Origin of the sequence: Raineyella fluvialis, assembly GCF_009646095.1 — a bacterium.
Taxonomy (GTDB): Bacteria; Actinomycetota; Actinomycetes; order Propionibacteriales; family Propionibacteriaceae; genus Raineyella; species Raineyella fluvialis.
In genome coordinates, this window is the sequence record NZ_CP045725.1 from 854,792 (window position 1) to 911,246 (window position 56,455).

Below are 56,455 nucleotides of genomic sequence, written 5' to 3' on the forward strand. Positions count from 1 at the left end.
CACCTCGCCGCCCTCCCCCCGCGCTGGCGGGAGCGGGCCGCCGGCTTCCGTGACTGGGCCCGGAAGCACCCCTTCGAGTTCCAGCTCATCTACGGCACCCCGATCCCCGACTACCGCGCGCCCGAGGAGACCATCCCGGCGGCCGCCACGGCGATCGCCCCGTTTCTCGCGCTGGCCGACGTCGCCGACGCCGTCCCGGAGCTGGCCCAACTCGTGGGCTTCATCGGCCTGGAGCTCGCCGGCCACTTCGTCGGCAGCGAACCCCCGGCCGAAGAACTCTTCGACCGTACGCTCGAGCGCCAGATGGCCACCCTCGGTTCGAGGTAGCCGGTCAGAGGTAGCCGAAAAGGGGCCCGAACCCCACGGCGACCACGGCGGCCCACACCCCCAGGACCGGGAGGTACCGGCACTGCCAGCCGACCAGGGACGTGAACGACCGCTTCCCCCGCAGGAATCCCAGTTGGAGCCAGGCGGCTCCGGACAGATTGATCGCCAGCACGACGTTCTCCCCCGCGGCCGCCAGCCGGTTCGGGCTGGCACCCCATTCGGCGATCCGTGCGCCGATCGCCAGGAGGACCAGGACGTCGACGGCGAGGGCGCTGACCAGCAGCACCAGCCGCCAGCGATCGGTCCAGTCCGGGGCCGCCGCGGATGGGCGCGACGAGAGGGAGAACACCACGAGACCCAGCACGACCGCGAGGAGCACGTCCATCAGGATGAGGAGGTCGCGGTCGGCCCGCAACGACTGCCCGGTCCAGAGGACCGCCACCAGGAAGGCGAGCAGGAACACCGTGAACAGGGGCGTGAAGATCCGGGTGAGCACCGCCGCCAGGCTACCGGTGACGCTCTTGCCCGCCTCGACCAGCCATGCCGCGATGACGACAGCGCCCCCGACACCGAGCGGCAACACCCAGGAGTCGAGGACCGTCATCGCCTCGATCCCCGCCACCCGGAACATGCCGTTCGCCAGGCCCAGCAGGACGCCACCACCGAGCGCGATGAGGACGAAGTGGATGATCGATTCCCCGGTGAACCGGACGACCTCGATCCACCGCTCCGGTGCCCGCCAGCCGGGCCCCAGGTAGACCGCCCCCAGGACGAGCCACAGCACGATCGGCAGGTGCAGCAGGAAGAGCGTCTGGGTCTGGCCCCGGGGTGCGAACGGGTAGAGAGCCTGCACCAGGCCGAGGAGGACGACGATGCCCAGGCCTGTGGCGACCACGCCCGGCACGAACCTCCGCCGGACCACGGCGAGGTAGGCCCCGAGCACCACGGCCACGCCGAGGACGGCCGCCGTGGCGGCCCCCGGCGCGGATCCCGGCGGCGCCGAGGCGACCAGGAAGGGCACCCGCACCGCCAATCCCGCGAGAACGGCGAAACCGACGGCGACCGCGGCCCCCGAGCGGCGCGACCCCGGCCCGGTCCCCTCCCACAGCAGGCCGGGGAGTTCCCTCCCGAAGCCCCGGATCCTGGCATCGCGCCCACCCAGTCGCTTCACCGCCACCAGGAAGGCCTCGTCAGCAGACAGGCCGGCCTGGCCCAGCTGCCCGACGACGTCGACCAGTTGGCCGGTCAGGGCATCGGCGTCGGCATCGCTGACGCCGGCTCTGGCGTGCAGATAGCTGCGCCACGCCTCGAGGTGCGGTGTGGGAGGTTCAACGGGCATATCCGGAGGCTATCGGTGCCTCGATCATCGTGATCGGGGCACCTCGAACCTAAACTGGGAGCATGACTGCGAAGGTGAGGCGCTGGACCGCTGCGGCGGTCGGCGTGGCCCTGCTGGGAGGCGGCGTGGTCGCTGCCACCAGTGCCCAGGCTTCTCCCGACCTGCCCGCCCGATCGGCCGAGCAGCTCCTCGTCGACATCCAGTCGCCGACCACCCGTACGTTCAGCGGCACGGTGCAGACCACGACCGATCTGGGCCTCCCGACGCTGCCCACCACCCAGACGGGCGACACCTCAGGCCTGACCGGGCTCCTCACCGGCACCCACACCCTGCGGGTCTGGAACGACGGGGACACCCGCAGCCGGGTCTCGGTGATCGGGAACAACGCGGAGACGTCGGTGATCCGCAGTGGCGCCGATGTCTGGACGTACGCCAGCGCCGACCGCAGTGCCACGCACACCAGACTCACCACACCGACGACGCCCCAGCACCCGCAACCCAGCGGTGCCGCGACCACCCCGGAGCAGGCCGCCCAGCAGGTGCTCGCGGCGGTCGGACCCTCGACCAGCGTGACCACCCGCGGAGCCTCCCGGGTCGCCGGGCGCCCGGCGTACGACCTGGTGTTCACGCCGGCGGCCGGCGAGAAGACGCTGGTCCGCTCGGCCCAGGTGGCGATCGACGCGGAGACGCACCTGGTGCTCCAGGTGACGGTCGACGCAGTCGACGCGAAGGACCATGCCGTCCAGATCGGCTTCACCTCGCTCACCTACGCGACCCCGGACGCCAAGCTCTTCACGTTCAGCGCACCCAGCGGCACCACCGTCAAGGAACAGCCGGCCCCGGAGGCGTCGAAGCAGGGCCAGGGTGGGACGTCGGCGGAGAAGCCGAAGGTCGTCGGTGACGGCTGGGACACGGTGCTGGTCGAAAAGGTCGGGACGCTGCCGGCCGACACCTCGGCACAGGGCCAGCAGGCGAAGCAGCTGCTCGAGTCGCTGCCCAGGGTGAGTGGTTCCTGGGGCAGCGGCCGCCTGCTGCAGGGCACCCTGTTCTCGGCGGTGCTGACCGATGACGGCCGGTTGGCCGTCGGCGCCGTCCCCGCGGACCAGCTCTTCAGCGCCCTCGGCTGAGCGGTGCCGTCCGACTCCGGGGCCGCGATCCACACCCGCGGCCTGACCAAGGAATTCGGCCACCGCCGGGTGGTCGACGGTATCGACCTGACCGTGCCGACCGGTGCCGTATATGGCTTCCTCGGCCCCAACGGATCGGGCAAGACGACGACCATCCGGATGCTGCTCGCCCTGGCCCGGCCCACCCGCGGTGACATCACCGTCCTCGGCACGCCGGTGCCCCGGAAGGCCGCCCAGGTCCTCGGCCGCGTCGGGGCCCTGGTGGAGGGGCCCGCCTTCCACCCCCAGCTCAGCGGCCGGGCGAACCTGGCCCGGCTGGATGCCGCCGACGCGCGGAGCGACCCACGGACCTCCAGGGCCCGCATCGACGCCGCCCTGCACCGGGTGGGTCTCTCGCAGGCCCGGGACAAGCGCTACCGGGTGTATTCGCTGGGGATGAAGCAGCGGCTCGGGATCGCCGCCGGGCTCCTCGTCCCCCGCGACCTGCTCGTCCTCGACGAGCCGACGAACGGGCTCGACCCGCAGGGCACCCGGGAGGTACGCCATCTGATCGCTTCCCTGGCCGCGGAGGGGATCACCGTGCTCGTCTCCAGCCACCTGCTCTCCGAGATCGAGCAGGTCTGCACCCACCTCGGGGTGATGCGCGAGGGTCGGCTCGTCGCCCAGGGACCGCTCGACGAGCTGCGGGCTCGCGGCCGGACCACCCATCGGGTCGTCACCGCCGATCCGGAGCGGGCCGTCGAGGTGCTGGTCGGATTGGGTGCCACCGACGTCCATCGTGATGGGGAGACGGTGACCGCTCGCGCCGATGGGCTGGTGCCCGAGACCGTCGTCGCCGCCCTGGTCGGCGGTGGCGTGGGCGTACGGGAGTTCGGCGTCCGCACAGCCTCACTGGAGGACGTCTTCATCGGTCTCACCGGGGAGGGCTTCGATGTCAGTGGCTGAGGTGGGCGCCTGGGGACGGTTGCTGCGGTCGGAGCTGGGGCTCACACTGGGGCGCCGGCGCAATCAGTTCGGGCTGCTCGTGCTGGCGGCGCTGCCGGTGATGATCGCCGTCACCATCAAGGTCTCCGGCTCCCACGGCGGCCACGGCCCCGACTTCTTCAGCGCCATCACTTCGAACGGCATCTTCGTGGCCCTGGCGGCGTTGTCGGTGGAGCTCACCCTGTTCCTCCCCCTCGCCATCGCCGTGCTGGCCGGTGACGCCATCGCCGGGGAGGCGGGACTGGGCACGCTGCGCTACCTTCTGGCCGTGCCGGTGCCGCGGACCCGGCTGCTGCTCACCAAGTACGTGGCGCTGGTGATCGGGGCGCTCGAGGCCGCCGGCATCGTGGCGCTGGCCGGGGTGGTGGCCGGCGGGCTGGCGTTCGGGCTCCCGGCCATGACCACCCTGTCCGGCAGCACGATCGGGATGCCGGCGGCGACCGGACGGCTCATCCTCGCCGTCCTCTACATCGCCGCCGGCCTCGCGGCCCTGGCCGCCATCGGGTTGTTCATCTCCACCCTCACCGAACAGCCGATCGTCGCGATGGTGGCGACGACCGCGGTGGCGGCGTTGCTGTGGATCCTCGACGCAATCCCCCAGCTCGGCTGGTTGCATCCGTGGCTGCTCGTACATCACTGGCTGGCCTTCGGCGACCTGTTCCGCGACCCGATCTTCGGGCAGGGGATGGTCCGGGGGCTGTGGCTCGCCCTCGGCTACACGGTGGTCTTCCTGGTCGCCGCCAGGACGGTGTTCGTCCGCCGGGACGTCACCTCCTGACGTCCCGGCGGACGGCCCTCACTCCGCGAGGATGGCCGCGACCGCGTCCCGACCCTGGACCGAACCCTTGGCCGACACCGCCGCCTCGGCGGCGCGACGGCACTGGTCCATCGTCACCGCGGCCAGCTGCGCCCCCACGCCCGGCAGAGCCGGCGCGGCGGCCGACAGCGACGTGATCCCCAAGCCGATCAGCACACAGGCGAGCTGCGGATCGGCGGCTGCCTCGCCGCATACGCCAACCGCCTTGCCGTGACGCTTGCCCGCCTCGGCGGTGAGCTGGACGAGCTTCAGCACGCCCGGCTGCCAGGGGTCGGTCAGGTTGGCCAGGTACGGCGACATCCGGTCCGCGGCCATCGTGTACTGGGACAGGTCGTTGGTGCCGATCGAGAAGAACTCGACGTACTCGAGCACCTGGTCGGCGACCAGCGCGATGGCCGGGACCTCGACCATGATGCCCGGATACAGGCCACGCTCGCGGCAGAGCCCGGCGAACCACTCGGCCTCCGAGACCGTGGACACCATCGGCGCCATCACCCATGCCTCCACGTCGGCCTCGCCCGCGGCGGCCGCGATGGCGTCGAGCTGACGGGTGAGGATCTCCGGCTTGTCCAGCGCGATCCGCATGCCGCGGACACCGAGGGAGGGGTTCTCCTCGTGCGGCATGTTCGCGAAGGCCAGCGGCTTGTCCGACCCGGCGTCGAGGGTGCGCACGACGACCTTCTTGCCGCGGAACGCCTCGAAGACCTCCGAGTAGACCTGGACCTGCTCCTCCAGGCTCGGCTCGACCTGAGCGGTGAGGAAGGCGAGCTCGGTGCGGAAGAGGCCGACCCCCTCGGCGATCCCCGGGGCGGCGGCCTTGCGGGCGGCTGCGCCGTCCTGGACATTGGCGAGCAACTGCACCCGGTGCCCGTCAGCGGTCTGCGCCGGCCCGCGCCAGGCGCGGATGCGCTCGGCCTTGACGGCGGCCTCGTCGACGCGGCGGTGGGCCTCACGCTCGTCCGGGTTGGGTTCGATGTCACCGGTGTCGCCGTCGACCAGCAGCGGCGTGCCGTCGGCGATCTCGACGAGCCGGGCGCCGACCGCCACGATGCAGGGGATGCCGAGCTGGCGGGCGATGATGGCGGTGTGGCTGGTCTTGCCACCCAGCTGGGTGACCAGGCCGGCGATCACCTCGGGCCGCAGCCCGGCGGTGTCGGCCGGCGCCAGGTCGTCGGCCAGCAGGACCACCGGGGAATCGGGATCCGGAACACCGGGCTCAGGCTCTCCGCGCAGCTCGGCGATGACGCGGTCACGTACGTCCTTCAGGTCGGTCGTCCGCTCGGCCATCAGGCCGCCGATCTTCTCGAACTTGGCGACGAAGGTGTCGGTGGCCTGCACGGCGGCCCAGTCCGCCGGAGCGCCCTGGTCGATCAACTTGTTCACCGTACGCTGCCAGCCCTTGTCCGTGGCGAGCGCCGCGGTGGCGGCGAGCACTTCGGAGGCATGGCCGGTCACCATGCCGGCGCGGCTGGACAGGCGGCTGCCGACCACGGCGGCAGCGGCGGCGAAGCGGTCCTTCTCGGTCTGGCGGCCCTCCTCGGGCACCACGGCACCCTGCGTGGGCAGGGCGGGGCGAGGCCGGACCCACTGCGCCGGGGCGTAACCGACGCCCCCGACGACACCTAGTCCGGCCAGCAGGTCGGGCTCACCGGGGATCTTGGCCGGAAACTGCGCAGCGGTCATCTCTCCTACTTCCTCGAAACCGCGGGCACTGCGGGCCCGGGGTTGCTGTGGCATAACGATAGCCGACGACGGTTGACATTCCAACACGTTCGGGCATACTTGTGGACAGTCGGGCACCCAAACGGGCATGAACACAGGTTCGTGTTCCGTACCACGACACCCTACGCCGAGGCCCGTTCGGGCATCCGGTGGGGGCACCCGAGGCTCCGAAGGAGGACTGATGTACGCCGAAGAGCGTCGCGCCGCGATCGCGGACGAAGCACGCAACGAGGGACGCGTACGCGTCGTCGACCTCGCCTCGCAGTTCGAGGTCGCTCCGGAGACGATCCGTCGGGACCTCGACGTCCTGGAGACCGACGGAGTACTCAAGCGGGTACACGGCGGGGCGATCCCGGTGATCGGGTTCGACGGGCGCGAGACCACGCTGCCGGAACGCGAGATCGCCAACGCCGGCTCCAAACGGGCGATGGCCGAGGCCGCCCTGGCGTACGTCCCGCACCAGGACGGCACGATCATCCTCGACGCCGGCTCCTCCACCGGGGCGCTGGCCGGCCTGCTGGTCGCCCCGGGGATCACCTTCACCAACCTGTCCGTGGTCACCGACTCCGTGCCCGCCGCCATGACCCTCTCCGCCGTGCCGCACCACACCGTGCACATCCTCGGTGGAACCGTCCGCGGCGTCACCCAGTCGACGGTCGGCGCCACCGCCCTGGAGACCCTCCGCCGCCTGCGGGTGGACGTCGCGTTCGTCGGCACCAACGGGATCTCCGGCACCTTCGGCCTCACCACCCCCGACGCCGCCGAAGCCGCCGTCAAGCGCGCCATGATCGCCGCCTCCCGGCGCACCGTCGCCCTGGCCGATCGCTCGAAGTTCGGACACGACTTCTTCATCAGCTTCGCCACGCTCGGCGAGATCGATGTCCTGATCACCGACGGGAGGCCGCCCGCGGCCCTCGCCTCCGCCCTGTCCGCCCACGAGACCGAGGTCGTCATCGTATGATCGTCACCTTCACCGCCAACCCGAGCATCGACCGTACGGCCGAGCTCGACGAACCCCTGCTGCGCGGCGGGGTGAACCGGATCCGCGCCCTCCATGACGGACCCGGCGGCAAGGGTGTGAACGTCGCACGGGCGTTGCACCTGGCCCACGTACCGTCCGTCGCCGTGCTGCCCTCCCCGAGTGTGCACCCTCTCACCGAGGCGCTCCGTGAGGCCGGGGTGGAGCACCGCCCGATCCCGGTCACCAGCCGGGTCCGGACCAACATCACCCTCTCCGAGGACGACGGCACCACCACCAAGATCAACGAGCCGGGCAGCCCCATCGGTCCCGACGGGCTGGCCGTTCTCACCGACACCCTGGTGTCGATGGCCCGCGACGCGGACTGGATCGCCCTGTGCGGCTCGCTGCCGCCCGGCCCCACCGCCGACTGGTACGCCGACCTCGTCGACGCGCTCCGGCCCACCGGGGTCAAGATCGCCGTCGACACGTCCGACGCACCGCTGGAGGCCCTCGCCGCCCGCCTGCCCGCCTCCGCCCCGGACCTGCTCAAGCCCAACGCGTTCGAACTGGCCCAGTTGACCGGCGCCGACGGCGACCTGCTGGAGAAGGCGGCGGAGCAGGGCGACTTCGGTCCCACGGTGCAGGCCGCGCGGGCCCTCGTGGACAAGGGCGTCACGTACGTCCTGGCCACCCTCGGCGCCGCGGGCGCCGTCCTCGCCTCGGCCGAGGGGGCCTGGACGGCCACCTCGCCCTCGATCGTCCCGATCAGCACGGTGGGCGCCGGTGACTCATCACTCGCCGGCTTCCTCCGCTCCCATGTCCGGGGAGACTCCCCGGCCGACTGCCTGCGCCATGCGGTGGCGTACGGATCGGGAGCCACCGCGCTCCCTGGCACCACTGTTCCCCGACCCGACCAGACCGACCCCAACGGCGCCACCGTCGCCGCCTACACCCTGTAAGGACCCCCTGTCATGTCTGAGCTCATCACCCCGGAGTTGGTGACCCTCGACGCCGATCTCGGCGCCACCAAGGAAGACGTCATCCGCTCTCTCGCCGCCAAGGTGGAGGCAGCCGGTCGCGCCACGTCCGCGGCCGGTCTGGCCACCGACGCTCTGGACCGCGAGGCCAAGGCCGCCACCGGTCTGCCCGGCGGCATCGCCATCCCACACTGCCGCTCCGCCCACGTCACCACCGGTTCGCTCGCCTTCGCCCGGCTGCGACCCGCCGTGAGTTTCGGCGACAAGGACAGTGACGCCGACCTCGTCTTCCTGATCGCCGCCGCCGAGGGCGAGGGCCAGGAGCACCTCAAGCTGCTCTCCAAGCTCGCCCGGGCCCTGGTCCGCAAGGACTTCGTGGCCTCCCTGCGGGCCGCGTCCTCGCCGCAGGAAGTCGTCGACCTGGTCAACGGCGTGGTCAACCCGCAGGGTGCCACCGCAGCCGCTGCTCCGGCCGCCGCCGCCGCTGCTCCGGCCGCCGCTCCCCGTCGCCTGGTCGCCGTGACCGCCTGCCCGACGGGCATCGCCCACACCTACATGGCCGCCGACTCGCTCGCCCAGGCGGCGAAGGAACTCGGCTACGAGATGGAGGTCGAGACCCAGGGCTCCTCGAGCTTCACCGCGCTCCCCCGCGAGGTGATCGAGCAGGCCGATGCGGTCATCTTCGCCACCGACGTCGGCGTACGTGACCGCGACCGGTTCGCCGGCAAGCCCGGCGTCGAGTCCGGCGTGAAGGCCGGCATCTCCGACCCGAAGGGGCTGATCTCCAAGGCGATCGCGGCGGCCGACAGCCCGAGCGGCCACCGGATCGCCGGTGGCGGTGCCGCCGAGACGGCCGGGTCGGACACCGGCAACCTCAACTGGGGCAAGCGCATCCAGCAGGCGCTGATGACCGGCGTGTCGTACATGATCCCGTTCGTCGCCGCCGGCGGTCTGCTGATCGCCCTCGGCTTCCTGTTCGGCGGGTACCAGATCGCCCTCGGCACGACCGCCAAGGACATCATGGCCAACAACACCCTGGCGAACCTGCCGCCAGGCGGCGCGATGCAGTACATCGGCGTGGTGCTGTTCACGATCGGCGGGGCAGCCTTCGGCTTCCTCGTCCCGGCCCTGTCCGGCTACATCGCGTACGCCCTGGCCGGCCGGCCCGGCATCGCCCCCGGCTTCGTCGGCGGCACGGTCGCGGTGGCCGTCGGCGCCGGCTTCATCGGCGGCCTGATCACCGGCCTGATCGCCGGTCTGATCGCGATGTGGATCGGCTCGTTCAAGGCGCCCCGCTGGCTCGCCGGCCTCATGCCGGTGGTCATCATCCCGCTGCTGACAACCCTCATCACTGGCGCGCTGATGTACCTGCTGCTCGGCAAGCCGCTGGCCATGCTGACCAAGGCCCTCGAGGCCTGGCTGACCGGGATGTCCGCGGGCGGCACCATCGTCCTCGGCATCGTCCTCGGCCTGATGATGTGCTTCGACCTCGGCGGCCCGGTCAACAAGGCGGCCTACCTCTTCGCCACCGCGGGTCTGTCCGCCAACACCGACGCGGCGTTCATGATCATGGCGGCCGTGATGGCCTCCGGCATGGTGCCCCCGCTGGCGATGGCGCTGGCGACCACCGTGCGCAAGAAGCTGTTCACCGAGGCCGAGTTGGAGAACGGCCGGGCGGCCTGGCTGCTGGGCGCGTCCTTCATCTCCGAGGGCGCCATCCCGTTCGCCGCGGCCGACCCGTTCCGGGTCATCCCCTCGATGATGGCCGGCGGTGCCCTCACCGGTGCCCTGTCGATGGCCTTCCACGTCACCCTGCGGGCGCCCCACGGCGGCATCTTCGTCTTCTTCGCGATCAACCCGATCCTGGGCTTCCTGGTGGCCCTGGCCGCGGGTACGGCGCTCGGCGCCTTCCTGGTGATCGTGCTGAAGACGGCCACCCGGGCGAAGATCGCCGACGAGGCGACCACCCCCGCCCCCGTCGCCGCCTGAGCGCCCAGTAGGCTGAAGCGCACCGATCACGAAGGAGGATCCCATGCCGTCCACCAAGGTCATCGTCGGCTCCGCTGTGGGCCTGCACGCCCGCCCCGCCTCGATCATCGCCGAGGCCGCCTCGGCCTACGACGACGAGATCCTGATCTCGCTCGCCGATGATCCGGACGAGGAGCCCGCTGACGCCAGCTCGTCCCTGCTGATCATGGCCCTCGGGGCCTCCAAGGGTCGCGAGGTCGTCGTGGAGTCGGAGAACGAGGAGGCGATGAAGAAGATCGCCGCCCTCGTCGAGCAGGACCTCGACGCCTGACGACAGGTCACGCACCGTACGCAGTGAGCCCCGGCCGCCCTGATGGGTGGCCGGGGCTCACTGCATGCCGGTGGGTCGGTGGGTCAGCAACCGGTGAGCGGCAGCACTGCCGGATCGGGCATCGGACGCATGCCGGCGCCCTCGGCGGGGCCGGGCGCGGTCCAGCGGCCGGCGAGCAGCACCGTGCCGTCGGCGTCGCGGAACAGGGCCGTCGGCCCCCCGAACGGCTGGTCCTCCAGCTGGTCGTCGGACGGCGCCAGTGAGGTCACCGGGACAGTGTCCGCGGTGCCGGTCCCTGTCCCCGCGTCGGCCAGGGCCGGCACGAGCCCGGAACCGGTGACCAGCAGACCACGGATCGCGGTGCCGAGCGGAACCGAGGGGCGCGCCACCCGGGCCATGTCGGGGGCATCCGTGGGCAGGGACAGCGTCACCTTCGTGCCGCGCTGGCCCGCCCCGTCGGGACGCACCCATCCGGCGGTGCGGGCGGGATCGATCCGTTGACCGGCGTGGGTCCAGGTGGCGACGGGGGTGCAGCCGGCGTCCCCGACGGTGAGGTCATCGGTGGTCAGCGCGGTCAGCGGGTCGGTCTGCACGCCCAGATGCGGGCTGGTCGCCCCCGCCTGCCCGGTCGAACGGACCAGCGTGACGACACCGGCGCGCCAGGCGTTCGGCGCCCAGCCGGCCACCGCCGACGGGGCGTCCGAGGTCTGCTGATCGCCGTAGAGGCGCACCGGGGTGGCGCCGACGACGGCGACCCGGTAGTCGACGACACCCGTGTCGGACAGCCCGTGGTCGCTGGTGCGCCGGTACTCGTGCCGGACGACGAGCTGGCCGTCGCTCACCCGGACATCGACCGGCCCGTAGGCCGCCGCGACGATGCCGAGATCGACCGCCTGCGTCCCGTCGAAGCCGAGCAGGTGCCAGCCGGTGGCCGTCCGGTCGCCGATGGAGCACTGCACCCGCACCGCCAGGTAGTCCTTGGCCGGGGCGCCCAGCCGGACCCGCAGATAGTCGACCACTTCGGCGCGAGAGGGCAGCGCACCCACTCGGGTGGCGAGGCCGGTCTGACGGCCCCAGGCCATCGGCGTGTCGAGGGCGGGCTTGTCCCAGCCGCACCCACCCCGGTAGACGAAGTTGCGGGTGGCGATGTCGGCGAGACGCCCGGTCCCGGTCGCCGCCGCACCCTGGGCGGTGCCGCATCCGGCCACCAGTCCGCAGACCGCCAAGCCGGCAGCCGCGGCCCTCCATCCTCGCCAACGCATGGGGTCAGCGTACCGAGGTCGCCGGACACGGCAGGATGGGCACATGGCCGATTACCTCCCTTCCACGAGCCGCTTGCTCGCCCGGATGAACCCGGTGCTCGTCCGCTGGGGCGTGCTCGCCCTGCATGCCGAGCTGCTGGCCGACGGATCCCCGCGGACCTCCCCCTGGACGCTGCTCGGCAACGGACTGTCCGCGGCGTCCGAGGAGGGCGGCTGGGCGACGCTCGTCGACGTCACCGCTGACGGCGTGCGGCGCCACGTGTTGTCCGCGTACGCTCCCGGGGTCACCGAGCCCGGATCGCAGAGCGCTGCGTGGCATCTCGACGGCGCTCCCGCCTGGGTCGAGGCGGACCCGTCGCAGCGCTACTCGCTGATCGCCTGGGCCGAGGACGGCCGCTGGGAGGCCACGCCGCGCAGAGAGGTGGGCGTCGACGCCCGCCGGCCGTGGTCCCACCCGGCCGTGGCCGCGACCCTGGAACCACTCACCTCCGACGAGGCGACGATCGAGGCACTGGCCATGTTGCTGTGGTGGTCGGCCGACCCGTGGTCGTACGATCCCGGCCGCACCTGGGCGGGCGAGCTGCTGCCGCTGGCCCGGATCGCCTGGAACGCCATGGTCGACCCCGACGTCGCCCTCGATCCGGGCGCGCTGGCCGACCACCTGGTCGTGCTGTCGGGCCACCTGCGCCGCGCCGCGGTGCCTCGGGTCACCGCTGAACGGACGGCCCGGCTGGCCTACCAGCTGTGGGGGCACCTCGCCGGGGAGGCGCCGCTCGGCGTGGTGTCCCTCACCAGGCCACCCGCCGCGTACGACGCCGCCCGCCGGACGATGGAGCGGGCCGACGTCCTGCCGGTGGAGGGCGCCGAGCACGTCGCCCCTCCGGCCCGGCCGGACCCGGCCGACCAGGAGTTCGCCCAGGCGGTCCACCGGACGCTCGGCTGGGGCGTCGCCGCGGTCCGCGAGGCCGCGGCCGGCAGCCCGAAGGGTAGCCGCCGCCTCGACCTCGACTCCCACGGCCTGGTGGCGCACGCCCCCGACGGCCGCGTCGTCCGGCTCATCGCGCTCGACCCAGCCCATCTGGTCCTCTCGGTCCATCGCCGCCCGCCGGTGGAGACCGAGCCCGGACTGTTCGGGCGGCTCTTCGGACGCCGGCCGGCGAACGAGCCGGCAGCCCCGTCGGTCGAGGCGCAGCCGCTGCCACCGCTGCCGGGGTGGGTCCCGGCCGACGAGATCCGGCAGGCTGACGGTGAGGTGCTGGACCTCGACTGGTGCATCCGCGGACGCTGGGACTACCGGCGATGGAGCGGGGAGGCGGCTGGTGGCTTCGCGATGCCCGGAGCGCTGGAGGCCCTCGCGGGGGTGGCCCCGCTGGGCGCCGATGATCTCGACGCGGCGCTGGCGGACGTCCACCCGGTGAGCTCGACCGCACTGGAAGAGGTGACGGCGATGCGGGACGCGCTGGCGGCCTTCGTTGCCGGCCGCGCACCCCTCGGGGTGTGAACGCTCGCCCGCATGCGGTAGCGTCACCCCCGTGTTCGCCCCCCTCGCCCTGCCGAGCCCCTGATGGAGGGGCCGGTCAGTCTGGTGGCCACCGCACTGAACGGTGACCTGCCGGGGGCCGCCACCGTGCGCGACATCGACCTCGAGCTCACCTCGGGTCTGGTCACCGTCGTCACCGCGGCCGAGGAACGGACGCGGCGCAACCTGCTGCGCCTGATCGCCAGTAGCTGCAGCCTGACGTCGGGGCACCTGGTGTACCGGGGCCCCGAGGGCGAGACCGACCTCGCGGTGGCCTGCGCCCGTGACGTGGTCGCGGTCCGGCGTCGCCGGATCGTCTGCAGCATTCTGCTGCGGGCCGCCCACCCCGCGCTCTCCTGTGCCCACGCCGTGGCCGAGATCGCGCACTGCACGGTCGACGCCGCGGCCGCCGAACTGGCCGCCCTCGGGCATGGCCACGCGGTCGATCTCAAGGCCGGCGACACGCGCGGGTCGGACCGCAGCGTGCTGGCGATCGCGGCGACGCTGCTCCACCCGGCCCCGATCGTCCTGGTGGACCTGACCAACCACACCACCGTCGAGGTCCGCGAACGGGTCACCGCCCGGGCCCGCCGGGGCGGGGCCGTGCTGGCCGTGACCGACGCGCTGCTCGACGGCCTGCCTGCCGGTGCGCGGACCCGACTCCTGACGGCCGAGGGCCGTCTGCTCTGAGCCCCGGATGCGACGCCTCTCCCCCGCCATGCTGCTGGTGGCCCTCACCCTGCCGCTGGCCGGTTGCGCCACCGGGTCACAGAGCATGATGGCCACCCCCAAGCCGCAGACGCCACCCCCGGCGACGATGGTGCACCTGGCCGATCTGCGCACCGGCATGTGTGTCGACGGCGACCGGCTCCCCCGCGACGGCAAGGTGGCCTACCTCGAGGTGCTCGCCTGCGACCTCGACCACACGGGCGAGGTGTTCGCGGTCCTCGACAACGCCGGCTGCCCCGCCGCCTACCAGGCGTACGTGGGGGCCGGTTCGGACCACAGCACCAACCAGATCCGGGTGCTCACCGCCTCCGCGGACGCCTGGGACCGGGCTGGCAGCCCACCGACGGTGTGTGTGGCGGTCGCGCCGACGCCGATCACCGGCTCCTTGCGGGGCACCGGCCGCTAGGGATTGATCCGCAGCAGCGCGGTGGCCGTCACCCCGATGATCATCTCCTGCACCGGGCCGAACTGGCAGGCCTCCACGACACCGATCGGATCCTCGTCACCCATCGGCGCGGGGTAGTCGCTGCCCATCAGCACCCGGGCCGGTCCGGCGAACTCGACCAACTGCTGGAGTGCGAGGGTGTCGAAGGTCGCGGTGTCGTAGTAGAGCCGGCGCAGCTGGTCGAGGGCGAGTGGCGCAGGGCCGGCCCCTCGCCGAGCCGCTCCCACCCCCGCTGCATCATGCCGCGCACCGCGGGCAGGGCGCCGCCCCCGTACGTCAGGCAGAGGGGGAAGTCGTACGTCTCCAGGGTGCCGGCGCGCAGCAGCCCGGCGACGGCGAGCGCGATGTCCACCGCCGCCGTCACCGACCCGGCCCACGGCTCGCCGCTGTCCCCCAGGTCGCCCGGCCCGCCCACCGGATGCAGCAGGGCGAAGACCCTGCGCTCGGCCAGCACCTGCCACAGCGGGGTGTGCACGGGATCGGTGAGGTCGCGCCCGGCACCGTGCGTGCCGAGGGAGACGCCCGCCATCCCGAGTTCGTCGAGGCAGTAGCGCACCTCCTCGGCGGCCTCCGGCAGGCCGACCGGCACCGTCGCGAGCGCGACGAGGTGGTCGGGAGCCTCGGCCACGAAGGCGGCCAGCGCCTCGTTGCTGCGACGTGTCAGTTCCAGGACCAAGGCGGTGTCGCCGGACGCCGCGGCGCGCAGATGGGGCGAGACCGCGACGGCCTGCACCTCCACGCCCGCCTCGTCCATCGCCGCCAAGCGCGGCCCGACGTCGTACGCCGGCGCCGGACAGCTCAGCGTGGTGCGCGTCGACCCACCGGTCAGGACCGGGTCGAGGTCGACGACGCCGTCGGCCAGACCGGCGAGGTCAGCCAGCCCCCGCTCCGCCAACCAGCCCAGGAGTGGCCTCGGCATGGCGTGGGTATGGACGTCGACCTGGCGAAGTGCTGGGTAGCCCGGGCTCATGTACCCACGGTAGGACTCCGGCCCGGTTCCGGCAGGCGTTCGCGCTCAGCCGCGGATGCGCCCTGCGGCCCGGACGACCAAGTCGGCGGCCCCGTCGGTCCCCAGCGTGGTGGTGTTGACGATGAGGTCCCAGTAGTCGGTGCCCCGCGGGTCCCAGCGGTTGAACCGATCGGCCATCTCCACGCGGACCCGGTCCTCGCGCTCCTGACGACGGCGGGCCCGCTCCGTACCGATCCCACGGTCGGCCGCCGCACGGGCGACCCGTTCCTCCACCGGTCCGACGAACTTGACGTGCAGGGTGTTCGGCCGGCCGGCGAGGATCTTCGTCGCGTCGTGGCCGAGGATGATGCCCCCCTGAGCCGCCATGGACAGCACCAGCGCCCGGTTGTCCGCAACCAGTTGCTCGAAGCCCTCCCGCTCGTTGACGTCGGCCGCCTTGGCGGCGCTCAGGCCGGAGGGGACGGCACCGAGGACCGCGGCGAGACGGTCCAGGAAACCGCCGTTGCGCTCCTCGGCCTCCTCCTGGGCCTCGAGGTCCTCCGAGGAGAACGCCTGCCCGGTCACGGGCAGCGACAGTTGCCGGCCGACCCGGTCGGCCACGTCGGTCATTCCGGAGCCGTACTGCTCCCACATGGTGATCACCAGGGCGGCGGGAACCTGATCGGGGGACATGGCCGGCCTTCCTCTCGCGCGGATGGTCCCACAGTAGGCCCGGAGGACGACGGCCGCACCCACCCCAGCCATCAACAATCTTGAATGCTGATGAAAGTTCCTCTAATGTCGTCCCTGCAAGCATCCTCTTGAGGAGTCCCATGCAGCACATCGCCCCAGCCCCGCACCCCGTCGCCGCCATCGCGGCGATGTCGTGTCGCGCGTGCCGGTGTGGGCGAATGCTGTCGCGCTGAGCCTGTCGGCCCCAGCGCCCGACGCCTCGGCGCGTCCCCGGACGATCCCCTTTCCGCTCTGCTTGTCCCCAGGAGTTCCTGTCATGTCTCTGTCCACCCTCACGCCCTCCGGCACCCGGCAGCTGCCGCTCCTCGACCTCGGCCGGCTGCATCCCACCGACCTGCGTTCGGTCGTCCGCGACACCGGCGCCTTCTACCTCACCGGCCACGGCATCCGTCCCGACATCCCCGGTCAGCTGCTCGACCTCTCCCGGCTCTTCTTCGCCCTGCCGACCGAGGACAAGGCGGAGGTGGACACCGTGCGCTCCGAGCAGTTCCGTGGTTGGACCAGTTTCGGCATCGGCGAAGCCGAGGGCTGGCGCGAACAATTCGACCTCGGCGCCGAACTGCCGGCGATACCGGCCGAGCGGCGCTCCGGGCCCGGCGACTCCCTCGTCGGCCCCAACCAGTGGCCCGCCCGCCTGCCCGCCCTGCGGGATCGGGCCCTGTGGTTCCAGGACCGCGCGACGGAGGTCGCCCGGGCGGTCCTGCGCCAACTCGCCGTCGCTCTCGAACTGGATCCCGAGACCTTCGACCGGAACTTCGCCGGAGACCCTGCGACCTGGACCTCGGTGGCCCGCGAGCTCGGCGGGGACGGCGTCGCCACCCACCCGATCTCCTCGCACACCGACGCCGGGGTCCTCACCCTGCGGTGGATCGACTCCTGGAGCGAGGCCGCCGACCAGACACTCGTGGACCACCGGTGGATCCCGGCCGACCGAGTGCCGGGCGCCTTCCTCGTCACCGTCGGCGACGTGCTGGAGGACCTCACCGACGGATACCTGCGCGCGGCGCCCCATCGACTGTTGCCGGCGAGCCGGGAACGCGTCACGCTCACGTACACCTTCGACGCGCCCTACGGGGTGGTGCCCCAACCGCTGGACCTGGCCCACCTGACCGCCGGGGAGTGGTGGCCAGTGGCGGCCTGACGGACTAGGCTCGGCGCCACCCTGACAAAGGAGCTGGCATGGTGGAGGCACTGCCGTACCGCGTCGCCATCGTCGGGGCGGGACCGGCCGGTCTCTTCGCCGCCCAGCACCTCGTCACCCAGCAGCAAGCGCCCGTGCTGGTCGACCTGTTCGACCGGTTGCCCACCCCGTTCGGGCTGCTCCGGTACGGGGTGGCGCCGGACCACACCAGCATCCGCTCCGTCGCCCAGGCCCTGGCGCACACCTTCGACTCCGCCCGGGTCCGGTTCCTCGGCACCGTCGACCTGGGGCGCGACATCAGCCGGCGCGAACTCGTCGAGGCGTACGACGCCGTCATCTATGCGGTGGGCGCCTCGGGTGATCTGATGATGGGCGTGCCCGGAGAGGACCTGCCCGGCAGCGGCTCGGCCCGGCAGTTCGTCGCCTGGTACGGCGGACATCCCGACGCCCAACCGCAGTCGCTGCGGGGCGTACGCTCCGTCGCCTGCGTCGGGGTGGGCAACGTGGCGGTCGACGTGGCCCGGATCCTCGCCAAGGACCCCGCCACCCTCGCCGGCACTGACATGCCGGAGGCCGTCCTGGCCGAGTTGGCCCGCTCGCAGGTGACCGACATCTGGATCATCGGCCGTCGCGGCCCGCAATTCGCCAGCTACACCACCAAGGAGTTGCGCGAACTGCTCGCCACGCCGGGGCTGGCGGTGCGTGTCGGGGAAGGCGCGTTCGACGGGATCGAGGAGGACTCCCTGGACCGCCGGACGGCGGCCAACATCGCTGCCCTGCGCGAGGCCGCCGAGAGGCCCGACCCGGCCGAGGTCCGCCGTCGGCTGCACTTCCTGTTCTGGCACCGTCCGATCGCCCTGCATGGCACCGACCACGTGGAGACCCTCGAACTGGCCCGGACGAGGCTCGACCCGAACGGTGAGGTGGTGGCCACCGGCGAGGTCGCGACGATACCCGCGGACCTGGTGCTGCGCTCCATCGGCTACCGGAGCATCCGACTGCCCGGGGTGCCCTTCGACGAGAAGCGCGGTGTGGTGCCCAACCGCGAGGGCCGGGTCCTGGCCGCCTCCGGCGAGGTGATGCCCGGGGAGTACGTCACCGGCTGGATCAAGCGTGGACCGATCGGTGTCATCGGCACGAACAAGTCCGATGCGGCCGAGACGGTGGGGCACCTGCTGGAGGACCTGGGCCGGCACCGCGCCATCCGGGCGACCCACTACCGGACCTCCGCCTGCAGGGCGTGCACCCGACAACGTACGACGACTGGCTGGCCATCGACGCCGCGGAACTGGCTCGCGGGGAAGCGCTCGGCCGCGCCCGGGTGAAGATCAGCGCGTGGGCGGACCTGATGCGCCTGTGCCGGGACGGACGGACCGATCTCGTGCCACCGTACGAAAAGACCGACTCACCCTCGACCCACACTTTGTACTAACATATTGATCGCAGGTAAACGAAGAGCACAGCGACCGTGCTGAACCACCACGGTCGCTGGTTCAGGACGGTCACCTCAAATGACAGGAGAAATGTCATGTCGACCGTCACCACTCACCTCACCGCCCGCCGCAGCGCCGAGCTGAACCAGCTCGCCACCACCGGGCTGCCCGTCGGCCTGATCGCCCTGCTGCTGGTCTGTGCCGCCCTCGTCGTCGGCGGTGTCGCCCTCACCACCCCGCTGGTGGCCATCGCGGCCGGCCTGATCGCCTGCGCCGTGACCACCGCGCACGCCTTCTCCCTGCTGACCCGCTGAGCCCGCCCGTGGGCGGGCCCAGCGACGGTCACAGCGACATGTCGACGACGGCCCGCCCACGGATCTCTCCGCGGCGCAGCGCCGCATACCCGTCGGCGACCTGCTCCAGGGGGTAGCGGCGGCTGACCAGACCGCGGTAGTCGACGACTCCCGCCGCCGCCAGCCGGACAACCTCGGGCAGGTCCTGGCGGGTCCGCGCGCCGTACGAGCCGAGAATCGACTGGGACCGGCGAACGGTCCGGTTGATCTCCACCGGCGCGGTCTGCACCCCGGCGCCCAGACCGATCGGCACCATCCGGCCGCCGTCGGCGAGCACGTCGAGGGCAGTGGTCCAGGTCTGCGGACGGCCCAGCGCCTCGAAGGCGACATCGACCCCACGCCCGCCGGTGACGGCGAAGACCTCGGCGCGGACGTCGGCCGAGGTGGCCGAGTTCACCGTATGGGTGGCACCCAGGGCCCGGGCGTCCGCCAACTTCTCGTCGGACACGTCGATCGCGACGATCTGGCGCGCCCCGAAGGACTTCGCGATCGGGATGATCGTCGAGCCGACACCACCGGTGGCCACCACGGCCACGGTCTCGCCGCTGCGCAGGTCGGCGCCGCGACGGACCGCCCCGTACGCCGTCATCGCGGCGCAGCCGAGGATCGCCCCGGACACCACGTCGAAGTCGTCCGGCACCGGGGTGACCGATGTCGACGGGATGACCGCGTACTCGGCGAGGCCACCCATCGAGTACATCGCGATGGGATCACCATCGAGGGTCGCCAGCCGGGTGGTGCCGTCGTAGAGCCGGCCCTGGAGGCGGTTGAGCTCGAAGAACGGTCCGCACAGGTCGTCGCGCCCCGCGGCGCACGCATCGCACTGACCACACGGCATCAGGAACGCCCCTGCGACCTGCTGCCCGACAGCCAGCCCGGTGTGCTCGTTGCCCGGGCCGACCTCGACGATCTGCCCCGACACCTCGTGCCCGACGACCGCGGGCAGCGGGAAGGCGATCGCCCCGCCCAGCACGTGGAGGTCGGAGTGGCACAGACCGCAGGCCGCGACCTTGATCAGCACCTCTCCGGCCTTCGGGTGGGGGGTCCGGATCTCCTCGATCCGGAGTCCCTCCGCCGGGTCACGGAGGACCGCGGCCCTCATGGTGGACGGGATTTGTGCAGACATTTTAGAACCCTTCGTTGGAGTCTTCGCGCTACCAGACTACCGACAGAACCTTTCGTTGTGAAGTCTTTGTTAGGACAAAGTATCGGTAAGGGGGTTGGGCTGCTAGGAGGAGCTTCGTACGGACAGGTGGGGGTCGACCAGCCATTCGCGACCGCGCCGACCGGACTCACCGCCGCTCGCGGTGACCTCCCCCAGCGCCAGCATCGCCAGCCGGGCGAGTCGGGGGAATCCTGGGACACCGAGGTGATGTCGAACTCGGGGCGACGGGCGAGGTGCGTGTCGTCGAAGCCGACGACGCCGACGTCCGTGCCGGGGACCAGACCCATCGCCCGGACCGCGGTCAGGGCGTCGATGGCGACCAGGTCGTTGTGCGCGGCGACCGCCAGCCTGGCCCCGGGGTGCAGGTGGTCCAGCAGGGCGGCGGAGATGGCCGCATCCCCGTCGATGGCCACCGCGTCGAACGGCAACCCGACGGCCGCGGCGGCCCGGGACAGGGCGACCTGACGGCGCTGGATCCACACCTCTCCGGGGCCCTTGCGCTCGGAGAGGGAGATGAGCGAAGTCCAGCCACGTTCGCGGACATGGTCGACGATCAGGCGGGCCGCCGCGTCCTCGTCCACGTGGACGGAGTCCAGCGAACGCCACGGACCATCGGCGCCGATCAGCACCAGGGGCATCAGCTCCCCCGCCCGTTCCAATCCCTCCGGCGGCTGGACTGGCGACACCATCACCACGCCAGCGACCCGCAACTCATGGAAGCGCCGCAGGATCGTCAACTCCCGGCCGACGTCGTCCGAGGCGGTCGCCACCAGGGACACCAACCCCCGGCTCTCGGCCTCGTCCTGCAGGGCGCTGACGATGCCCTCGAGGAACGGGTTGCGCAGGTCGGGCAGCACGACGCCCAGCACGCGGGAGCGCCGGGCGGCCAACGAGGCGGCGCCGAGGTCGCGGGTGTAGCCGAGTTCGCGCGCCACGCGGAGGATCCGTTCCCGGGTCTCCTCCGCCACGGCGGGCGAACCGGAGAGGGCCATGGAGACCAGGCCGCGCGAGACGCCGACCGCTCGCGCCACGTCACTCTGCGTCGGATTGCGGGCCATCAGGAGAACCGCGCCTGCAGGGTCTCCTCGATCTCCTCCAGCGAGGAGGTCTTCGTCTCGGGGACCACCACGATGTAGAAGACCAGGGCGACCACGTTGATCGCGCCGAACACCGCGTACGTCCAGGCGGCACCGAGTCGCGCGATCATCACCGGGAAGGCGAAGGTCACGACGGCATTCATGATCCAGAGGGCGCCGACGGCGAGGCCCTGGGCGACGCCGCGGATCCGGCTGGGGAAGATCTCCGAGACCAGGATCCAGTTGACGGTGCCGGACTGCTTGATGAAGACGAAGATCGAGACCAGGCCCACGACCACCCACGGCAGCACGGCCGGGACGGTGTTGGCGATGGTGCCGTCCGGGTTCATGTGCGGGCCGATGCCCAGCCCGAAGACCAGCGCCAACGCGAAGAGCGACAGCGTCACACCGGTCTCCTGGTACATGCCCACATGGCGGCGCATCAGCCTGCCGACGAGCACGAAACCGACCGCCGAGCCGATGCAGGAGGCCACACCGGTCACCACGTTGAGCGTGATCGAGTTCGCCGAGGAGAAGCCGGCGGCGTGCAGGATCTTCGGCAGGTAGTACATCGCGGTGTTGATGCCGGTGAGCTGGTCGAAGAAGCCGAGGAAGCAGCCGATGATGATGATCCTGCGGGTCCACCGGATCCGCCAGGCCTGGGTCAGGGTCCACTTCTCCTGCTGGGCCTCGAGGCGGTGGACCTCGACCATCTGGCCGATCTCGGTGGCGACGTCGTCGCGGCGCTCATCGCGGACGCGCTTGAGCGCACCGATGGACTCCACGTAGCGACCCTTGGCGGCGTACCAGCGGGAGGACTCCGGCATCATCCGCATGCCGACCCACAGCGCGATGGCCGGGATGGTGGCGAGCACCAGCATGTAGCGCCAGGTCTGGCCGTTGCCGGCCGAGACGACGAGGTGCGGGATGGTGCTCACGGCGTCCCAGGCGTACCACTGGCCCGTGGCGAACTGCCCGGTCGGGTCGGCGGCCACCTGCACCCGGGGGCCGCCGTTCGCCGACGACAGCGCGGCATTCATGGTGTACGCGAGCAGCTGGCCGGTGACGATCATGAACTGGTCCACGGCGATCAGGGGTCCGCGGATCCGCTTCGGAGCGGTCTCGGCCAAATAGATCGGCACCGTCGATGAGGCGCCGCCGACAGCCCAGCCGAGGATGAAGCGGAACGGGTAGAGCACCAGGACATTGGGGGCGAGCGTGCACCCGAGCGTGCCGACGATGAAGATCACCGCGAGCATGAGGATGTTGTGGCGCCGGCCGTAGCGGTCGGACAGCCGCCCCCCGATGATCGCGCCGAAGGCCGCGCCCAGGGCGAGGATGCCACCGACCAGCCCCTCCTCCACGGAGGTGAGCTGCAGGCCGCCGGCGACGCGGGGCAGGTACATGTACGGCAGCGCGCCGGCGATCACCCCGGTGTCGTAGCCGAACAACAGCGATCCGAACGTCGCCACCGCTGCCAGCAGGGCGATCGAGCGCTTCTTCCCGGAGGGCGGGGTCGTCCTGACGAGCTCGGCGACGTCGCCCGGCTCGACGTCCCTGTACGGGCTCATGACCGGATCCGGTGTCGTCGCCATCGAGAGAACTCCTCGTTGAGTCGTGAGCGCCTGGGGAACTTGGAGCGCTCCAATGCGGAGACCATATGCCCATCACCCTTTCTTTGTCCAGACATATCGCGAAAAGGGATTCACATGGCCGGGCGCTGCCCGCTGGACCGCCGTACGACCAGGCGAGCAGGCACCACGACCTCGGCACGCTCGACCCGCCCGTCCAGTCGTTGCCCGATCAGCTCGACGACCCGCCGGGCCATCTCGCCTGTGGCCTGGTCGACACTGGTCAAGGAGACCCCGGGGTAGCCGGCGATCGTCGTGTTGTCGAAGCCGGTGACCCCCGCCTCCCGGCCGGGTTCCAGTCCCCACTCCGCCAGCACCCCGAGGGCCTCGAGGGCGATCCGGTCATTGTGGCAGCACAGCCCCAGGCCGGCGCTGTACTGACGGACGAGCTCGGCCAGCATCGGCTTCGGGGTCAGGTCGACGTGCACCTCGACGGGCTCACGGCCCGCCTCCGCCATCGCTGCCCGATAGCCGCGGCGCCGCGCCTCGGACGAATCACCGTTCACACCGCGCTCGAACCCCACGTAGACCACCGGGTCGTAACCGGCATCGATCAGCTGGCTCGCCGCCTGCCGGGCGCCCTCAGGGTCGTCGGTGTGCACCAGGTCGACCGTTGCGGGGCCATGATTGCGGGTGACCAGGATCGTGGGGACCTGCCGGCCGATGTCCGCCAGTTCACGATCGGGCACCAGCGGTGAGACCAGGATGAGCCCGTCGACGCCCATCTGGAGGAACCGCCCCACGGCGACTGACTCCTCCTCGGGCTCCTCCCCCACCGGCGCGATGAACGGGATCAGTCCGGCCGCCTCACAATGGCGGCGCAGCTCCTCGACGAGATCGGCGTGGAAGGGGTTGCCGAGGTCGGACAGCGAGATGCCGACGAAGCCCGTCCGCCTGGTCGCCAACGCTCGGGCCGCGATGTTCGGCCGGTAGCCGAGCTGCTCCATCGCCTCCTGCACGGCGCGACGGCGGACAGCGGAGACCCGGGGATCACCGAGCACCACGAGTGACACCGTTTGTCGTGACACGCCGGCAAGGCGCGCGACATCCACCTGGGTGGGCCGGGTTCCCGTCGCCATGCGCTTCCCTTTCGTCGGGTGATCAGCCTACCGTGACAGGGCACACACCATCATTTGACCTCTGGTCGAGCACTTTGACTTTACAAAGCTCCGCGAACGCGATTACGCTGTTGGCACGCTCCAAATGGGAGCACTCAACGACGAGGAGATGTGAGGACGATGACCTCCACGACGACGGCGACCTCTCGGGCGCGCAACACTGACAACCCCCGCTACTCCAAGCTGGCGATCGGGGTCTGCCCCGATCAGTGGGGTGTCTGGTTCCCCCGGGACGAGCGGCAGATGGATCCCCGCCGCGCCATGCAGGAGATGGCGGAGGCAGGTTTCGAGATCATCGAGACCGGCCCGTTCGGCTACTTCCCCGACGACCCCAAGGAGCTTGCCCGCTGGACCAGCGAGTTCGGCCTCAAGGTCGTCGCCGGTACCGGCTGGGGCATCCTGCACAAGGCCGAGGCCTGGGCCGAGACCGAGAAGACCTTCCGCGCCATCGCCGAGACCCACGCCGCCGTCGGTGCCGAGTACATCGTCCACCTCCCCCCGCTCTACCGCGACGACAAGACCTGGGAGTGGACCGACGACCGCGTCCTGTCCCCCAGCGCCTGGAACCTCTACGTCGAGAACGCCAACAAGCTCGGCAAGCTGCTCCTCGACGACTACGGCCTGAAGATGGTGCTGCACCCCCACGGCGACTCCCACATCGAGACCCCCGACGAGATCGCGCGCATCTTCGAGGCGACCGACCCGACGTACGTCAACCTGTGCCTCGACTCGGGTCACATCGTCTACGGCGGCGGCGACCCGGTCGAGCTGGTCAAGAAGTTCCCCGAGCGGATCACCTACGTACACATCAAGGCCTTCGACGAGGACATCACCCGCGAGGCCCACGAGAAGGACTGGCCGTTCGGCGAGGCCGTCACCAAGGGCGCCTCGGTCTGCCCGCCCGCCGGTCTGCCGGAGATGCACGCCTTCGTCGACGCCCTGGCCGAGCTGGACAAGGACATCTACTGCATCTGTGAGCAGGACTGCTACCCCTGCGAGCCGGGCTTCCCGAAGCAGAACGCCGTCAACATGCGCAACTACCTGGCCGAGTGCGGCCTGGGCCTGAAGTGACACCGGCATCACGACCAGAAGGAACACGACAATGACCGTACGTATCGGACTCATCGGCGCCGGCGGCATGGGCCGCGCCCACGTGGAGCGCATCGAGCAGGAACTGGCCGGCGGGCGCATCGTCGCCGTGGCCGACCTCAACCTCGACGGCGCCAAGGCCGTCGCCGAGCCGCTGGGCGCCACGGCGTACGCGACCGGTGCCGAGCTGATCGCCGACCCGCAGGTCGACGCGGTGCTCATCGCCACCTTCGGCAAGGTGCACGCCCCCGACGTCCTCGCAGCCGTCGAGGCGGGCAAGTACGTCCTGTGCGAGAAGCCGCTGACCACCACCCCCGAGGACGCCCTCCGCATCATGGAGGCCGAGGAGAAGGTCGGCAAGAAGCTGGTCACCGTCGGCTTCATGCGCCGGTTCGACCCCGGCTACAACGAGATGCGCGCCACCCTGCAGGGCGGCGACCTCGGCTATGCCACGCTGCTGCACTGCCGCCACCGCAACCCCACGGTGCCGGAGGGCTACACGACCCGGAACATGATCGACGACACCGCGATCCACGAGATCGACATCTGCCGCTACCTGCTCGGTGAGGAGATCGTCAAGGTCCGCGTCGACACCCCGCGGGCGACCTCGCACCGGTTCGAGCACCTCCAGGACCCGCTGGTGCTGGTGGCCACAACCGAGTCGGGCGTGCTGATCGACGACGAGGTGAACGTCAACATCCACTTCGGCTACTCGATCGAGTGCGAGCTGGTGATGGAGCAGGGCACCGTACGGCTGGGCGACCAGAACCACACCATCACCCGCGATGCCGCCGGGGAGCGCCACGCCGTCTGCGGCAGCCACATCGACCGCTTCCACGACGCCTTCAACCAGGAGGTCCAGCAGTGGATCCGCGCCGTCGAGCGCGACGAGCACACCGGCTCGACGTCCTGGGACGGCTACGCCGCCACCTGCGTCGTCGACGCCGCACTGGCGTCCCTGGAGGACGGCGGCCGCGAGGTCGAGGTCGCGATGATCGAGAAGCCGGCGTTCTACGCCTGAGCACTCCGGACGGACAACGAACAACCCCCGGCGGTCTGGGACGAGAGACTGCCGGGGGTGATCCATACTCTCAGCGGTCAGATGGCCGCCGCGGCGTCGAGCAGGGTGCGGGCGCTCCGCTGCAGGCCCTCCTCGCGGGAGAAGGCCCCGTCCTCATGCTCGATCGAGACGTTCATGTCCGGGTCGATCTCGGCCACGGCTCGCAGGAACTCCGTCCACCACGCGGTGTCGTGGCCCTGCCCGACGGCCACGAAGCGCCAGGCCGGGTCAGCGGGCCACTGCGAGCAGTAGTGGTCGGAACCGGTGTTCGTCCGCTTGGCCGGCTCCTCCGGCACCGGGCCGAAGTTCGGGTCGAGGACGCCACGAGCCGCGACCCCGGGCTCGATCCGGGTGTCCTTGGCGTGCACGTGGGCGATGTGGTCCCCCAGCAGCTTGATCGACGCAACGATGTCCATCCCCTGCCACATCAGGTGCGAGGGGTCCATGTTGACCGCGATGTTGCTGGTCCCGGTGCGCTCGACGAACTCCAAGAAGCCGACCGGGGTGAAGACGAGGTTGTGCGGGTGCAGCTCCCAGGCCAGCGTGACCCCGGCGTCGGCGGCCCGCTTGTCCATCTCCTTCCAGAAGGGGTCGGCGACGCTCTTCTGGTACTCGAGCACCTCGAGGTAGACGCCGTCCCAGGGATTCACGACCCAGGACGGATAGGCTGCCCCGGGGTCGGAGCCCGGAACCCCGGACATGCAGACGATCTCCTTCACCCCCAGCAGCGGGGCGAGTTCGATGGCGCGACGCAGGTCGTACGCATGCCGGGGGCCCTGGTCGGGCAGCGGGGACAGCGCATTGCCCGAGCTGTTCAGTCCGGCCAGGCGAAGACCCTTGTCGGCGAAGATGCCCAGGTAGTCGTCCCGCGCCGACTGCGAGACGAGCAGGGTGTCGACCGGGCAGTGGGGTGAGGGGATGAAGCCGCCGACGTTGACCTCGGCACCGGTCAGGCCGGTCCCTTTGATCACATCGAGGGCTTCGGGCAGGGCGCGGTCCTGGAGGCAGGCGGTGTAGGCGGCGAGATTGAGCGACATGATGGGTTCCTTTGAGGTTGTCAGGTCAGAAGTCGATGGCGACGGTCGCGCCGTCCGCGGAGGCACAGCGGGCGATGGCGTCCTGGATGCGGATCGCGCGGTAGCCGTGCGCGAAGGTCGGGACGGGGGCCAGCCCCTCGTCGACGCCCGCGACCTGGTCGAGGAAGGCACGCGCCTGGTAGACGAACTGGTCGATCTGGGTGACGCCGACGCCGCCGAAGGCCATCGACGAGCCGTCCTGGAAGTAGGGGAAGTCGGTGCCCACCAGGACCTGTCGAGGACCGCGCAGACCGGCCCGCGGGGCCGTGTCGTCGACCTGGATCTCACCGGCACGGTTCATGTCGAAGCGGACCTTCCCGCCGGTGCCGAGCACGTCGAAGGCGAGGTTGTTGGGGCAGCCGAAGGCGACCCGGGAGACCGAGATCGTCCCGACGGCGCCGCTGGCGAAACGCAGACTGAACAGGGCGATGTCGTCGTTCTCGACCACCTCGGTGGCCTCGGCGGCCGTGGTGGCCCCACGGCCGCCCGAGATCCCCTCCATGGCCGGGGGTCGATGCGTGATGATGGTCGCCATCTGGGCTCCGGACACCGACACCAGCGGGCCGCAGATGAACTCGGCCAGGTCCGTGATGTGTGAGCCGACGTCGCCCAGCGCGCCGGAACCCATCGGGCCCTTGTAGCGCCAGGCGATCGGGACGGCGGGATCCGCGCCGTAGTCGCACCAGTAGGTGCCGTTGAACTGGGTGAGCGTGCCGAGATCACCCTCCTGGACCATCCGGGCGATCTGGGCGATGCCTGGCTGGCGGCGGTAGCCGAAGCCGATGCCGGTCACGACATCGACGGCGGCCTCGAGCTCGGCCATCGCCCTGGCGTCCTCCAGGGTGTCGGAGAGCGGCTTCTCGCAGAGCACGTGCTTGGCGGCGGCCGTCAGGGCCTCCGCGATCTCCCGGTGGAGCCGGTTGGCGACGACGATCGACACGACGTCGATGTCGTCGGCCTCGGCGATCCGGCGCCAGTCGGTCTCGGCCCGCTCGTAGCCATAGCTCTTCGCGGCGTCCTCGGCGAAGGGGCGTACGCGTCGCAGATGGCGGTGAGCCGGACGGGCGGGAGGGCGTCGGGGGCGTAGATGGTCCCGGCCTGGCGCCAGGCGTTGGCGTGGGTGCGGCCGGCCATTCCCGCACCGATGACGGCGACGGAGAGGGGAGCAGACATGTGTCCTCCAGTGGGTCTTCATTGACACTGCGCGTGGTGTTGACGCGCGTTAACGCTGATGTGTCCACTATCAACCCGGATCAGACAACCTGTCAATTCCAGATTTGACCTGTCATGAAGGTCACGTTGAGGACCGCACCGACAGCCGGGGTGCGATGACGCATTCCTGCCCGGGACGCGTCGGATCGGCCTGGCGGGCCACCAACAGGTCGAGTGCCGCTTCCCCCAGCAGCGCGGGATGCTGGTCCACCGAGGTCAGCGAGAACTCCGCCCGGCCGGCGAGATAGGTGTCGTCGAAGCCACAGACACCGACGTCGCGGCCGACCGCCACGCCCGCGGCGCGCAGCGCGGCCACCGCATCCATGGCCATCAGGTCGTTGTGGGCGGTGATCGCCCAGGGCACGTCGGGGGGATCCTCGGCGAGGAGGCGCCGGACGACCTCGCCGGCGTCATCCTCGGCCTCCAGGATGCGCGTGCTCAGCCCATGGGCAGCCATCGCTCGCACCTGCTCACGCCGACGCACCGACACCGACGGGTCGGCCTCCTGACCACGCGGTGACAGATGGATGATCTCGCGGTAGCCGCGAGCAAGCAGGTGGTCGACCAAGAGCTCCGCGGCGGCGGCCTCGTCGACATGGACGGCATCGACGCCCGGCGACAGCGCCTCACTGCCGACAGTGACCACCGGGAGCAGCTCCGCATATGCGCTGAGGGTGGCGGCCGGGGCGAAGGGGGAGACCAGCACCGCGCCGGCAGCTCGGAGCTCCTGGAAGCGGCCGACCACGGAACGCTCGAGCGCGTCGTCGTTCGAGGCGGTGGCGACCAGCGGCAGCAGTGCGTGCCCCCGAGCAGCCTCCTGGATCGCCTCGACGACGGCCTCGAAGAAGGGGTTGCGCAGGTTCGGCAACACCACCCCGACGATCGGCGAGCGGGCGGACGCCAGCGACGCGGCCCCGAGGTTGCGGGTGTAACCCAGCTCCTCGGCGGCCGCGACGATCCGTCGACGCGTCTGGGGGGCCACCCGGGTGGACCCGGAGAGCGCCAGCGAGACGAGGCCACGGGAGACTCCGGCCCGGCGCGCCACGTCGCTCTGGGTGGGGTCGTTCACCTTGGGTCTCCTGGTGTGTCAGGCGGCGAATTCCTCGCGCAGGCTGGCGAGCATCCGACGGTTGATGTCGTCGGCCCGCTCGTGCCAGCCGAAGACGCACACCGACAGTACGCCGTCGAAGCCGACCTCCTTCAGCGTGGCGAACACGCGGTCGAAGGGCACCTCGCCCAGGCCCATCTCGTTGTGCTGGTGGACCCGCGCGTCGACACCCGGTGGGTTGATGATGTAGCGGTTGCCGTCGTTGGCTCGATGGTTGAACGCGTCGGCCACGTGCACCTCGCGCAGCTTCTTGGCACTCGAGCGGATCATCCGCTCCACGTCACCCTCCCCGTCGGAGAGGTGGAAGGCGTGCGGGCAGCAGAACTCGTAGCCGATCCAGTCCAGGTTGGTCCCGCGGACCACCCCGTACGCGTCGTCATGGAGTTCGACGAAGTCGTACGGGTGGGCCTCCATGTTGAGCCGGATGCCGTACCGCTCGAAGTCGGGGGTGAGCTCCTCGATGGAGCGGTACCACTGCTGCTCGCACTCGCGGGGGGTGTTCGGGTTGCCCGAGAACTCGGAGGTGATCTCACGAACGTCCAACTGATCCGCCAGCACCAGCAGCCGGCGCCAGTTGCGGACCTGGGCCGTACGCTCCCGCTCGTCGACGCTGGACCAGTCGAAGACCGGGTTGAGCGTCCGCACCTTCACGCCCGTCTCCTGGGAGGCCTTGCGCAGGTCGGCGACGAAGTCGTCGTCGGCCTTGGGGTAGCGGTGCCAGAAGTGGAACTCGGCGTTGGGCGAGAGCTCGACGTAGTCGAACCCGAGCTCGGCGGCCTTGCGCAGGGTGTCGGCGGTGGACATCGTCCGGTAGTACATGTTCGGGTCGAGTGCGATGTCGACCATGGGGTGCCTCCTGTGGTGCTGGTTGCTCGTGGAAGGTGTTCGGCGCTCAGGATTGGACGTACGGGGATCGCTCGGCCGCGAGCACGCCGGTGACCGAGCGCAGGAAGTCCGCTGCCTGCTCGACGGTGGCAGGCCCGCCGGTGGTGGCCGTGACCAGGCCGGTCTGCCCGGCGGCGACGGCGATCTCCTGCCAGGGCGCCGAGGACTCCTCGGGCCCGTCGATCCAGAACGGCTTGCCGGCCTCCACGGCAGCCTGGGCCACCTCCGGGAGCAGCGCCGCGGGGACGCAGATGGACACGGCATCCACGTCCGGGTCGTCCAGCACCTCCCGATACTCGGGCGTGGAGCGTCGGAAGCCCAGTTTGACGACCGCCTCCAGGCGGGTGGCGAGGTGCGTGTCGCTGGCGGCGACGAGTCGCGGACGCGGTTCCGGGTCGGCGAGGCCCGCTGCGGCCTCCTGGTAGGCCTGCACGTGCAGACGTCCCCTCATCCCGAGACCGATCACACCCACACCGATGTTCGTGTTCATTGCTCTCAAGCCCTCCTCGGCTGTCCGGCCACCTCGATGTGGGCCTCGCACCACCAGAGTCGCATATGTCCTGTCAAAAGCCAAGTCTTATCAGGACATTTGTGACAGAGCTTGCATCCGGAGACGCACGAGGAGCCCCGCCGTGTTCGGCGGGACTCCTCGGCGCGTACAAGAGGGGATCAGACCAGCTCGGGAACCGTGTCACCCGGCTTGGTGTAGAGCTCCTCGAGGTGTTCCTCGAGCTCCTCCAGGGACCGGCCGGAGGTCTCGGGCATGAACCGCCACAGGGCGATGGCCACGATGACGTTCACGACGCCGTACAAGGAGTAGGTGAGACCGCCACCGAGATGGCTCATCATCGCCGGGAAGGTGAAGGTGATGATGGCATTGACGACCCACAGGCAGAACACGGCGGCACCGTTCGCGATGCCACGGACCCGGGCGGGGAACATTTCCCCGAGCATGGTCCAGACGACCGGCCCGTTGGACGACTGGACGACCAGCATGAAGAAGCCCATCGCCGCCAGGACCAGCATCGGGGCGTACACCGGCGGCTTGGTGCCGGCGGCCATGTAGGGCTGGATCAGCCCGGTGAACAGACCGGCGATGGCGAACATGCTGACGGCGACGAGGACGATGCAGGTGATCAGGATCTGGCGCCGGCGGAACTTGAAGACGAGCCACAGGCCGAGCGCGGAGCCGAGCACCGACATCACGCCGTTCGCGACCTGAGCGGTGATCGCCGCGGAGGTGCCGAGGCCGGCGTACTCAAGGACCTTGGGCGCGTAGTACATCACGGTGTTGACGCCGGTGGTCTGGTTGCAGACGGCCAGCAGGATGCCGACCAGGAAGAGGCGACGGATCCACGGGGTCTGCCAGATGTCGCGGAAGGTGCCCTTGGGCAGGGACTCCTCGCGGCGCTCCTTCTCGACCATCTCGTTGAGCTCGTCGACGACGTCACCGTCACGGTGGTCCCGCACCCGCTTGAGGGCGCCGATCGCGTCGTAGTAGCGCCGCTGCACCATGTACCAGCGGGAGGACTCCGGCATGGCCCGCATGCCGAGCCACAGGGCCACGGCCGGGATGCTGCAGAGGACGAGCATGAGGCGCCAGGCGTTGCCGTTGCCGCCGGCGATGGTCAGGTGGTTGACGTGGGCCGTCCACGCGGTCGGGTCGAGGGGCCCACCGAGGGCGCTCTGCAGACCGGCGACGTTGTCCCAGGACTGGGTGCCGGTCCTCAGCAGGCCACTGGGATCGGCGGCGACGGTGAGCTGCGGACCGCCGTAGACCTGGTTGATGACGGCGTTGAAGCTGAACGCGAGCAACTGACCGACGACGATCATCAACTGGTCGATGGCGACGATGGTGCCACGGATCCGCTTGGGGGCGGTCTCCGACAGGTAGACCGGGACGGTGGCCGAGGCGCCGCCGACCGCGAAGCCGAGGATGAAGCGGAAGGGGTACATCACCCAGAGGGTCGGGGCGAACGCCGTGCCGAGTGCGCCGACGAGGAAGACCACGGCGAGCATCAGGATGTTGTGGCGACGCCCATAGCGGTCGGACAGCCGGCCGCCAAGGAGGGCACCCAGCGCCGCACCGATCAGCAGCGTGCCGCCGATCAGGCCCTCCTCCAGGGCCCCCAGGTGCAGGCCGTGGGCGGCGTTGGGCATGTACATGTACGGCAGGGCACCGGAGATCACGCCGGTGTCGTAGCCGAAGAGCAGCGACCCGAGGGTGGCCACGGCAGCGATGGCGCCGATCGAGCGATGCTTGCCGGACGCGGGTGTCCGCTCGGTGAGCCCGCGGAGTTCGTCGCGGGTGACGTCGAGGCTGATCGCCTCATCGGTGGATGTGCTGTGCACGGTGGACTCCTTTGTCGGATTGCACTTCGTCTGCTTGCACGGGATCAGAGGTCGTAGGTGGTGGTGCCGTCGACGCGGGGCACATCGTGCCACCGGCCGTCGGCGGCGGAGGCGACGGCGGCCTCGTCGACCTCGGCGGCGGCCCAGCCGTCGGCCGCCGAGGGAGCGAGTTGCCGGCCGGTGGCGTAGGAGCGGAGGAACTGGGCCGCCTCGACGCACTTCATGTCGTCGAAGCCCATCGAGGTGCCGGCGCCGGGCTGGAAGCGGTGGAACTCGGGGAAGTCCGGGCCCGCCATCACCCGGGTGTAGCCCTGGAACTCCCGGTCACGGCCGAGGCAGACCTCGAGGTCGTTGAGGTGCTCGAAGTTCCAGCGCAGCGAGCCCTCGGTGCCGTACACCTCGATGATGTATTCGGCGCGCGGGCCGACGCTGACCCGGGAGGCCTCGAGGGTGCCGACCACGCCGTTCTCCAGGCGGACGAGCAGGGCGACCCAGTCCTCGTTCTCCACCGTCCCCTTCTCGTCCGAGACCTCCCAGCCGCTGTGCCCGACGCCCACCTTGGTCGGGATGGGCCGCTGGGGGATGAAGGTCTGCGAGACCGCCGAGACCGAGGCGATCCGCCCGACCAGGTACTGGACGAGGTCGGCGCCGTGGCTCATCAGATCGCTGATCACCCCGGATCCGCCGCGGTCGCGCTCGTAGCGCCAGGTCAGCGGGCCCTGTGGGGAGGAGGCGTAGTCTGCGATCAGCCAGGCGCGGACGTTGGTGATCCGCCCGATCCGGCCGGAGCGGATCAGCGCACGGGCCTGCTCGATCGCGGGGGTGTGGCGGTAGTTGAAGCCGACGGCGCTCACCAGACCGGCCTGCTGGGCAGCCAGGGCGATCTCGCGTGACTGGGCGGCGGAGACACCCATCGGCTTCTCGATCCAGAACGACTTGCCCGCCTCCACGGCGGCGAGCGCCATCTCGTGGTGCAGGAAGTTGGGCGCGCAGATCGAGACCACGTCGACCTCCGGATCGGCCAACACCTCGCGGTAGTCGGGGGTCGCCCGCTGGAACCCCAGGGACTCGACGGCGGCCATCCTGGTCTCCGGTACCGTGTCGCAGGCGGACACCAGGCGGGGTCGTACCTCGAGATCGGAGAAGTGTTCGGCGATGCCGCGGTAGGCCCGGGCATGCACCCGTCCCATCCAGCCGAGGCTGATCACCCCGACACCGACCCGGGTCCTGCCGGTGCTGTTCACGTCTGACACGTCGCGCCCTCCTTGGCGGCCAGGGCCACCGCGGTGTGACCTCATGTCAAAAGAATGTCATATGTACTGTCAAAAGTTAAGTCTTCTCAGGACATTTCAAGGACGATGTGGGTGTGCAAAACGTCACACCCGCCCAGCCATGAGGGCTGAGCGGGTGTTTTGTCCTAGCAAAGAGGCAGTGCTCACGACTCCCGTTCGAAGGAGGTCGTCGCGGCGTGCGTCGTCTGGCCGGGCCAGCGCTCGGTGACGGCCTTGGCGCGGGTGCAGAAGCGCACCCCCTCCGGCCCGTGGATGTGCGTGTCACCCAGCAGCGAGTTCTTCCAGCCGCCGAATGAGTAGTACGCCACCGGGGTCGGGATCGGGACGTTGATGCCGACCATGCCGGCCTCCACCTCGAGCTTGAAACGGCGGGCGGTGGCTCCGTCATTGGTGAAGATCGCCGCACCGTTGCCGAACGGCTGCGCATTGACCAGCGTGATGGCCTCCTCGTACGTCGCCGCCTCGCCGATCGTCAGCACCGGGCCGAAGATCTCCTCGGTGTAGACGGGCGCGTCGAGCGGCACCTTGCTGATCACCGTGGGGGCCAGGAAGTGGCCGCCCTCGAAGCCGTCGACACAACTCCCCCTGCCGTCCAGGACGATCGTGGCGCCGCGGCGCTCCGCGTCGTCGATCAGCCCGGTGATCCGCTCCTTGGCGGCCGCGGAGATGACCGGACCGAGGTCCGTCTTCTCCTCGAAGCCGGAACCCACCACGTACGTTCCGGCGTGGGCACGGACCCGCTCGGCCAGGTCGTCGGCGATCCCACCGACGGCGATAACGGCCGGCAGCGCCATGCAGCGCTCACCGGCGGCACCGAAGGCCGCGGCGGCGATGTGCTGGGCCGCGTGGTCGAGGTCGGCATCGGGCATCACGATCGCGTGGTTGTTCGCCCCGCCGAGCGCCTGTACCCGCTTGCCGTGGCGCATCGCCGTCTCCTGGACGATCTTCGCGACCGGGGTGGACCCGACGAAGGACACCGCGTCGACCTGCGGGTGCTCCAGCAGGGCGGTGACCACGTCCTTGTCCCCCGCGACGACGTTGAAGACGCCGTCGGGCAGGCCGGCCTCCTGGTAGAGCCGGGCGACGATCATCGACGCCGTCGGGGCCGGGGTGGCCGGCTTGAGGACGAAGGCGTTGCCGGTCGCGATGGCGATCGGGTGCATCCACATCGGCACCATCACCGGGAAGTTGAACGGGCCGATGCCCGCCACCACGCCCACCGGCTGGCGCAGCGTGTGCACGTCGACACCGGTCGAGACGTCGAAGGAGATCTCGCCCTTCAGCGCGGCGGCGATGTTGCAGGCGAAGTCGAGGGTCTCCCGGCCGCGCTGGATCTCGCCGATGGCGTCCGAGAACGTCTTGCCGTGTTCGTTGACGATGGCCGTGGCCAGCTCGTCCTGGTGGTCGAGGACCAGCTGGCGCATCCGGAACATGATGTCCATCCGCTTGGCCAGCGAGACCGTACGCCAGGTGAGCTGGGCCCGGTGGGCGACGCGGACGGCATGGTCGACGTCGGCCACGGAGGCCTCGAGCAGTTCGGCCTCGATCTGGCCGGTCGCGGGGTTCTCGACCGGGATCCGGCGGACGGGTTCACCGTGGTACGGGCCACCGTCGATCCACTGTTCGATCGTCTTCATATCTCTACTCCTTCGGATGGGGGGTGTTCAGTTCAGGTAGGCCCGCTGCGGCTGCTTGTCGCGCAGGTAGTCCTGGTAGGCCCGCTGGGTGGACTCCAGCCGCGACACCTGGGAGACGGCGACGTCCCACCAGGACGACGACGGCGGGTTCGGCCCGTAGAGGTCGGTCTCGATGTGGATCATCACGGCGCGGTCACCGGCGACCGCCTCGCAGTAGGCGTCACGGAACTCCGCGATCGAGTGCACCCGCAGCACCTTCAGACCCCAGGACTCGGCGTTGGCCGCGATGTCGACCGGGAGGATCTCGCCGTCCTGGTTGTGCGGACGCCCACCCCCGGCGCGGTAGCGGGTGCCGAAGCGCTGCGACCCACGCGACTCGGACAGGGCGCCGATCGAGGCGAAGCCGTGGTTCTGCAGCAGCACGAAGATGACCTTGAGGCCCTCCTGGACGATGGTCGCCAGCTCCATCGGCAGCATCTGGTAGGTGCCGTCACCGACGATCGCCACCACCTCGGAGTCCGGCAGCGCCATCTTGACGCCCATCGCCGCGGGGATCTCATAGCCCATGCAGGAGAAGGCGTACTCCACGTGGTACTGCACCGGCGTACGGGCCTGCCAGAGCGCCTGCAGGTCGCCGGGCATCGAGCCGGCGGCGTTGATCACCACGTCGTTGTCGCCCATCAGCTCGTTCAGGGCACCGAAGACCTCGGTCTGGGCCGGCAGCGGCCCGTGGTCGCGGTGGTAGCACTCCTGCGTGGTGGCGGCCCAGGCCTCCTTCTCGGCGGCGATCTCCGCGGCGTACGACTCCTCGACGTGGTGGCCCTCGAGAGCGGCGGTGAGCGCCACCAGCGCCTCACGGGCGTCGGCGACGACCATCTCGCCGGAGTTCTTCGCGGCGTCGAAGGCCAGCACGTTGATGTTGACGAAGCGGACGTCGGGGTTCTTGAACTGCGTGTGCGAGGCGGTGGTGAAGTCGGAGTAGCGGGTGCCGACACCGATGACCAGGTCGGCGGCATCGGCGAGGTGGTTGCCGGAGTCACCGCCGGTCGAGCCCACGCCACCCACAGCGCTGGGGTGGTCGAAGTTGATCGCTCCCTTGCCGGCCTGGGTGTCCCCCACCGGGATCCCGGTGGCGGCGGCGAAGGCGCGCAGCTGCTCGGCGGCCTCGGAGTAGATCACCCCGCCGCCGGCGATCACCAGCGGGCGACGGGCGGCCTTGATCAGCGCGACGGCCCGCGCCAGGGCGGCGGGCTCGGGCACCGGCCGGCGCACGTGCCACACCCGGCGATCGAACATCTTCACCGGGAAGTCGTACGCCTCGGCCTGGACGTCCTGCGGCAGGGCGATCACCGCGGCGCCCGTGTCCGCCGGGTCGGTCAGCACCCGCATCGCGTTCAGCAGCGACGGCAAGAGCTGCTCGGGACGGTTGATCCGGTCGTAGAAGCGGGCCACCGGCCGGAAGCAGTCGTTGACCGAGATGTCGAGGGTGGTCGGGTCCTCCAGTTGCTGCAGCACCGGGTCGGGGTGCCGGGTGGCGAACTGGTCGGACGGGAAGAGCAGCACGGGCACCCGGTTGGTCGTCGCCAGCGCGGCGCCGGTGACCATGTTGAGCGAACCGGGGCCGATGGAGGCGGTGCACATCATCGCCTTCATCCGGTTGGACGCCTTGGCGTACGCCGCCGCCGCGTTCACCATGCCCTGCTCGTTGCGGGGCATGTAGTACGGCATGGCGCCGCCGTCCGGCTCCGGGTCGACCTCGTTCTGCAGCAGCGCCTGGCCGATGCCCGCGACGTTGCCGTGGCCGAAGATGCCGAACGCCCCGGTGATGAACCGCTCCTCGACGCCGTCACGCTCGGCGTACTGGTTCACCAGGAACCGGATGATCGCCTGGCCGACGGTGAGTCGTACGGTCTGGTTGATGTCGTCCATGCTGGTCACTCCTGCGGGTTCAGTGGGGTCATCGGCAGCCGGGGGTCGACCTCCCCGGTCTCCCATTCCTGGCGCAGCCAGGTGTAGTGGGGGTCGTCGGTCATCAGCCAGGTCGAGTCCTCGGCCGGCCCGGCCATCACGTTGAGGTAGTAGAGGTCGTAGCCGGGGGCCGCGACCGAGGGGCCGTGGTAGCCGTACGGCATGATCACGACATCGCGGCTGTGCACCTCGGCACAGACGTCGATCGGCTTGCCCGGCGACGGGTAGATCCGCTGCAGAGCCATCCCGGTGGTGCCGTTGGCGGCGGGGCGGACCTCGTAGTAGTAGATCTCCTCGAGGATCCGCTCGACCTCGGTGTGCTCGTCATGCTTGTGCGGCGGGTACGAGGACCAGTTGCCGCCCGGGGTGAGCACCTCGCAGGCGAGCAGGTGGGAGGTCTGCACGGTGTTGCCGAGGGCGTAGTTGTTCACCTGGCGCGAGCAGTCGCCGGTGCCGCGCAGGGTCGTGACCACCTCACCGACCGGGCAGTAGCGCATCGGCAGGTCGGCGGTGGCCTTCGAGGCCGGCAGGGCGAAGCGCCCGCCGTCCGCGCTGGAGACGACGAAGGTGGTGTGCCGCGGGACGTAGAGGTAGTCGGTGACGGCGGTCCACACCTCGGGGCGGCCGGTGAGGTCGTACGCCTCGCCGGCCACCTCGACACGGCAGCCGCCGGACAGAGGCAGCACCAGCAACTCTGCCTCGCCGGAGGTGACCTCCTGGCGGCCGCCGGCCGGCAAGGCGAGGACGCGCAGGGAGCACCACTCCCAGCCGGCCCGCTCAACGGTGAGGTCGGTCTCGTACGCGTCGTGGCCGGTCTGCCCGGCGCGGATCACGTAACGGTCGTTGTCGCTGACAGGCATGTCGTTCACAGGAGGGCCACCGCTCGGTCGACCGCGCCGCCGACGTCGCCGTCGGGCGGGAACAACAGGGATCGTCCGATCACCAGGCCGCGGACGTTCGGCAGGGTCAGGGCGGTCGCCCACCCGGAGAGGGCCGCTTCCGGATCGTCGGGGACCTCGCCGCCGAGGATCAGCGACGGGAGGGTGGTGGCCTCCATCACCCGCTCCATCTCGTCCACGCAGGGCAGCTTGAGCCAGGTGTAGGCGGAGGTCCGCCCCAGGGCCGAGGCGATGGCCATCGACCGGATGACCGCGTCGGGGGTGAGGTCGTTGACGATGCGCCCGTCGGTGCGGGCGGAGATGAAGGGCTCCACCATGGCGGTCAGCCCGCGGTCGGCCAGGTCGTCGACGGCCAGCGCCGAGGAGGTCAGGGTTGAGGCGGTGCCGGCGTCGTCATAGTTGATCCGCAGCAGCATCTTGCCGCCGTCGAGTCCGGCGTCCTCGATGCCGCGGGCGTCGTAGCAGTTGAACCGGTCGTCCATCTCGAACGACGAGCCCTGCAGGCCGACCCGGTTCATCGTGCCCCAGACCATCTTGTGGTCCAGCACCCCGAGCAGGGCGAGGTCCTCGATGATGTCGGCCGAGCCGAGGAAGCCGTTCACGCCGGGGCGGGTCAGGGCTTCCACGCAGCGGGCCAGCACCTCCTCGCGGGAGGCCATCGCCATCGGGTCCGAGCCGGCGCCCAGGGCGCCGCGGGCCGGGTGGTCGCAGGCGATGACCATCAGCTTCGCGTCGCCCTGCGGCAGGGTGCCGCGGGGACGTTCGGCCAAGGCGCGCCGGACGGCGGCGGGTTCGTGGAAGCGGACCTCGGTGAGTTTTTCGATCAATGTCATGAGAGCACCTCGACCTCGGGGGCGGACTGGGGATTGGCGGCCATCAGGTCGAGGACCTCCTGCTCGGTGGCCATGGCGGTGGAGCACTCCAGGCGCGACGCGACGATCGCGCCGGCGGTGGAGGCGAAGGAGACGGCACGGGCGAGGTCCCAGCCCTGCAACAGGGCATGGCAGAGTGCGCCGCCGAAGGAATCGCCGGCCCCCAGCCCGTTGCAGACCTCGACCGGGGTGACCGGCACGACGACGCGCTCGTCGCGGGTCTTCGCCAGGGTGCCGAGCGGGCCCTGCTTGACGATGGCGACCTGTACGCCGCGCTCGAGCAGCGCGTCGGCCGCCCGGTCCGGCTCGGTCTCACCGACCGCGATCCGGCACTCCTCCTTGTTGCCCACTGCGATGTCGGCGTACGCCAGGACGCGGTCCACCTCCGCATGGGCGAGTTCCTCGCTCTGCCAGAACATCGGGCGGTAGTCCAGGTCGAGGATGGTGAGCGGTGTGCGCCCGCGCAACTCGATGGCCCGGTGGTGGGCGCTGCGGGTCGGCTCGATCGACAGGCCGGTCACCGAGAGCCAGAAGATCTTCGCGTCGCGGACGGTGTCGGGGACGTCCTCGGGCCGCAACTGCAGGTCGGGGGCCGTGGGCTCACGGTAGAAGTACAGCGGGAAGTCGTCCGGCGGGAAGATCTCGCAGAACGTCACCGGCGTCTTGAAATCCGGGTTCGTGACGACGTAGCGCGGATCGACGCCGAGCCGGGCCATCTCCAGGCGGACGAACCGCCCGAAGGGGTCATCCCCGACCCCGGTGATCACCGCCGCGGAGTGGCCCATCCGGGCCGCCGCGACAGCGACGTTGGTCGGCGACCCACCGAGGAACTTCCCGAAGGTGGCCACCTCCTCCAGTCCGACGCCGATCTGCATCGGGTAGATGTCCACACCACTACGACCGATGGTGAGGACATCAGGGACTGATGACGTTGACGTGTCCACTGCTGCCTGCCTCTCCTTTGGGGACTGCCCCCAGTCTGCCCGACTTGACGAACAAGGTCAACACTTTGTCCATACAAAGCCCACCTCTTGTCATAAGTCGCTACAGTGGGCACTACCAATACTCGTGACGGCCGTACGGACAAGGATGACCATGAGCGACTACTACGAGCCCACTATCGTCATCGATCGCGACTCCGACGAGCCGCTCTACAAGCAGATCGCCGAGCCGATCGAGCAGGCGATCGTGTCAGGTGAGCTCCCCTCCGGGGCACGCATCGAGGACGAGATCTCGATGGCGCAGCGCCTCGACGTGTCGCGGCCCACCGCTCGCCGGGCGATGCAGGAACTCGTGAACCGCGGCCTGCTCACCCGCCGCCGTGGCGTGGGGACGACGGTCACCCCACCGCAGGTGCACCGCCCGATCGAACTGACCTCGCTCTACGACGACCTGGCCCGCGAAGGGTTCACGCCGAGCACCAAGGTGCTCTCGTACGAGGTGCACGAGGCCGACGAGGACGAGGCCGACCTGCTCGCCATCGAGGCCGGCCGAGGCGTGGTCCGGATCGTCCGCCTGCGCTCGGCTGACAATCGACCGCTGGCGGTACTGACGAACCTCATCCCGATCGAACTGGCCCCCTCCTGGACCGACCTCAACGAGCACGGCCTCTACAAGTGCTTCAACGACGCCGGCATCCACATCGCCACCGCCAAGCAGGTGATCGGGGCCCGCGCAGCCACCGCGGAGGAGGGCGAACTCCTGTCGGAGGAGGTCGGAGCACCATTGCTGACCATGAGCCGCAAGGCGTACGACAGCGCCGGACGCGTCGTGGAGTACGGCACCCATGTCTACCGGCCGACGCTCTACTCGTTCGATCTGACACTTGTCGCGCGCCAATAGTGTGTTTGTCCTGACATAGAATTGACATTGGCTTGACCTGTCGATTGAATCGTTCTTGGCTACACGAGGCCGGCAGTGAGGCCGGTCCGCCGGTGACGAGGAACATTCATGACCCACCTGCGTTTCGCACTGATCGGAGCAGGCCGCATCGGCCAGGTCCACGCCCGCACGATCGCCGCCCACCCCGCGGCGACCCTCACCCTGGTCTGTGACCCTGTCGTCGCGGCCGCGGAGTCCGTCGCCGGGACCTACGGCGCCCGGGCCTGCACCGACGCGGCCGACGTCTTCGCCGCCGAGGACGTCGATGCCGTGGTGATCGGCTCACCCACCCCGCTGCACGTCGAGCACATCCTCGCCGCGGTGAGCGCCGGCAAGCCGGCGCTGTGCGAGAAGCCGGTGGCGATGCAGCTGGCCGATGCCGAGGAGCTCCAGCGTCGCCTCGCCGAGCTCGACGACGTCCCGGTGATGCTCGGCTTCAACCGCCGCTTCGACCCCTCGTTCGCCAGGGCACGGGCGCTGGTCGAGGAGGGCGCCATCGGACCGCTGGAGCAGCTCACCATCATCTCGCGGGACCCGGCGGCCCCGCCGAAGGCGTACCTCGCCCAGTCCGGCGGCATCTTCAAGGACATGACGATCCACGACTTCGACACCGCCCGGTTCTTCCTGGGTGACGTCGCCGAGGTCAGCGCGACCGGCCAGCACCTCGACCCCGAGCTCGCCGACAGCGGCGACTACGACGGTGCGGTCATCGTGCTCCGCTCGGCGAGCGGTGCGGCCGCGACGATCATCAACTCCCGGCACTGCGCCACCGGCTACGACCAGCGCCTCGAGGCCTTCGGCCCGCAGGGTGCCATCCTGGCCGACAACCAGCGCCCCACCACCCTCCAGGTGTCGACCCGCGAGGCCTCCGACGCCAAGGCGCCGTACCTGGACTTCTTCCTGGAGCGCTACGCCGACGCCTACCGCGACGAGCTGACCGCCTTCATCGATGCCCTGACCCAGGGCCACCCGGTCTCCCCGACCATCGCCGACGGCGTGGAGGCCCTCCGTATCGCCGAGGCCGCCGGCGAGTCCGCCCGCACCGGCGCCACCGTCCGACTCTGAGCACCACCCCCTCAACACTCCAGTACCTCTCGACTGCGAAGGAACAGACATGAAGATCGCCGGAGCCCCCATCACCTGGGGCGTATGCGAGGTCCCCGGCTGGGGATACCAGATGACCCCCGAGCGCGTGCTCACCGAGATGAAGGCCATCGGCCTGACCGCCACCGAGTTCGGCCCGCAGGGCTGGCTGCCCGAGGAGCCGGCCGCCCGTGCCGAGGCGGTGGCGGGCTACGAGCTGAAGCCGGTCGGCTCGTTCTTCCTCGCCGTCATGCACGACCCGGACCACGACCCGATCCCCGCGGTGCGCCGCGAGCTCGAGGCCTTCGCCGTCGCCGGTGGCGAGTACCTCATCCTCGCCGCCGACTCCGGCCGGGACGGCTACGACGACCGCCCGGTGCTCGACGAGCAGGGCTGGGCGACGCTGTTCGCCAACCTGACCCGGATCAGCGAGGTGTGCGCCGAGGCCGGCGTCACCGCCTGCATCCACCCCCACTGGGGCACGATGGTGCAGAACGTCGACGAGGTGCGCCGGGTGCTCGACAACTCCTCCGTGGGTCTGTGCCTGGACACCGGCCACCTCGCGGCTGGTGGTGCCGACGTGGCCGAGCTCACCCGCCAGTACGCCGACCGGGTGGCCATCGTCCACGCCAAGGACGTCCACAAGGAGATGACCGACCAGCTGCTGCCGGGCACCCTGTCGTGGTCCGACGGCGTCAAGGCGGCATGTTCGCCCCCATCGGCGAGGGCGACATCGACTTCGCCGGCATCGTGAAGACGCTCGACGCTGCCGGCTTCGACGGCTACTACGTGCTGGAGCAGGACATCATGCTGGACGGCGAGCCGCCGGCCGACGGCGGCCCGGTGGCTTCCGCCAAGGCCTCGCTGCAGGCCCTCGCGGCACTGGCCTGATCAGGCCAGCACGAGGTAGAACGCCGAGACGACGACGAAGGCGGTGACCAGGCGGGCGAACCACATATCGTCCAGCCTGGCCACCACCAGCCGGCCGACCCAGGCCCCCAGCCAGACGACCGGCACGAGGGCCAGCCCGGTGAGGACCACCGGGCGGGTCATCATGCCGAGGCTGATCATCACCGGCAGCTTGAGCACCAGGTTGACGGTGGCGAAGAACCAGGCGGTGGTGCCGAGGAAGGCCAGCTTTCCGTACCGGGCGCCGAGCAGGTAGAGGCTCATCGCTGGTCCGCCGGCGTTGGCGACCATGGTGGTGAACCCGGCCAGGCCTCCGTACAACTGTCCCTCCACCCGGCCCGGTCGGTGGTGGCGGGTGAGCAGGCCGACGACCAGCAGGACCAGCAGGATCGCGCCGATCGTCCGGCGCAGCAGATGGTCGTCGACCCGGCCGAGGAACACACCACCGGCCGCGACCCCGACCACCACGGGCAGGATGAGGCGCACCAGCAGGCGCCAGTCGGCGTCGCGCCAGTAGGTCCGGATGGCCCAGGCATCGCCGGCGAGCAGCATCACCAGCAGCAGTGCGGTGGATTCCTTCGCGGGCAGGACGAGGGCCGCGAGCACCACCGCGGCGGTGGCGGCCCCGGACAGCGCGGTCTTCGAGAACCCGCCGACGAAGGCGGTGAGCGCCAGGAGACACCAGCCCAGCGCGGTGAGGTGGAGCATCGGACAGTCCCTCGCGTCGACAATTTGTTACTACATATTGTGCAGCTTGTTCAGACATGAAGGAACGGGACCGTCGTACGGGACGGCCGTTACAGTGATCTGAACCACACCCCAGCCGCGGAGGACGATCGTGAGCCAGCACACCTACCGGATCATCGAGATGGTCGGGACCTCTCCCGACAGCGTCGAGGCCGCCATCAGCAACGCTGTCAGCGACGCCGAGGCGCGCTACGGCGGGGTCGACTGGTTCGAGGTCGTCCAGCTGCGCGGGCACGTGGTGGACGGCCAGGTCGCCCACCACCAGGTCACGGTCAAGATCGGCGCCCGCCTGCCCCAGGCATGACTCCGCCGCAGAGATGACAGCACGCGCCGCCCCACAGGAGATGCGGGACGGCGCGTACGGCTGGTGGCGGGGGATCAGGGCTCGACGGTGACCTTGATCGCCTCACCCTTGCGGACGATCTCGAAGGCGTCCAGGACCCGCTCGAGCGGCACATGCTCGGTGATCAGGTCCTTGACCGGCACCTGTCCCGAGGCGATGTACTGCAGCGCCCGCTTGTTGTGGTCGGGCGAGGAGCCGTTGGCACCGTGGATGTGCAGCTGGCGGTAGTGGACGAGGTTCGAGTCCAGGGTGATCGTCGGGTTCGTCTTCGGCAGACCACCGAAGAACGAGATCCGGCCGTTGCGGGCGGTCATCGCGACCGCCTGCTCCTGGGTGATGTTGGCCGGCGTCGCGGTGATCACCACATCGGCGCCGCGGCCGTCGGTCATCTCCAGCACCTTGGTGACGACATCCTCGGTCGAACCGTCGATGGTGGCGTCCGGGTGCACGGCCTCCGCCGACATCTTCAGGCGCTCGGCGTTGATGTCGACCAGGACGATGGTCCCGGCCTTGTGCACGCCGCGGGCGATCCGGATGTGCATGCAGCCGATCGGGCCCGCACCGAAGACGACGACGAAGTCACCCTCCTCGATGCCGACCTGCTCCTGGGCGTTGATCGCGCAGGCGAACGGCTCGGCCGCGGAGGCCTCGTCGTAGCCGACACCATCCGGGATCCGGTTCAGGCCGTCGACCTTGAGCACCTGCTCGGGGACGATCATGTACTCGGCGAAGCCACCGTCGTACTGGTAGCCGACGGAGGTCTGGTTCTGACAGACCTCCATCCAGCCCTTCTTGCACTCGTAGCACTCGCCGCACGGGACGGCCGCGATGGACTGGACCCGGTCACCGACCGTGAAACCGCCGCGTGCCTGTGCCCCGACCTCGACCACCTCGCCCGCGACCTCGTGGCCCATCGTCGTGGTCCCGGTGATGTTCGGGTGCCCGTTGTTGAAGATCTTGACGTCGGTGCCGCAGGTCGAGCAGTTCTTGACCTTGATCTTCACCTCGTTGGGTCCACAGACGGGCTCCGGTACGTCCTCCACGCGGACGTCCTTGGGGCATAGAAACGCAACGCCTTCATTCGGGTTCACTCTCCTTCTTCCGGAGCCAGGAGCTCCAGGACTTCTTCGGGACTGGATGCGGAACGGAGCTGGGCCGCGCTGGCGGGATCAGCGAGAACGCTGGCCAGGGCGCCGAGGATGCCGACGTGCTCGTCACCGTTCGAGGCGATCGGGATGGCCACGTAGACCGTGTTGCCGTCCCAGTCGACCCCCTCGGGGAACTGCAGGAAGCCCAGCCGGGTCTGCTTCACGTACGTACGGCCCTCGTTGGTGCCGTGCGGGATGGCGATGCCGTTGCCCATGAAGGTCGAGACCTGCTGCTCGCGACCGAACATGGCGTCGGTGTAGGCCGGGTCCGTCGCCCCGATCCCCACGAGGGTGTCGCCGCAGAGCCGGATCACCTCGTCCTTGGTGCGCGAGGGCAGACCGAGCCGGATGGCCTCCTTGGGCAGGATGTCGGAGGGCAGCTTCTTCTTCGAGCGACGCGGACGGGCAGCGGTGGCCGTGGCGGCTCCCGCGGCGCCCGTCGTGACGGCGGCAGCACCCGCGGCGGCGGGGGCGGGGGCGACGGCGGCCGCGTGGCCGCTCATCAGGTCCGGACCGATCGGTTCGCCGGCCTTGATGGCCTCCTCGACCCGGGCGAAGGCGGGATCACCCATGTACACCTTGAAGGGACGATGGCGGCGTTGGGCACCTGGCGACGTGCCCGGTCGGCCAGACCCTCCTGCGTGAGCACTAGTTGGGCGTCCGGGGGATCTCGTTCACCGGGGTGTGGATCACGTCGACCCCGTACGGCTTGAGCTTCTTCTTCATGGCGCTGGCGACCATCACGCTGGACCCCATGCCGGCGTCGCAGGCGATGACGACCTGGCGGACATCCTTGCCGCTGATGGTGGGGTTGGCGGCGACGGCGGCAGCCGCGGCGGCCGCGGCGGCCTCACCCTCGAGAGGCTCACCGGTCAGCTCCTCCTCGGTGAGCACGTCGGGTTCCTTCCCCTCAGCCTTCAGCAACAGGAAGGCGACCACGAAGGACACGACCGTGGCGACGCCGAAGTCGGCCAGGTTGGCGAGGTAGTTGCCGCGCGGGGTGACGGCCATCCAGGCGAGGATCGAACCGGGCGAGGCGGGGGCGACCAGGCCGGCGCCGAGCACCGTACCGGTGAAGACACCGGACATGCCGCCGAGGATGGTGGCGGCGATCAGCTTCGGCTTCATCAGCACGTAGGGGAAGAAGATCTCGTGGATGCCACCGAAGAGGTGAATGATGATGGCGCCGGGGACGGTGCCACGCACCACGCGGGGCCGGCGATCCAGAAGGCCAGCAGGAGGCCGAAGCCGGGACCGGGGTTGGACTCGACCATGAACAGGATCGAGCTGCCGGCCGCCTTGGCCTGCTCGATGCCGAGCGGGGTGAGGATGCCGTGGTTGACGGCGTTGTTGAGGAAGAGCACCTTGGCCGGCTCGACCAGGATCGAGGCCAGCGGCAACAGGTGCCGGGAGACCAGGAAGTCGACGCCACCGGCCATCCAGTTCACCAGGGCGGTGACGACCGGCTCGATCAGGTACCGGCCGAAGATCGCCAGTCCGGCACCAAGGATGCCGATCGAGAAGGTGTCGACCAGCATCTCGAAGCCGGACGGGACCCGATCCCGGACCACCTTGTCGAACTGCTTCAGCAGCCAGGCGGCCAGCGGACCCATGAACATGGCACCGAGGAACATCGGGACCGAGGATCCGACGATGACGCCCATCGTGGCGATGGCGCCGATGACGGCGCCGCGCTGGCCATGGACGGTGCGGCCGCCCGTGTAGCCGATCAGCAGCGGAAGCAGGTAGGTGATGATCGGGTCGACCATCTTGGCGAGGTCGGCGTTCGGGGTCCAGCCCGTCGGGATCACGAACGCGGTGAGCAGGCCCCAGGCGATGAACGCGCCGATGTTCGGCATGATCATGCCGGCCAGGAACCCGCCGAACTTCTGCACCGTGGCTCGGAACCCGTGACCTTCGAGGTTCTTGTTGACGCGTGCGTCGGGGAGAGCGAAAGACATCTCAACTCCGTTGGTATGGCTGCCCGCGCGAACGCGAACAGGATCGTCCTTGATCGTGGCACCAGACTCCACTGCCCGTTTGTGTTTGTCAAGATGCTCCGATCGTCTGTGCTTTAGCCGTAATGGACCGCCCGATGGAACATCGACACAATTACCTCACACAATCGGGCATCAACTGAGGTCAGCCTTGCCTTTCACGCAAGACCCGCAGGACGTGAGCCACGTAACGGCGCCGATCTGGGGCCCTGCACAGGACCGCCAGAAACGGGCATGCACCGCTCACCACCCTGACGTGCATAAGACGATTTGTGCCGATCGATAACTTTGGCTAATCTGTGGGCCGTGACCATGCTCCTCGCCCCGCACCCGCAGCACCCCGTCGCCCCCGGCGGCGCCATGTGCTGCCGTGCGATGTGGCGGCGAATGCTCACGCGCTGAGGACTGCGCGACGGACCACCCCGATCCGGCTCTGACCCGAGCTGGCATCCTTCTGACCGTACCCACACCAAGGACGACACATGACAATTCGATTCCGCGCGCTCGCCGCCACCATCGCGGCTCTGACCCTGTCGGCGGTAGGACTCTCCGGATGCACCAAGGGCCAGGAGACGCTGACGATCTCGGCCTCCGCCACGCCGCACGCCGAGATCCTCAAGTACGTGCAGGACTCCGGCCAGCTCAAGAACACCAAGGTCGAGGTCAAGACGATCTCCGGTGAGATCGACCCCAACCAGCTGCTCGAGGCCGGCGACGTCACCGCGAACTTCTTCCAGCACAAGCCCTACCTGGACGATTGGCAGCGCCAGCACAAGACGGACAACCTCGTCATCGTCGCGTCCACGCACATCGAGCCGATGGCCGTCTACTCGCGCAAGTACAAGGCGATCGCCGACATCCCGGCCGGCTCCACGATCGCGGTCCCGAAGGATCCGACCAACTACGCGCGCGCCCTCTACGAGCTGCAGGGCGCCGGTCTGCTGACGATGAAGCAGCCGGCCGACAAGGCCAACCTGTCGACCATCACTGAAGCCGACATCGCCGCCAACCAGAAGCAGCTCAAGTTCGTCGAGCTGGACCGCCCGCAGCTGCCGCGTACGCTCGACGACCCGCAGGTCGCCGCCTCGGTGATCAACTCCAACTACGCGATCGAGGCCGGCCTCAACCCGGCCAAGGACGGCCTGGCCGTGGAGTCCAGCACGAACAACCCGTACGCCAACATCCTCGTGACGACGGCCGCGAAGAAGGACGACGCGGGCATCAAGGAACTCGCCGCGGCGCTGGAGTCCAAGCAGACGGCGGACTGGATCAAGCAGAAGTACGGTGACTCCATCGTCCCCGTCCATGAGAGTGCCAAGTGATCGAGATCGACCAGCTCGCCAAGACGTACACCACGCGACAGCATGGTGACGTCAAGGCGCTGACCGGCGTGACGCTGAATGTGCCCGACGGTGCCATCCAAGGCATCGTCGGGCCTTCGGGCGCCGGCAAGTCAACACTGCTCCGCTGTCTGAACCTGCTGGAGCAACCCACCGGTGGTCGGATCGTCCTCAACGGGGACGACCTGACCACTTTGTCGTCCGCCGATCTGCGGGCGGCCCGGCGGCGGATCGGGACGGTCTTCCAGCACTTCGAGTTGTTGCACTCCCGTACGGTCGCCGACAACATCGGCCTGCCGCTGGAGCTGGCCAAGGCCTCCGACCAGGAGCGCCGGGACCGGATCGCCGAGCTCGTCGAGCTCGTCGGCCTGCAGGGCCGGGAACGCTCGTACCCCTCCCAGTTGTCCGGAGGGCAGCAGCAGCGCGTCGGCATCGCCCGCGCGCTCGCCGCACGCCCGGACGTCCTGCTCTGCGACGAACCGACCAGCGCCCTCGACCCGGCCACCACCAGCCAGATCCTCGACCTGCTGGTCCGGGTCAATCGGTCCCTCGGCGTGACCATCGTCCTCATCACGCATGAACTGGCGGTCGTCCGGCGGATCTGCACCCATGCCGCGCTGCTGGACCATGGCCGTATCACCGAGTCCGGCCCGGTCGTCGACCTGGTCACGGACGCCGGGTCCGCCCTGGGCCAACTGGTCGCCCCGATCCCGTCCGGAGTGGCGGGCCGCCCCGGAGCCGCCCTGATCACCGCCCTGGACGACGACGCGGACCGGCCCTGGCTCAGCGAGCTCGCCCGTACGCACGACCTCGACATCTCCGTCGTGGCCGGCGGGGTCGAGCGAATCGCCGGCCGGCGCGTCGGCAAGGTGGTGCTGCAGTTCGCACCCGACGTGGACCGGGCGATCGTCGAGGACTACCTCCGCCGGCACGAGCAGGTGCAGCTGACCTGGCTCGACCGACTGCCCGCCCCCGCGGCCCCGCTCGAGGAGGAGCTCGCATGACTGACAAGGTCACCTGGGTCCAGGCCCTGCCGGAGCTCTGGACGGCGCTGTTGGAGACCGTCTACATGGTCAGCGTCTCGTTCGTCATCGCCTTCGTGGCCGGCGTCGTGCTGGGCGTCCTGCTGCACGTCACCGAGCGCCGCGGGCTGCGGCCGAACGGCACCGTCAACCAGGTGCTCGGCACCGTCGTCAACATCGTCCGGTCGATGCCGTTCATCGTGCTGCTGATCCTGCTGCTCGGCCTGACCCGGCTCATCGTCGGCACCGCGATTGGCCCGACGGCCGCGATCGTGCCGCTGAGCATCGCCGGCATCCCGTTCTTCGCCCGGGTGGTGGAGAACGCGCTGGCCGAGGTCCCCCGCGGCCGGATCGAGGCCGCGGCGGCGATGGGTGCCTCGGACATGCAGATCATCCGCAAGGTGCTGCTGCCGGAGGCGGCCAGCGGTGTCATCGCCGGATCCACGCTCACCTTGGTGATGCTGGTCGGCTCTTCCGCCATGGCCGGTGTCATCGGTGGCGGAGGTCTGGGTGACCTCGCGCTCGTCTACGGTTACCAACGCTTCAACAACCAGGTCCTGATCGCCTGCGTCGTGGTATTGATCATCCTGGTGCAGGGTATCCAGATGATCGGGGACGGCTGGCTGCGGGCACGGGCCCACAAGCGCTGAGCCCCGGCCGCGCGAGGAGGGGCGGGCGATGACGGAGCGTACGGACGGGGCGACCATCCGCGACGTGGCCGAGAAGGCCGGCGTCTCGAAGTCGCTGGTCTCCTTGGTGCTGCGCGGCGACCCGCATGTCAGCGACGAGCGCCGTCGGGCGGTGTACCGGGCGATGGCCGATCTGGGCTATCGGCCCAACCACGCGGCCCGGGCGCTGTCCAGCTCCCGCTCCGGGATCGTCGGGGTGCTGCTGAACGACCTGCGCAATCCGTGGTTCGCCGAACTGCTCGACGGCCTCACCACGACACTCCACGCGGCGGGCCTCACCCCGGTGCTCTCCGAGAGCGTGACCGTACGACGCGCCGGGGGCGATGCCGTACAGTCCCTCACCGGACTCGGCGTCGACGGGCTCGTCGTGGTGGGCGCCACGCCGGATGCGGCCGCCCTCACGGAGGCCAGCGCACTCTTCCCGGTCGTCCTGGCCGGTGCCCGCCAGCCACGGCTGCCCGGCGGAGACGTGGCCGTCGACGACGACCTGACGGGCGCCAGGATGGCCACCGAGCATCTCATCGGGCTGGGACATCGCCGGATCGCGCACCTGCGGGGACCGGGCGAGGAGGGGGCGCTGCGGCTCCAGGGCTATCGTCGAGCGATGCTCGCCGCCGGCCTGGACCCGGACCGCTACGCCGAGGCGGGCGGGATGAGCGAGGACAGCGGCTACGCGTCCACCCGCCGATTACTGACCCGCGAGGACGCGCCGACGGCGATCTTCGCCTTCAATGACATCTCCGCCGTGGGCGCGCTCTCCGCCGCGGCCGACGCCGGCATCAACGTGCCGGACGGCCTGTCACTGGTGGGCTACGACGACACGTACCTCGCCCGTATCCGCCACATCTCCCTCAGCTCGGTCGACAACGGCAACTACGCGGTCGGCGTGCAGGCCGGCCGGCTGCTGATCGCCCGACTGGACGATCCGTCCCGCGACGCGCGGGTGGTCGAGGTCGCCACCACCCTGCACGTACGCGGATCCACCGCGCCACCACGTCGCGCCCCCTTGCCGTGATGCACCTCACTGAGGCCGGGCGAAGTGCCACCGACGTCGCCCGCCGCCGGGACGGATACTCGTAGCAAGAAGGACCGACGTTCCCCGGAGGGTCGCGAGATGTCCCCAGTCCACTCCGCCACTCACGTGTCTCGCAGCACTCCCGAGATGCACCTCGGCATCTGGAGCATCGTCCTCGGCGTGCTCGGCTTCGCGGCCGTCGGCTGGGGCTGGTACCTGACGTACACCACAGCCGATCCGCCCGAGTGGTCGCGCATCGCCGGGCTGGCGTTCCTGCCGATCGGGCTCTTCGGCGCGCTCGGCACCGGGATCGCGGCGCTGCGGCTTCCCCGGACGCGCGTGGCCGGGTTCGTCGGCCTGGCGCTGGCCGGCCTGACCGTCCTCAGCTTCGTCCTGCTGATGAACTCCGTGCCCTACTGACTCTCGGACTCCTGGAGCAGCTCCGCCTCACTCGCGACGATCTCGCGGACCTTCTCGATGTCTCCGCAGCCCTCGTCCAGCAACTGGTTGCGACGGGCCGCCCACGACTGTCCCAGGTCCCGGCGGGTCGCGTCGGGCACGTCGTTCCGGGCACCGTTGAGGATGGTCTGCTCCTCCTCGCCGATGTGGTGGTTGAGGGCGGTGGCCAGTTCCTCGACCGCGTCGTCGAACTTCTGGGTGCTCGTCCCCTTGCACTCCAGCAGGGCCAGGAGCGCCGCGTTGCCCTTGGCGTGTTCCTTCTTCCCGTGGTGCTCCTCCTGCCCGCTGATGGCGTCCTTGCGCGCGAGCTTGGGGTAGACCTCGGACTCCTCCGCTTCACCGTGCGCGATCAGGGCGTGCGACAGCGCCTCGCGCGCGGCGCCGCGGTCTGCCGAGGCGTCCCTGAGGGCGCGCAGCAGGGACTCGAAGAAGCGGTGATCGTTGATGATCAGTTCCACGACGTCGCCCACGACGGGGCGGGGAATCTCGATGGTCGTCATGCCGCTCCTCTTCCCCAGCGAGCGGACCTTCAAACATCCCCTGCGGCCCTACAGGGCCCACAGGCCGCGATCGCCCCCGCCGCCGAAGGCGTCCCGACGGGAGGTGCGGGCCCGGGAGCCGAGGTAACTTCCCACCACGGCGGCACCGAGGTCGTCCACGTCGGCCGCCACGGCGCGCCCGTCCGCGCGGCGCGCCATCGAGTCGACGAAGCGGGCCAGCCCGGGATCGTCACCGAGCCGGAAGAACGTCGTCTGGGCGCCCAGCCGTCGGGAGGCGTCGAGCTCCTGGACCGTACGGGCGATCGTCAGCGGATGCGGCGGGTAGTCGAACCAGACCTCCCCGTCCGCCTCGAGGTGGGAGGTGGGCTCGCCGTCGGTGACGATGAGCAGGACCGGCTGGGCGTCGGGATGCTTGCGGAAGAAGCGGTTCGCCAGCAGCAGGGCGTGGTGGAGGTTGGTGCCTTTCTCCCACTGACTGTCCAGGCCGATGAGCTCCTCGATGTCCATCACCTTCGCCACCCGGCCGAAGCCGATCACCTGCAGTTCGTCCCCCCGGAAGCGGCTGCGCAGCAGGTGGTGCAGCGCCAGCGCCGTCCGCTTCATCGGCACCCAGCGGCCGTCCAGCGCCATCGAGAAGCTGGTGTCGACGAGCAGGGCGACGGCCGCCCGGGTGCGCGCTTCGGTCTCGGTCACCTCGACGTCGTCGAGGATGACGCGCACGCCCCCGGCGGCCGAGCCACCGGCGGCGATCGTGCGTAGCACGGCGTTGGTGACCGTCCGCGTCGCCGCCCAGGGTTCGGTGTCGCCGAACTCCCAGGTCCGCGAGGCACCGGTCGACTCGCCGAGCTGACCGGCGCGGCGTGCATCGCGCTGCCCGGAGCGGGCCGCCAGCCGGGTCGCGACGTCGCGCAGCAGATGCCGGCCGAGTTGACGCATCGCCTTGGGGCTGAGCCGCAAGTCCCCTCCGGAGCGCGCTTGAGGTAGCCGGAGTCGCGCAGGGCCCGCTCCAGCTCGGCGAGGGCACGGGCGTCGACGGCGGCCTCGGCGCCCAACTGCCGGGCCAGCGCGTCCAGGTCCACGTCGTCGACCTGGGAGCCCTCCCGCGACTGGGCCAACTGCTCGGCGAGATTGTCCAGGTCCGCGAGGTCCTGGAGCACTCCGGTGCCGTCCCCCAGCCCCAGGCCCTCCTCGCCCTGGAACCGCTGGGAACCGGCCCAGTCCTCCCCCGGGCGCAGCGAGCGCAGGTTGGCATCCATCCGGGCCAGCTGATCCATCAGCTCCGGGGATCCGAAAGCCTGCTGGGACAGCTGCATCAGCTCCGCCCGCTGCTCCGAGCTCATCGAGTTGAGCATCCGCTGGGCCGCCGCGCTGCGCTGGGCCAGCGAGTCCAGCAGTTCGTCGATGTCCTTCGGCTGCTCGGGGAAGTACTGGCCGTGCTTGGCCATGAAGTCCTCGAAGTCCTGCGCGGTGTCCTCCCCGCGCCGGTGCTTCTCGAGCAACTCGTTGAGGTCGCGGAGCATCTCACCGATCTGCTCGCGGTCCTGCTCGGTGGCGTTCTCCAGTGCCTGCTTCATCCCGGCGAAGCGCTGGTCGAGCAGCTCGCGGCCCAGCAGGTCCTTGATCTGGTCGTACGCTTCCCGAGCCTCGCTGCTCTGCCAGTCGTACGAGGACAGTTCCTCGACGGCGGCGGGGGTCGACTCGGGCAGGTCGTCCATCCTCAGCTGACGGAACGCCCGGTCGCCCTCGTCCATCATGGCGTCGCGGGCGAGCTGCTTGCGCTCCGCGAGCACCGCCTTGTCGAGGAGCTGGCGGACCTGTTGCAGGGTGCCGTCGAGGGAATGCCGGTCGAGGAGTTCGCGGCGGCGCTGGGCGACCCGGCGGGCCAGGTCGTCGAGCCCCCTGCGCTCCTGCCCGTCGGGCCTCTTGCCACCACGCCGGAGGAACTCCCGCATGGCGCGCTCGGGGGACCAGCCGGCCATCACGTCGTGGCCGATGGAGTCGAGGGCCTCGGCCAGGTCGACCGGTGGCGCGAGGGGGTCGCCGCCGGCATAGCGGGTGTATCTCATCGGCTCATCCCGTCGTGGCTCATCCCGTCGTGGCTCATCCGTAGAGGGTCTCGCCGCCGCCGGACTCCTTGCCGATCCGGCGGGCGAGGTAGAGGCCCTCAAGGGCGAGTTCGATCCCGCTGGCGGCCTCGCCCGGGGAGTGCGCGCCGAGCCGGCCGGAGATCTCGTCGTACAGCGGGGACTCCCCCAGCGCAGGCAGCCCGGCCAGGAACTCCGCCGCGGTTACCCGTACGCCGGTGGCGACCGTACGACCCTGCTCGAGCGCGGCGACGAGCAGACCGAGGTCCACCCCGCGCAGCCGCTCACGGACACAGGCCGCGACAGCGGTCCGCAGCAGGTGGGTGAGGATCTCGGTCTCGCGTCCCTCCTCCCCGGTCTCGAACTCGATCTTGCCCCGCAGCACGTCGACCACCGTGTCGAGGTCGACGACCCGGGCGACCGGGTCGGACTCGCCGCGGACTGTCGCCCGGTGCAGCGCGGAGGCGGCGACCGTCTCCGCGCCCGCGATGGCGAAGCGTGCACTGACGCCGGACCGTTGGTCGACGGCCGCGGACTCACGGAGGGCCCGGGTGAAGCGGGCGACGATCTCCAGCACCGGCTCGGGTACCTCGGCGACCAAGTGGGCTTCCTGGCGGATGACGGCGATCTCGTCGTCGAGGGTGGTCGGGTAGTGGGTACGGATCTCGGCGCCGAAGCGGTCCTTGAGCGGGGTGATGATCCGGCCGCGATTGGTGTAGTCCTCCGGGTTGGCCGAGGCGACCAGCAGCACGTCGAGCGGCAGCCGCAGCACGTAGCCGCGGATCTGGATGTCGCGCTCCTCCATCACGTTGAGCAGGGCGACCTGGATGCGTTCGGCCAGGTCGGGCAGCTCGTTGATCGCGACGATGCCGCGGTGGCTACGCGGGACGAGGCCGAAGTGGATCGTCTCCGGATCGCCCAGATGGCGGCCCTCGGCGACCTTCATCGGGTCGACGTCACCGATCAGGTCGGCCACGCTGGTGTCGGGAGTGGCCAGCTTCTCCGCATAGCGTTCGCTGCGGTGCCGCCACTCGATCGGCAGGTCGTCGCCGAGTTCCGCGGCGCGCCGCCGCCAGAGCGGACTGATCGGTTCGTACGGGTGCTCACCCAGCTCCGATCCGGCGATCGCCGGCGACCATTCGTCGAGCAGGCCGACGAGCGTACGCAGCAGGCGGGACTTGCCCTGGCCGCGCTCGCCCAGCAGGACGACGTCGTGGCCGGCGATGAGAGCGCGCTCGAGCTGCGGGATCACCGTGTCACGGAAGCCGTGCAGTCCCGGCCACGGGTCCTCGCCCCGCCGGAGCATCTCGAGCAGGTTGTCGCGGATCTCCTCCCGGACGCCACGCAGGCGGTGCCCGGAGGCGCGGAGTTCGCCCAGCGTACGGGGGGACGGGGCGGAGGATGAGGTGCCGGTCACATCGCCCACGCTAACCCCGTGGTCCCCGGGAAAAAAGACCTGGCTCGTGACGGTCGCGCTACTGCTGCTCGTCGATCCGCTGGAGGAGATCCTTGAACGCGTCGCGGATGTCGTCGTGGTCGTACTGTCCCGCGCGGCTCTCCCCGGAGATCACCGCGCAGCGGTGCACCTTGCGGAGGTCGCTGAAGGGGAACTTGTAGTACTCCTTGCTCTCGTCGGAGGGGGCGTCGTCGTCGGTACCGAG

Annotated in this window: 52 protein-coding genes and 3 pseudogenes (2 of these 55 cut by a window edge); 25 read left to right on the forward strand and 30 right to left on the reverse strand. The window is 70.2% G+C overall.

Annotation, left to right across the window (positions count from 1 at the left end; all coding sequences use genetic code 11):
* Positions 1-327, forward strand: partial view of a TetR/AcrR family transcriptional regulator gene (locus Rai3103_RS03945; RefSeq protein ID WP_153571484.1) — the 3' portion only. 213 nt of this gene lie to the left of the window's left edge; only the last 327 of its 540 coding nucleotides appear in the window; its start codon lies off the left edge, out of view; the stop codon is at positions 325-327.
* A 4-nt stretch (positions 328-331) separates the two neighbouring features.
* On the opposite strand, the gene Rai3103_RS03950 is transcribed toward Rai3103_RS03945, so the two are convergent.
* On the reverse strand, positions 332-1,666 hold the full coding sequence (locus tag Rai3103_RS03950) for a hypothetical protein (RefSeq protein WP_153571485.1): 1,335 nt from the start codon (positions 1,664-1,666) through the stop codon (positions 332-334).
* Between the two features lie 62 nt (positions 1,667-1,728).
* Here Rai3103_RS03950 and Rai3103_RS03955 point away from each other — a divergent pair, with 62 nt between their 5' ends.
* Genes Rai3103_RS03955 through Rai3103_RS03965 form a run of 3 tightly spaced genes read left to right on the forward strand, consistent with a single transcriptional unit; the run spans position 1,729 to position 4,555 of the window.
* The gene (locus Rai3103_RS03955; RefSeq protein ID WP_153571486.1) at positions 1,729-2,793 is read left to right on the forward strand and encodes a LolA family protein; all 1,065 of its coding nucleotides are present in this window, start codon (positions 1,729-1,731) and stop codon (positions 2,791-2,793) included.
* Between the two features lie 3 nt (positions 2,794-2,796).
* Positions 2,797-3,738, forward strand: a complete 942-nt coding sequence (locus Rai3103_RS03960) for an ABC transporter ATP-binding protein (RefSeq protein ID WP_153571487.1) — start codon at positions 2,797-2,799, stop codon at positions 3,736-3,738.
* The gene (locus tag Rai3103_RS03965; RefSeq protein ID WP_153571488.1) at positions 3,725-4,555 is read left to right on the forward strand and encodes an ABC transporter permease; all 831 of its coding nucleotides are present in this window, start codon (positions 3,725-3,727) and stop codon (positions 4,553-4,555) included. The genes Rai3103_RS03960 and Rai3103_RS03965 overlap by 14 nt, the downstream gene beginning before the upstream one ends.
* Positions 4,556-4,573: 18 nt before the next feature.
* Here the strand turns inward: Rai3103_RS03965 and ptsP are convergent, their stop codons facing one another.
* Complete coding sequence (ptsP, locus tag Rai3103_RS03970; RefSeq protein ID WP_153571489.1) at positions 4,574-6,277, reverse strand: phosphoenolpyruvate--protein phosphotransferase; 1,704 nt, start codon at positions 6,275-6,277, stop codon at positions 4,574-4,576.
* Between the two features lie 220 nt (positions 6,278-6,497).
* On the opposite strand from ptsP, the gene Rai3103_RS03975 reads away from it, so the two are divergent.
* Genes Rai3103_RS03975 through Rai3103_RS03990 form a run of 4 tightly spaced genes read left to right on the forward strand, consistent with a single transcriptional unit; the run spans position 6,498 to position 10,553 of the window.
* Positions 6,498-7,277 (forward strand): DeoR/GlpR family DNA-binding transcription regulator, encoded by a 780-nt coding sequence (locus tag Rai3103_RS03975; protein WP_153571490.1) that lies wholly within the window; start codon positions 6,498-6,500, stop codon positions 7,275-7,277.
* The gene (locus Rai3103_RS03980; protein WP_153571491.1) at positions 7,274-8,236 is read left to right on the forward strand and encodes a 1-phosphofructokinase family hexose kinase; all 963 of its coding nucleotides are present in this window, start codon (positions 7,274-7,276) and stop codon (positions 8,234-8,236) included. Before Rai3103_RS03975 ends, Rai3103_RS03980 begins: the two co-directional genes overlap by 4 nt.
* 12 nt (positions 8,237-8,248) lie before the next feature.
* Positions 8,249-10,243, forward strand: a complete 1,995-nt coding sequence (locus Rai3103_RS03985; RefSeq protein WP_153571492.1) for a PTS fructose transporter subunit IIABC — start codon at positions 8,249-8,251, stop codon at positions 10,241-10,243.
* 43 nt (positions 10,244-10,286) lie between these two features.
* On the forward strand, positions 10,287-10,553 hold the full coding sequence (locus Rai3103_RS03990) for an HPr family phosphocarrier protein (RefSeq protein WP_153571493.1): 267 nt from the start codon (positions 10,287-10,289) through the stop codon (positions 10,551-10,553).
* 83 nt (positions 10,554-10,636) lie between these two features.
* On the opposite strand, the gene Rai3103_RS03995 is transcribed toward Rai3103_RS03990, so the two are convergent.
* The gene (locus Rai3103_RS03995) at positions 10,637-11,815 is read right to left on the reverse strand and encodes a hypothetical protein (protein ID WP_153571494.1); all 1,179 of its coding nucleotides are present in this window, start codon (positions 11,813-11,815) and stop codon (positions 10,637-10,639) included.
* Between the two features lie 43 nt (positions 11,816-11,858).
* On the opposite strand from Rai3103_RS03995, the gene Rai3103_RS04000 reads away from it, so the two are divergent.
* The 3 genes from Rai3103_RS04000 to Rai3103_RS04010 all read left to right on the forward strand — a co-directional run bounded on the left by Rai3103_RS04000 (position 11,859) and on the right by Rai3103_RS04010 (position 14,469).
* Positions 11,859-13,316, forward strand: coding sequence for a hypothetical protein (locus tag Rai3103_RS04000; RefSeq protein ID WP_153571495.1), 1,458 nt, complete (start codon positions 11,859-11,861; stop codon positions 13,314-13,316).
* Positions 13,317-13,400: 84 nt separating this feature from the next.
* On the forward strand, positions 13,401-14,024 hold the full coding sequence (locus tag Rai3103_RS04005; RefSeq protein ID WP_153571496.1) for a hypothetical protein: 624 nt from the start codon (positions 13,401-13,403) through the stop codon (positions 14,022-14,024).
* 7 nt (positions 14,025-14,031) lie between these two features.
* Entirely contained in the window at positions 14,032-14,469 is a 438-nt protein-coding gene (locus Rai3103_RS04010; protein ID WP_153571497.1) for a YajG family lipoprotein, read from the forward strand.
* On the opposite strand, the gene Rai3103_RS04015 is transcribed toward Rai3103_RS04010, so the two are convergent.
* Genes Rai3103_RS04015 through Rai3103_RS04025 form a run of 3 tightly spaced genes read right to left on the reverse strand, consistent with a single transcriptional unit; the run spans position 14,466 to position 16,150 of the window.
* Complete coding sequence (locus Rai3103_RS04015; protein WP_153571498.1) at positions 14,466-14,630, reverse strand: amidohydrolase family protein; 165 nt, start codon at positions 14,628-14,630, stop codon at positions 14,466-14,468. The two genes, Rai3103_RS04010 and Rai3103_RS04015, sit on opposite strands and share 4 nt — an antisense overlap.
* On the reverse strand, positions 14,597-15,478 hold the full coding sequence (locus tag Rai3103_RS04020; RefSeq protein ID WP_153571499.1) for an amidohydrolase family protein: 882 nt from the start codon (positions 15,476-15,478) through the stop codon (positions 14,597-14,599). Before Rai3103_RS04020 ends, Rai3103_RS04015 begins: the two co-directional genes overlap by 34 nt.
* Before the next feature lie 45 nt (positions 15,479-15,523).
* Positions 15,524-16,150: a cytidylate kinase family protein gene (locus tag Rai3103_RS04025; protein WP_194793258.1), complete on the reverse strand. Its 627-nt coding sequence runs from the start codon at positions 16,148-16,150 to the stop codon at positions 15,524-15,526.
* A gap of 316 nt (positions 16,151-16,466) precedes the next feature.
* Between Rai3103_RS04025 and Rai3103_RS04030 the strand changes: the two genes are divergently transcribed.
* From Rai3103_RS04030 to Rai3103_RS04040, 3 genes are all read left to right on the forward strand, one after another.
* Complete coding sequence (locus Rai3103_RS04030) at positions 16,467-17,351, forward strand: 2-oxoglutarate and iron-dependent oxygenase domain-containing protein (RefSeq protein ID WP_153571501.1); 885 nt, start codon at positions 16,467-16,469, stop codon at positions 17,349-17,351.
* 38 nt (positions 17,352-17,389) lie between these two features.
* Positions 17,390-18,676 carry an FAD-dependent oxidoreductase gene (locus Rai3103_RS04035; RefSeq protein WP_228489144.1) on the forward strand — a complete coding sequence of 429 codons (1,287 nt, stop codon included), beginning with the start codon at positions 17,390-17,392 and terminating at the stop codon, positions 18,674-18,676.
* Positions 18,677-18,879: 203 nt separating this feature from the next.
* A complete protein-coding gene (locus tag Rai3103_RS04040; RefSeq protein ID WP_153571502.1) occupies positions 18,880-19,098 on the forward strand; it encodes a hypothetical protein in 219 nt (72 codons plus the stop codon).
* Positions 19,099-19,126: 28 nt separating this feature from the next.
* On the opposite strand, the gene Rai3103_RS04045 is transcribed toward Rai3103_RS04040, so the two are convergent.
* The 4 genes from Rai3103_RS04045 to Rai3103_RS04060 form a co-directional block, all read right to left on the reverse strand.
* Positions 19,127-20,239, reverse strand: a complete 1,113-nt coding sequence (locus tag Rai3103_RS04045; RefSeq protein WP_228489145.1) for a zinc-binding dehydrogenase — start codon at positions 20,237-20,239, stop codon at positions 19,127-19,129.
* A complete protein-coding gene (locus tag Rai3103_RS04050; protein WP_228489146.1) occupies positions 20,236-21,360 on the reverse strand; it encodes a LacI family DNA-binding transcriptional regulator in 1,125 nt (374 codons plus the stop codon). The genes Rai3103_RS04045 and Rai3103_RS04050 overlap by 4 nt, the downstream gene beginning before the upstream one ends.
* Entirely contained in the window at positions 21,360-22,949 is a 1,590-nt protein-coding gene (locus tag Rai3103_RS04055) for an MFS transporter (protein WP_228489147.1), read from the reverse strand. The genes Rai3103_RS04050 and Rai3103_RS04055 overlap by 1 nt, the downstream gene beginning before the upstream one ends.
* Before the next feature lie 134 nt (positions 22,950-23,083).
* On the reverse strand, positions 23,084-24,088 hold the full coding sequence (locus Rai3103_RS04060) for a LacI family DNA-binding transcriptional regulator (protein ID WP_153571505.1): 1,005 nt from the start codon (positions 24,086-24,088) through the stop codon (positions 23,084-23,086).
* 159 nt (positions 24,089-24,247) lie between these two features.
* Here Rai3103_RS04060 and Rai3103_RS04065 point away from each other — a divergent pair, with 159 nt between their 5' ends.
* Both Rai3103_RS04065 and Rai3103_RS04070 read left to right on the forward strand, forming a co-directional pair.
* Entirely contained in the window at positions 24,248-25,198 is a 951-nt protein-coding gene (locus Rai3103_RS04065) for a sugar phosphate isomerase/epimerase family protein (protein ID WP_153571506.1), read from the forward strand.
* Positions 25,199-25,229: 31 nt separating this feature from the next.
* On the forward strand, positions 25,230-26,237 hold the full coding sequence (locus Rai3103_RS04070; RefSeq protein WP_153571507.1) for a Gfo/Idh/MocA family protein: 1,008 nt from the start codon (positions 25,230-25,232) through the stop codon (positions 26,235-26,237).
* A gap of 77 nt (positions 26,238-26,314) precedes the next feature.
* On the opposite strand, the gene Rai3103_RS04075 is transcribed toward Rai3103_RS04070, so the two are convergent.
* From Rai3103_RS04075 to iolC, 12 genes are all read right to left on the reverse strand, one after another.
* The gene (locus tag Rai3103_RS04075) at positions 26,315-27,313 is read right to left on the reverse strand and encodes a sugar phosphate isomerase/epimerase family protein (RefSeq protein WP_153571508.1); all 999 of its coding nucleotides are present in this window, start codon (positions 27,311-27,313) and stop codon (positions 26,315-26,317) included.
* Positions 27,314-27,338: 25 nt separating this feature from the next.
* On the reverse strand, positions 27,339-28,547 hold the full coding sequence (locus tag Rai3103_RS04080; protein WP_422396021.1) for a Gfo/Idh/MocA family protein: 1,209 nt from the start codon (positions 28,545-28,547) through the stop codon (positions 27,339-27,341).
* A 99-nt stretch (positions 28,548-28,646) separates the two neighbouring features.
* Positions 28,647-29,633: a LacI family DNA-binding transcriptional regulator gene (locus Rai3103_RS04085; RefSeq protein WP_153571509.1), complete on the reverse strand. Its 987-nt coding sequence runs from the start codon at positions 29,631-29,633 to the stop codon at positions 28,647-28,649.
* Between the two features lie 18 nt (positions 29,634-29,651).
* A complete protein-coding gene (locus tag Rai3103_RS04090; protein ID WP_153571510.1) occupies positions 29,652-30,518 on the reverse strand; it encodes a sugar phosphate isomerase/epimerase family protein in 867 nt (288 codons plus the stop codon).
* Positions 30,519-30,564: 46 nt separating this feature from the next.
* Positions 30,565-31,047 carry a Gfo/Idh/MocA family protein gene (locus tag Rai3103_RS04095; RefSeq protein WP_153571511.1) on the reverse strand — a complete coding sequence of 161 codons (483 nt, stop codon included), beginning with the start codon at positions 31,045-31,047 and terminating at the stop codon, positions 30,565-30,567.
* A gap of 179 nt (positions 31,048-31,226) precedes the next feature.
* Positions 31,227-32,882 (reverse strand): MFS transporter, encoded by a 1,656-nt coding sequence (locus Rai3103_RS04100; protein ID WP_228489288.1) that lies wholly within the window; start codon positions 32,880-32,882, stop codon positions 31,227-31,229.
* A 71-nt stretch (positions 32,883-32,953) separates the two neighbouring features.
* Positions 32,954-34,153 (reverse strand): Gfo/Idh/MocA family protein, encoded by a 1,200-nt coding sequence (locus tag Rai3103_RS04105; protein WP_277873014.1) that lies wholly within the window; start codon positions 34,151-34,153, stop codon positions 32,954-32,956.
* A gap of 191 nt (positions 34,154-34,344) precedes the next feature.
* Entirely contained in the window at positions 34,345-35,838 is a 1,494-nt protein-coding gene (locus tag Rai3103_RS04110; RefSeq protein WP_153571514.1) for a CoA-acylating methylmalonate-semialdehyde dehydrogenase, read from the reverse strand.
* Between the two features lie 27 nt (positions 35,839-35,865).
* Entirely contained in the window at positions 35,866-37,767 is a 1,902-nt protein-coding gene (gene iolD / locus Rai3103_RS04115) for a 3D-(3,5/4)-trihydroxycyclohexane-1,2-dione acylhydrolase (decyclizing) (RefSeq protein WP_153571515.1), read from the reverse strand.
* 5 nt (positions 37,768-37,772) lie between these two features.
* A complete protein-coding gene (gene iolB / locus Rai3103_RS04120) occupies positions 37,773-38,666 on the reverse strand; it encodes a 5-deoxy-glucuronate isomerase (RefSeq protein WP_153571516.1) in 894 nt (297 codons plus the stop codon).
* A gap of 5 nt (positions 38,667-38,671) precedes the next feature.
* Positions 38,672-39,538 (reverse strand): Cgl0159 family (beta/alpha)8-fold protein, encoded by an 867-nt coding sequence (locus Rai3103_RS04125; RefSeq protein WP_153571517.1) that lies wholly within the window; start codon positions 39,536-39,538, stop codon positions 38,672-38,674.
* The gene (iolC, locus tag Rai3103_RS04130; protein ID WP_228489149.1) at positions 39,535-40,521 is read right to left on the reverse strand and encodes a 5-dehydro-2-deoxygluconokinase; all 987 of its coding nucleotides are present in this window, start codon (positions 40,519-40,521) and stop codon (positions 39,535-39,537) included. The genes Rai3103_RS04125 and iolC overlap by 4 nt, the downstream gene beginning before the upstream one ends.
* Before the next feature lie 151 nt (positions 40,522-40,672).
* On the opposite strand from iolC, the gene Rai3103_RS04135 reads away from it, so the two are divergent.
* The 3 genes and pseudogenes from Rai3103_RS04135 (at position 40,673) to Rai3103_RS04145 (ending at position 43,432) form a co-directional block, all read left to right on the forward strand.
* The gene (locus tag Rai3103_RS04135; protein ID WP_153571518.1) at positions 40,673-41,419 is read left to right on the forward strand and encodes a GntR family transcriptional regulator; all 747 of its coding nucleotides are present in this window, start codon (positions 40,673-40,675) and stop codon (positions 41,417-41,419) included.
* 108 nt (positions 41,420-41,527) lie between these two features.
* Positions 41,528-42,523 carry an inositol 2-dehydrogenase gene (gene iolG, locus Rai3103_RS04140; RefSeq protein WP_153571519.1) on the forward strand — a complete coding sequence of 332 codons (996 nt, stop codon included), beginning with the start codon at positions 41,528-41,530 and terminating at the stop codon, positions 42,521-42,523.
* A 49-nt stretch (positions 42,524-42,572) separates the two neighbouring features.
* Positions 42,573-43,432: pseudogene (locus Rai3103_RS04145) on the forward strand (sugar phosphate isomerase/epimerase family protein).
* Here Rai3103_RS04145 and Rai3103_RS04150 read toward each other — a convergent pair.
* Positions 43,433-44,158, reverse strand: coding sequence for a sulfite exporter TauE/SafE family protein (locus Rai3103_RS04150; RefSeq protein ID WP_153571520.1), 726 nt, complete (start codon positions 44,156-44,158; stop codon positions 43,433-43,435). It abuts the pseudogene before it with no gap.
* 130 nt (positions 44,159-44,288) lie between these two features.
* Here Rai3103_RS04150 and Rai3103_RS04155 point away from each other — a divergent pair, with 130 nt between their 5' ends.
* Positions 44,289-44,501, forward strand: coding sequence for a dodecin (locus Rai3103_RS04155; protein ID WP_153571521.1), 213 nt, complete (start codon positions 44,289-44,291; stop codon positions 44,499-44,501).
* A gap of 74 nt (positions 44,502-44,575) precedes the next feature.
* Here the strand turns inward: Rai3103_RS04155 and Rai3103_RS04160 are convergent.
* Positions 44,576-45,621, reverse strand: a pseudogene (locus tag Rai3103_RS04160) (zinc-dependent dehydrogenase).
* A gap of 6 nt (positions 45,622-45,627) precedes the next feature.
* Positions 45,628-47,649: pseudogene (mtlA, locus tag Rai3103_RS18680) on the reverse strand (mannitol-specific PTS transporter subunit IIC).
* 518 nt (positions 47,650-48,167) lie between these two features.
* Here mtlA and Rai3103_RS04170 point away from each other — a divergent pair.
* The 5 genes from Rai3103_RS04170 (at position 48,168) to Rai3103_RS04190 (ending at position 52,171) form a co-directional block, all read left to right on the forward strand.
* Entirely contained in the window at positions 48,168-49,007 is an 840-nt protein-coding gene (locus Rai3103_RS04170) for a MetQ/NlpA family ABC transporter substrate-binding protein (protein ID WP_153571522.1), read from the forward strand.
* A complete protein-coding gene (locus Rai3103_RS04175) occupies positions 49,004-50,029 on the forward strand; it encodes a methionine ABC transporter ATP-binding protein (protein WP_153571523.1) in 1,026 nt (341 codons plus the stop codon). The genes Rai3103_RS04170 and Rai3103_RS04175 overlap by 4 nt, the downstream gene beginning before the upstream one ends.
* The gene (locus Rai3103_RS04180) at positions 50,026-50,697 is read left to right on the forward strand and encodes a methionine ABC transporter permease (RefSeq protein WP_153571524.1); all 672 of its coding nucleotides are present in this window, start codon (positions 50,026-50,028) and stop codon (positions 50,695-50,697) included. Before Rai3103_RS04175 ends, Rai3103_RS04180 begins: the two co-directional genes overlap by 4 nt.
* Positions 50,698-50,725: 28 nt before the next feature.
* The gene (locus tag Rai3103_RS04185) at positions 50,726-51,751 is read left to right on the forward strand and encodes a LacI family DNA-binding transcriptional regulator (protein ID WP_153571525.1); all 1,026 of its coding nucleotides are present in this window, start codon (positions 50,726-50,728) and stop codon (positions 51,749-51,751) included.
* 99 nt (positions 51,752-51,850) lie between these two features.
* A complete protein-coding gene (locus Rai3103_RS04190; RefSeq protein ID WP_153571526.1) occupies positions 51,851-52,171 on the forward strand; it encodes a hypothetical protein in 321 nt (106 codons plus the stop codon).
* Here the strand turns inward: Rai3103_RS04190 and Rai3103_RS04195 are convergent.
* The 5 genes in view from Rai3103_RS04195 to Rai3103_RS04210 are tightly spaced (at most 58 nt apart) and all read right to left on the reverse strand, a layout consistent with a single transcriptional unit that may run on beyond the window.
* Positions 52,165-52,710 carry a hemerythrin domain-containing protein gene (locus Rai3103_RS04195; protein WP_153571527.1) on the reverse strand — a complete coding sequence of 182 codons (546 nt, stop codon included), beginning with the start codon at positions 52,708-52,710 and terminating at the stop codon, positions 52,165-52,167. The genes Rai3103_RS04190 and Rai3103_RS04195 overlap by 7 nt on opposite strands.
* A gap of 48 nt (positions 52,711-52,758) precedes the next feature.
* The gene (locus Rai3103_RS18685) at positions 52,759-53,472 is read right to left on the reverse strand and encodes a vWA domain-containing protein (RefSeq protein WP_338420062.1); all 714 of its coding nucleotides are present in this window, start codon (positions 53,470-53,472) and stop codon (positions 52,759-52,761) included.
* Positions 53,400-54,776: a hypothetical protein gene (locus tag Rai3103_RS04200; protein WP_338420063.1), complete on the reverse strand. Its 1,377-nt coding sequence runs from the start codon at positions 54,774-54,776 to the stop codon at positions 53,400-53,402. The genes Rai3103_RS18685 and Rai3103_RS04200 overlap by 73 nt, the downstream gene beginning before the upstream one ends.
* A 34-nt stretch (positions 54,777-54,810) precedes the next feature.
* Positions 54,811-56,211: a sigma 54-interacting transcriptional regulator gene (locus Rai3103_RS04205; protein WP_153571528.1), complete on the reverse strand. Its 1,401-nt coding sequence runs from the start codon at positions 56,209-56,211 to the stop codon at positions 54,811-54,813.
* Between the two features lie 58 nt (positions 56,212-56,269).
* A protein-coding gene (locus Rai3103_RS04210; RefSeq protein WP_153571529.1) for a hypothetical protein crosses the window boundary here: on the reverse strand, positions 56,270-56,455 show its 3' portion. 168 nt of this gene lie beyond the right edge of the window; 186 of the gene's 354 nt are visible here — the last part of the coding sequence; the start codon falls outside the window, past its right edge — the gene reads right to left on this strand; the stop codon is at positions 56,270-56,272.

Bases quoted from the DNA above. Each gene is read 5' to 3' on its own strand.
- Rai3103_RS04000 (WP_153571495.1), top strand. From the start codon at position 11,859: ATGGCCGATTACCTCCCTTCCACGAGCCGCTTGCTCGCCCGGATGAAC.
- Rai3103_RS04020 (WP_153571499.1), bottom strand. From the start codon at position 15,478: ATGAGCCCGGGCTACCCAGCACTTCGCCAGGTCGACGTCCATACCCAC.
- Rai3103_RS04055 (WP_228489147.1), bottom strand. From the start codon at position 22,949: ATGAGCCCGTACAGGGACGTCGAGCCGGGCGACGTCGCCGAGCTCGTC.
- Rai3103_RS04030 (WP_153571501.1), top strand. From the start codon at position 16,467: ATGTCTCTGTCCACCCTCACGCCCTCCGGCACCCGGCAGCTGCCGCTC.
- Rai3103_RS04150 (WP_153571520.1), bottom strand. From the start codon at position 44,158: ATGCTCCACCTCACCGCGCTGGGCTGGTGTCTCCTGGCGCTCACCGCC.
- Rai3103_RS04090 (WP_153571510.1), bottom strand. From the start codon at position 30,518: ATGGTCGACATCGCACTCGACCCGAACATGTACTACCGGACGATGTCC.
- Rai3103_RS04010 (WP_153571497.1), top strand. From the start codon at position 14,032: ATGCGACGCCTCTCCCCCGCCATGCTGCTGGTGGCCCTCACCCTGCCG.
- Rai3103_RS03975 (WP_153571490.1), top strand. From the start codon at position 6,498: ATGTACGCCGAAGAGCGTCGCGCCGCGATCGCGGACGAAGCACGCAAC.
- Rai3103_RS04025 (WP_194793258.1), bottom strand. From the start codon at position 16,150: ATGTCCCCCGATCAGGTTCCCGCCGCCCTGGTGATCACCATGTGGGAG.
- iolB (WP_153571516.1), bottom strand. From the start codon at position 38,666: ATGCCTGTCAGCGACAACGACCGTTACGTGATCCGCGCCGGGCAGACC.
- Rai3103_RS04045 (WP_228489145.1), bottom strand. From the start codon at position 20,239: ATGAGGGCCGCGGTCCTCCGTGACCCGGCGGAGGGACTCCGGATCGAG.
- Rai3103_RS04070 (WP_153571507.1), top strand. From the start codon at position 25,230: ATGACCGTACGTATCGGACTCATCGGCGCCGGCGGCATGGGCCGCGCC.
- Rai3103_RS03995 (WP_153571494.1), bottom strand. From the start codon at position 11,815: ATGCGTTGGCGAGGATGGAGGGCCGCGGCTGCCGGCTTGGCGGTCTGC.
- Rai3103_RS04060 (WP_153571505.1), bottom strand. From the start codon at position 24,088: ATGGCGACGGGAACCCGGCCCACCCAGGTGGATGTCGCGCGCCTTGCC.
- Rai3103_RS04095 (WP_153571511.1), bottom strand. From the start codon at position 31,047: ATGAACACGAACATCGGTGTGGGTGTGATCGGTCTCGGGATGAGGGGA.
- Rai3103_RS04065 (WP_153571506.1), top strand. From the start codon at position 24,248: ATGACCTCCACGACGACGGCGACCTCTCGGGCGCGCAACACTGACAAC.
- Rai3103_RS04035 (WP_228489144.1), top strand. From the start codon at position 17,390: ATGGTGGAGGCACTGCCGTACCGCGTCGCCATCGTCGGGGCGGGACCG.
- Rai3103_RS03950 (WP_153571485.1), bottom strand. From the start codon at position 1,666: ATGCCCGTTGAACCTCCCACACCGCACCTCGAGGCGTGGCGCAGCTAT.
- Rai3103_RS04200 (WP_338420063.1), bottom strand. From the start codon at position 54,776: ATGAGATACACCCGCTATGCCGGCGGCGACCCCCTCGCGCCACCGGTC.
- Rai3103_RS03980 (WP_153571491.1), top strand. From the start codon at position 7,274: ATGATCGTCACCTTCACCGCCAACCCGAGCATCGACCGTACGGCCGAG.
- Rai3103_RS03985 (WP_153571492.1), top strand. From the start codon at position 8,249: ATGTCTGAGCTCATCACCCCGGAGTTGGTGACCCTCGACGCCGATCTC.
- Rai3103_RS04125 (WP_153571517.1), bottom strand. From the start codon at position 39,538: ATGACATTGATCGAAAAACTCACCGAGGTCCGCTTCCACGAACCCGCC.
- Rai3103_RS04180 (WP_153571524.1), top strand. From the start codon at position 50,026: ATGACTGACAAGGTCACCTGGGTCCAGGCCCTGCCGGAGCTCTGGACG.
- Rai3103_RS03990 (WP_153571493.1), top strand. From the start codon at position 10,287: ATGCCGTCCACCAAGGTCATCGTCGGCTCCGCTGTGGGCCTGCACGCC.
- Rai3103_RS04075 (WP_153571508.1), bottom strand. From the start codon at position 27,313: ATGTCGCTCAATCTCGCCGCCTACACCGCCTGCCTCCAGGACCGCGCC.
- Rai3103_RS03965 (WP_153571488.1), top strand. From the start codon at position 3,725: ATGTCAGTGGCTGAGGTGGGCGCCTGGGGACGGTTGCTGCGGTCGGAG.
- Rai3103_RS04135 (WP_153571518.1), top strand. From the start codon at position 40,673: ATGAGCGACTACTACGAGCCCACTATCGTCATCGATCGCGACTCCGAC.
- iolG (WP_153571519.1), top strand. From the start codon at position 41,528: ATGACCCACCTGCGTTTCGCACTGATCGGAGCAGGCCGCATCGGCCAG.
- Rai3103_RS04040 (WP_153571502.1), top strand. From the start codon at position 18,880: ATGTCGACCGTCACCACTCACCTCACCGCCCGCCGCAGCGCCGAGCTG.
- Rai3103_RS04190 (WP_153571526.1), top strand. From the start codon at position 51,851: ATGTCCCCAGTCCACTCCGCCACTCACGTGTCTCGCAGCACTCCCGAG.
- Rai3103_RS04050 (WP_228489146.1), bottom strand. From the start codon at position 21,360: ATGGCCCGCAATCCGACGCAGAGTGACGTGGCGCGAGCGGTCGGCGTC.
- Rai3103_RS04195 (WP_153571527.1), bottom strand. From the start codon at position 52,710: ATGACGACCATCGAGATTCCCCGCCCCGTCGTGGGCGACGTCGTGGAA.
- Rai3103_RS04170 (WP_153571522.1), top strand. From the start codon at position 48,168: ATGACAATTCGATTCCGCGCGCTCGCCGCCACCATCGCGGCTCTGACC.
- ptsP (WP_153571489.1), bottom strand. From the start codon at position 6,277: ATGACCGCTGCGCAGTTTCCGGCCAAGATCCCCGGTGAGCCCGACCTG.
- Rai3103_RS03955 (WP_153571486.1), top strand. From the start codon at position 1,729: ATGACTGCGAAGGTGAGGCGCTGGACCGCTGCGGCGGTCGGCGTGGCC.
- iolD (WP_153571515.1), bottom strand. From the start codon at position 37,767: ATGGACGACATCAACCAGACCGTACGACTCACCGTCGGCCAGGCGATC.
- Rai3103_RS04185 (WP_153571525.1), top strand. From the start codon at position 50,726: ATGACGGAGCGTACGGACGGGGCGACCATCCGCGACGTGGCCGAGAAG.
- Rai3103_RS04110 (WP_153571514.1), bottom strand. From the start codon at position 35,838: ATGAAGACGATCGAACAGTGGATCGACGGTGGCCCGTACCACGGTGAA.
- Rai3103_RS04080 (WP_422396021.1), bottom strand. From the start codon at position 28,547: ATGAAGACCCACTGGAGGACACATGTCTGCTCCCCTCTCCGTCGCCGT.